Here is a 57,131-nt window from a genome sequence, read left to right on the forward strand (position 1 = left end):
CGCCATCAATGATTTCGCCTGCTGGCAGAAGGCCTGCGAAGTGACGCTGGGCCGCGTGCCTGACGGACTCTTTACATCCTGTCGAAGTGGCTGGGAAACAGGCACGCCCTGAAAAGGGAATGTGATAAGCTTTAGCGATTACCCATACGGAGGAACTATGGATCACCGTTTACTTGAAATTATTGCCTGCCCGGTGTGCAACGGCAAACTCTACTATAGCCAGGACAAACAAGAGCTGATTTGCAAACCGGACAGCCTGGCTTTCCCGCTGCGTGACGGTATTCCGGTACTGCTGGAAAACGAAGCCCGTTCCCTGGTGGCTGAAGAGAGCAAACCATGAGCTTTGTCGTCATTATTCCTGCCCGTTACGCCTCAACGCGTCTGCCGGGTAAGCCGCTGGTAGATATCAACGGCAAGCCAATGATTGTGCATGTCCTTGAACGCGCCCGTGAGTCCGGCGCTGACCGTATTATCGTGGCCACCGATCATCCTGATGTTGCGCGTGCGGTTGAAGCCGCAGGCGGGGAAGTGTGCATGACCCGCGCCGATCACCAGTCTGGTACTGAACGACTGGCTGAAGTGGTTGAGAAATGCGCATTCAGCGACGATACGGTAATCGTTAACGTGCAGGGCGACGAACCGATGATCCCGGCGGCGATTATTCGTCAGGTGGCGGAAAACCTGGCGCAGCGTCAGGTTGGCATGGCAACTCTCGCGGTACCTATCCACCACGCGGAAGAAGCGTTCAACCCGAACGCGGTGAAGGTTGTGACGGATGCGGAGGGCTATGCGCTTTATTTCTCCCGTGCCACCATCCCGTGGGATCGCGATCGCTTTGCGGTGTCCAAAGAGACCATTGGCGATACCTTCCTGCGCCATATTGGCATCTACGGCTATCGCGCGGGCTTTATTCGCCGCTATGTAACCTGGACACCGAGTCCGCTGGAGCATATTGAAATGCTGGAACAGCTTCGTGTGCTCTGGTATGGCGAAAAGATCCACGTTGCCGTCGCCGAAGAGGTGCCTGGTACAGGCGTAGACACCCCAGAAGATCTTGAGCGCGTTCGCGCTGAATTGCGTTAATCCTTGCGGCATCCCTCTTTTGGGAGGGATGCACTCCGCCGTTTATTTTCTCTTATCTTTTCCATAATTGATCTCCGCAGGGTGACATCTGCGTCCTGCGCGCTCATTATAAAAGCAGTAGTCTTAATGGGGGTAATCTCATATGGAACAGCTGCGTGCCGAACTGAGTCACCTGCTTGGCGAGAAGTTAAGCCGGGTGGAATGTGTAAGTGAAAAGGCAGATACCGCGCTCTGGTCGTTGTACGACAGTCAGGGAAACCCAATGCCGCTGATGGCCCGAAGCTTTACCTCGCCGGGTGTGGCCAGGCAGCTTGCCTGGAAAATTTCAATGCTCGCGCGGCAAGGAACCGTGCGTATGCCGACGGTTTACGGGGTGATGACGCATGAAGAGCACCCCGGTCCGGATGTTCTGCTGATTGAGCGTTTACGCGGAGTATCCGTTGAAGCCCCGGCGCGTACACCGGAGCGCTGGGAACAGCTGAAAGACCAGATTGTGGAGGCTCTGCTGGCCTGGCACCGGCAGGATAGCCGTGGCCTTGTGGGACCCGTCGACAGCACTCAGGAAAATCTCTGGCCGCTGTGGTATCGCCAGCGGGTGGAGGTGCTGTGGGGAACGCTTAATCAGTTCAACAACACCGGCTTGACCATGCAGGATAAACGTATCCTGTTCCGCACCCGGGAGTGTTTACCGGCGCTGTTTGAGGGCTTTAACGACAACTGCGTGTTGATACATGGTAATTTTACCCTGCGTAGCATGCTTAAAGATTCTCGTAGCGATCAGCTTCTGGCGATGCTGGGGCCAGGGGTCATGCTCTGGGCTCCGCGCGAGTATGACCTGTTCAGGCTCAGCGATAGCGCGGCCGCTGAAGGCTTGCTGTGGCACTATCTGCAGCGCGCGCCCGTTGCGGAGGCGTTTCTCTGGCGGCGCTGGCTTTATTTATTGTGGGATGAAGTGGCGCAGCTGGTGAATACCGGACGTTTCAACCGCGCCAACTTTGACCTTGCGACAAAATCACTCCTGCCCTGGCTCGCCTGAGGAGCCTTTCAGCCACTGCCAGATGCGTCCCAGCGTCTCATAGCCGACGCGATCGCTATGCATCAACCACATTGGGGACGGGATCACCCGTTCCCATGGGTTGAGCGGGGCGTTAATGGCCATCTGGTTCGCCGGCGCGGGAAGCGGGTGCAGACCTTGTTTTTCGAAGAAAATCATTGCCCTTGGCAGATGTGAAGCAGATGTCACCAGTAAGAACGGAACATCGCCAATAGCCTGTTTCACCGCGGCGGCTTCTTCTTCGGTATCTTTCGGACTGTCTAGCGTGATAATAGCGGAGCGCGGCACGCCGAGGGATTCCGCCACCCTGGCGCCGGCTTCAGCCGTGCTGACCGGGTTGGTTTTGGCTGGCGCGCCGGTGAAGATCATTTTTGATCCCGGATTAGCCAGCCACAGGCGAATACCTTCGTTCAGGCGCGGCAGGCTGTTATTGATCAGGTTGGAGCTGGGGGCCCAGTTTGGATCCCAGGTATACCCGCCGCCCAGCACCACGATGTACTCCACTTTCTGGTTTCCCTGCCAGGTTGGGTAGGTGTTTTCGATGGGACGTAACAGTTTGTCTGCGACGGGTTGCAGGCTCAGCAGCAGCAGTACCAGCCAGCCGAAGGTGATCAGCGTTTTGCCACTTTTCTGAAAGCGACTAAACCACACCAGCCCCAGCCCCAGCGCGATGATGAGCAGCAGTAGCGGAAGGGGAAGCATCATGCCTCCAATGTATTTCTTCAGGGTAAAAAGCATCCTTTTTGGTTCCTTTTTTAACCATATAGCAGGCGAATACCCGTGATATTACACCAGAGAGGTTCATTCTCCGCGCGGGTGTGACAAAATAGCGGTTTTGCAGTTAGCGAGTGGAACTCTCCCAATGCGGGATCGCAATTTTGATGACATCGCGGAAAAGTTTTCGCGCAACATATACGGCACCACAAAAGGGCAGTTACGTCAGACGATCCTCTGGCAGGATCTGGACACCATTCTGGCCACGTATGGCGGTCAAACGTTGCGCGTGCTTGACGCCGGAGGCGGTGAAGGGCAGACGGCCATAAAAATGGCTGAGCGCGGTCATCACGTCACACTTTGCGATCTTTCTGCTGAGATGGTTGCGCGTGCCACGCGTGCAGCAGAGGAGAAAGGTGTGAGCGACAACATGCATTTTGTACAATGCGCCGCTCAGGACATCGCACAGCATTTGGAAACACAGGTTGATCTGATATTGTTTCATGCGGTGCTGGAATGGGTAGCCGATCCCTTAAGCGTGTTACAAACCCTGTGGTCGATGCTACGCCCGGGCGGTACGCTGTCGCTGATGTTCTACAATGCTAACGGCTTCCTGATGCACAACATGGTTGCGGGCAACTTCGACTATGTTCAGGTCGGAATGCCGAAAAAGAAAAAGCGCACGCTTTCCCCGGACTATCCGCGCGATCCCCAGCAGGTTTACGGCTGGCTGGAAGAGATTGGCTGGCAGATAACCGGGAAGACGGGCGTCAGGGTGTTTCATGATTATCTGCGTGAAAAACACAAACAGCGTGACTGTTTTGACACCTTAACAGAATTAGAAACGCGGTATTGCCGTCAGGAACCGTTTATCAGTCTTGGCCGCTATATTCACGTCACCGCGCACAAGCCGCAGATGCAAGGATAACCTATGAGTGAATTTTCCCAGACAGTCCCCGAACTGGTTGCCTGGGCCAGGAAAAATGATTTCTCCATCTCGCTGCCGGTAGACAGACTCTCTTTCCTGCTGGCGGTTGCCACGCTGAACGGCGAACGGCTCGATGGCGAAATGAGCGAGGGTGAACTGGTGGATGCGTTCCGCCATGTGAGTGATGCGTTTGAGCAAACCAGCGAAACCATTAGCGTGCGTGCCAACAACGCAATCAACGATATGGTGCGTCAACGTCTGCTGAACCGCTTTACCAGCGAGCAGGCGGAAGGTAACGCCATTTATCGACTGACGCCACTGGGCATCGGCATTACCGATTACTACATCCGCCAGCGTGAGTTTTCCACGCTGCGTCTTTCCATGCAGCTCTCCATTGTGGCGGGTGAACTCAAGCGTGCAGCCGATGCTGCGGATGAAAACGGTGATGAATTCCACTGGCACCGTAACGTCTACGCGCCGCTGAAATATTCGGTAGCGGAGATTTTTGACAGTATCGATCTGACCCAGCGTCTGATGGACGAACAGCAGCAGCAGGTGAAAGATGATATCGCGCAATTGCTGAATAAAGACTGGCGTGCGGCCATCTCCAGCTGTGAGTTGCTGCTGTCGGAAACCTCCGGCACGCTGCGTGAACTGCAGGATACGCTGGAGGCTGCAGGCGATAAACTCCAGGCCAACCTGCTGCGCATTCAGGATGCGACCATGGCACATGACGATCTGCATTTTATCGACCGTCTGGTCTTTGATTTGCAGAGCAAGCTCGATCGCATCATTAGCTGGGGCCAGCAATCGATTGACCTGTGGATCGGTTACGATCGTCATGTACATAAATTTATCCGTACCGCCATCGATATGGATAAAAACCGCGTCTTTGCTCAGCGTCTGCGTCAGTCTGTTCAAACCTACTTCGATGCGCCGTGGGCGCTAACCTACGCCAATGCCGATCGTCTGCTCGATATGCGTGACGAAGAGATGGCGTTGCGTGATGAAGAGGTAACCGGTGAGCTGCCACCGGATCTGGAGTACGAAGAATTCAACGAAATTCGTGAGCAACTTGCGGCCATGATCGAAGAACAGCTCGCTGTCTACAAAACCAGACAGGTACCGCTGGATCTTGGTCTCGTGGTGCGCGACTATCTGGCGCAATATCCTCGCGCGCGCCACTTCGACGTTGCCCGCATTGTGGTAGACCAGGCGGTTCGCCTGGGTATCGCGCAAGCAGATTTCACCGGACTGCCGCCGAAGTGGCAGCCGATTAACGATTACGGAGCCAAGGTACAGGCGCATGTCATTGACAAATATTGAACAAGTGATGCCATTAAAGCTGGCACAGGCGCTGGCGAATCCGTTATTTCCGGCGCTGGACAGCCAGCTGCGTGCCGGTCGTCATATTGGCCTCGACGAGCTGGATAATCACGCCTTTTTGATGGACTTCCAGGAGTATCTGGAAGAGTTTTACGCACGCTATAACGTTGAGCTTATCCGCGCGCCGGAAGGTTTCTTCTACCTGCGTCCGCGTTCCACCACGCTTATTCCGCGCTCCGTGCTCTCCGAGCTGGATATGATGGTCGGCAAAATTCTGTGCTACCTCTACCTCAGCCCGGAACGTCTGGCAAATGAAGGGATCTTCACCCAGCAGGAGCTTTACGATGAGCTGTTGACGCTGGCAGACGAAAACAAGCTGCTGAAGCTTGTGAACAACCGTTCAACGGGGTCGGATCTCGATCGTCAGAAATTGCAGGAAAAAGTTCGCTCTTCTCTGAACCGTCTGCGTCGTCTGGGGATGGTCTGGTTTATGGGCCACGACAGCAGCAAATTCCGCATTACGGAATCTGTTTTCCGCTTCGGTGCCGACGTGCGTGCGGGCGACGACGCGCGTGAAGCGCAGCTTCGCATGATCCGCGACGGTGAGGCGATGCCGGTGGAAAACCATTTGCAGCTCAATGACGAGCCTGAAGACAATCAGCCGGATAGCGGGGAGGAAGAGTAATGATTGAACGCGGTAAATTTCGCTCACTAACGCTGATTAACTGGAACGGCTTTTTTGCCCGAACCTTTGATCTCGATGAGCTGGTGACAACGCTCTCCGGCGGTAACGGTGCGGGTAAATCCACCACCATGGCGGCCTTTGTGACGGCGCTGATCCCTGATTTGACGCTGCTGCACTTCCGTAATACCACCGAAGCGGGGGCGACAAGCGGCTCCCGCGATAAAGGCCTGCACGGTAAGCTCAAAGCTGGCGTCTGTTATTCGGTGCTGGATGTGATTAACTCCCGTCACCAGCGTGTGGTGGTGGGCGTGCGTCTGCAGCAGGTCGCCGGTCGCGATCGAAAAGTGGATATCAAACCGTTCGCGATTCAGGGGCTGCCAACCTCAATGCAGCCAACGGCGCTGCTGACGGAAACGCTCAATGAGCGCCAGGCGCGCGTACTGACGCTGCAGGAGCTGAAAGACAAGCTCGAAGCTATCGAAGGCGTGCAGTTCAAGCAGTTCAACTCAATTACCGATTACCACTCCCTGATGTTCGATCTGGGCGTGGTGGCGCGTCGTCTGCGTACCGCATCCGACCGCAGCAAATATTACCGTCTGATTGAAGCCTCCCTGTACGGCGGGATCTCCAGCGCCATTACCCGCTCCCTGCGCGACTACCTGTTGCCGGAAAACAGCGGCGTGCGTAAGGCCTTCCAGGACATGGAAGCCGCGCTGCGTGAAAACCGCATGACGCTGGAAGCGATTCGCGTTACCCAGTCTGACCGCGATCTGTTTAAACACCTGATCAGTGAAGCCACCAACTATGTGGCGGCGGATTATATGCGTCACGCCAACGAGCGCCGCGTGCATCTCGATCAGGCATTAGAGTACCGCCGCGAGCTGTTCACCTCCCGTAAACAGCTGGTGGCCGAGCAGTATAAGCACGTTGAAATGGCCCGTGAACTGGGCGAACACAACGGGGCTGAAGGCGATCTGGAAGCCGATTATCAGGCCGCCAGCGATCACCTGAACCTGGTTCAGACCGCGCTGCGCCAGCAGGAAAAAATCGAGCGCTACGAAGCCGATCTCGATGAACTGCAAATTCGTCTCGAAGAGCAAAACGAAGTGGTGGCCGAAGCCGCCGACATGCAGGAAGAGAACGAAGCGCGTGCCGAAGCCGCCGAACTGGAAGTGGATGAGCTGAAAAGCCAGCTCGCCGATTACCAGCAGGCGCTAGACGTACAGCAGACGCGTGCAATTCAGTACAACCAGGCCCTGCAGGCATTGCAGCGTGCGAAAGAGCTATGCCATCTGCCTGACCTGACGCCGGACAGCGCCGATGAATGGCTGGACACCTTCCAGGCGAAAGAGCAGGAAGCCACGGAAAAACTGCTCTCCCTGGAACAGAAAATGAGCGTCGCGCAGACCGCGCACAGCCAGTTTGAACAAGCTTATCAGCTGGTGGTGGCGATTAACGGCCCGCTGGCGCGAAACGAAGCGTGGGACGTAGCCCGCGAGTTGCTGCGCGACGGCGTCAACCAGCGTCATCTGGCCGAACAGGTGCAACCGCTGCGTATGCGTCTGAACGAGCTGGAACAGCGTCTGCGCGAGCAGCAGGAGGCCGAGCGTCTGCTGGTCGAGTTCTGTAAGCGTCAGGGTAAACATTACGATATTGACGATCTCGAGGCTCTGCACCAGGAGCTTGAAGCCCGTATCGCCGCCCTTTCCGATACAGTATCCAGCGCCAGCGAACAGCGGATGACGCTGCGTCAGGAGCTGGAGCAGCTTCAGTCCCGCTCGCAGACGCTGTTGCAACGCGCACCCGTCTGGCTGGCGGCGCAAAGCAGCCTGAACCAGCTCAGCGAACAGTGCGGTGAAACGTTCGAATCCAGCCAGGAAGTGACCGAATATCTGCAACAGCTGCTTGAGCGCGAGCGCGAGGCGATTGTTGAGCGTGATGAAGTTGGCGCGCGCAAGCGCGAGGTTGACGAAGAGATTGAACGCTTAAGCCAGCCGGGCGGTGCGGAAGATGCACGCCTGAATACGCTGGCGGAGCGTTTCGGTGGCGTACTGCTGTCAGAAATTTATGATGACGTGGGTCTGGACGATGCGCCGTACTTCTCCGCGCTGTATGGCCCGTCGCGTAACGCGATTGTGGTGCCGGATCTGTCTCTGATTGCCGAACAGCTCGAAGGGCTGGAAGATTGCCCGGAAGATCTCTATCTGATCGAAGGGGATCCGCAGTCGTTCGATGACAGCGTGTTCAGCGTTGACGAGCTGGAAAAAGCGGTAGTGGTGAAAATCGCTGATCGTCAGTGGCGTTACTCGCGCTTCCCGGAACTTCCTCTGTTCGGCCGCGCCGCGCGTGAAAGTCGTATTGAGAGCCTGCACGCTGAGCGTGAAACACTGTCTGAACGTTTTGCGACGTTGTCGTTTGACGTGCAGAAAACCCAGCGCCTGCATCAGGCATTTAGCCGCTTTATCGGTAGCCATCTGGGAGTGGCCTTTGAGGCTGAGCCGGAAGCGGAAATTCGCAAGCTCAACACCCGCCGTGGCGAGCTTGAGCGCGCAATTGCCAGCCATGAAAATGACAACCAGCAGAGCCGCGTTCAGTTTGAACAGGCGAAAGAGGGCGTTGCTGCCCTTAACCGCATTCTGCCGCGTCTGAATCTGCTGGCGGACGATACGCTGGCTGACCGTGTGGATGAAATCCAGGAACGTCTGGATGAAGCGCAGGAGGCTGCGCGCTTCGTGCAGCAACACGGTAATCAGCTGGCGAAGCTGGAGCCGGTCGTTTCGGTGCTTCAGAGCGATCCAGAGCAGTTTGAGCAGCTAAAAGAAGATTATGCCTGGTCCCAGCAGGTGCAGCGTGAAGCACGCCAGCAGGCGTTTGCCCTGACGGAAGTGGTGCAGCGTCGCGCTCACTTCGGCTACTCTGACTCGGCGGAAATGCTGAGCGGTAACAGCGATCTGAACGAGAAATTACGCCAGCGCCTTGAGCAGGCTGAAGCAGAACGTACGCGTGCCCGTGAAGCGATGCGTAGCCACGCGGCCCAGTTGAACCAGTACAACCAGGTTCTGGCCTCGCTAAAAAGCTCCTTTGATACCAAGAAAGAGCTGTTAAACGATCTGCAAAAAGAGCTGCAGGATATCGGCGTCCGTGCCGACAGCGGGGCAGAAGAGCGGGCGCGTGTTCGTCGTGATGAGCTGCATGCCCAGCTGAGCAATAACCGTGCGCGTCGTAATCAGCTGGAAAAAGCGCTGACCTTCTGTGAAGCGGAGATGGATAACCTGACCCGCCGCCTGCGCAAGCTGGAGCGCGACTATCACGAAATGCGTGAGCAGGTGGTATCTGCGAAGGCTGGCTGGTGCGCGGTGATGCGCATGGTGAAAGACAATAATGTTGAACGCCGTCTGCATCGTCGTGAACTGGCGTACCTCTCTGCTGATGAACTGCGATCCATGTCGGATAAGGCGTTGGGTGCGCTGCGTCTGGCGGTGGCCGATAACGAACATCTGCGCGATGTGCTGCGTATGTCTGAAGATCCGAAGCGTCCTGAGCGTAAAATTCAGTTCTTCGTGGCGGTATACCAGCATCTGCGTGAGCGTATTCGTCAGGACATCATCCGTACCGACGATCCGGTCGAAGCCATTGAACAGATGGAAATTGAACTGGGGCGCCTGACGGAAGAGCTGACCTCCCGTGAGCAGAAGCTGGCTATCAGCTCCCGTAGCGTGGCGAACATCATCCGCAAGACCATTCAGCGCGAGCAGAACCGTATTCGCCAGCTGAACCAGGGGTTGCAGAGCGTATCGTTTGGTCAGGTGAACAGCGTACGTCTGAATGTAAACGTCCGTGAAGCGCACTCTACGCTGCTGGATGTGCTCTCTGAGCAGCATGAACAGCATCAGGATCTGTTTAACAGCAACCGTCTGACTTTCTCCGAAGCGCTGGCGAAGCTGTATCAGCGTCTGAATCCGCAGATTGATATGGGGCAACGTACGCCGCAAACCATCGGTGAAGAGCTGCTGGATTACCGTAACTACCTGGAGATGGAAGTTGAGGTTAACCGTGGTTCAGACGGCTGGCTGCGTGCGGAATCCGGCGCACTGTCGACCGGTGAAGCTATCGGTACCGGGATGTCGATTCTGGTGATGGTGGTGCAGAGCTGGGAAGATGAAGCGCGTCGTCTGCGCGGCAAAGATATTTCCCCATGCCGTCTGCTGTTCCTTGATGAGGCAGCGCGTCTGGATGCCCGCTCCATCGCCACGCTGTTTGAGCTCTGCGAACGTCTGGATATGCAGCTCATTATTGCGGCACCGGAAAATATTAGTCCGGAAAAAGGCACAACCTATAAACTGGTGCGTAAAGTGTTCCAGAACAGCGAGCACGTTCACGTGGTAGGCCTGCGTGGCTTCGCTCCGCAGCCGCCGGAGTCCTTACCGGGCACAGCAGACGCCTCCTGAGGCGTGTTGTTACAAAGCGCGGCGCATTAGCGCCGCTTTTTTTTACGCTTAACTTATGCTTACGGCTGCGTTATCTTTAAACTTCTTTACATAAGGTAAGGCAACTGCGTTTGTGCCTTCCTATAATGAATAAAAGCCCCAGTGTGATGGGCATGTCGTGAGAAAACAGGGGGCAAGGGATGTTGCTAAAGAAAAATCGTGGTCATCAGCTGTCAGCGTTGAGTTTGTGTCTGGCGGTGATGTTTGCTCCACTGTTAAGCGCTCAGGCCGATGAGCCTGAAGTTGTACCGTCAGACAGTTCCGCGACGATGGGTGCGCAGCCGACGTCGCTGTCACAACCGCTGGATCAATCTCCGGCGACGGCCATTTTAGCGGGTATCAGACCGCTACCCGAAGGTATCGACACCGGCGCGCTCCGCCAGCAGCTTCTTACCGGGCTTCCTGCAGGATACACGCCTGCTTACATTAACCAGCTTACGCTGCTTTATGCCGCGCGTGATATGAAGCCGATGTGGGAAAACCGGGACGCCGTGCGCGCTTTTCAGCAGCAGCTGGCGGAAGTCGCCATTGCAGGTTTTCAGCCGCAATTCACCACCTGGGTTGAACTCTTGACCGATCCAGGCGTTACCGGTCAGGCGCGTGATGTGGTGCTGTCTGATGCCATGATGGGCTACCTCCAGTTCGTGGCGGGCATCCCGGTCAATGGCAATCGCTGGTTATACAGTCAAAAACCGTACAAGCTGGCGACGCCTGCGCTGTCGGTCATTAACCAGTGGCAACTGGCGCTGGACAACGGTGACCTGCCGCGCTTTATCGCAAGCCTGGCACCGGCCCATCCGCAGTATGCCACCATGCATCAGTCGCTGCTTGAGCTGGTTGCGGATTCCCGCCCGTGGCCTCAGGTGCGTGGCACAACCACGCTTCGTCCGGGACAGTGGAGCAGCGATGTCCCGGCGATCCGCGAAATTATGAAACGCTCCGGCATTCTCGAAAGCGGTCCTAAGATTGCGCTGCCCGGCGACGATACGCAAAGCGCGGTCGTCAGCCCGTCGGCCCCGGTAAAAGAGAAAAAGGCCGTTGCACAGAGCAACAAACCTGCCGCCTACGATCGCGAACTGGTCGCGGCGGTTAAGCAGTTCCAGGCCGCGCAGGGGCTGGGCGCAGACGGGGTGATCGGTCCATCCACCCGCGACTGGCTGAACGTCTCGCCTGCCCAGCGTGCTGGGGTGCTGGCGCTGAATATCCAGCGTTTACGTCTGCTGCCGGGAACACTGTCGACCGGGATTATGGTGAATATTCCAGCGTATTCGCTGGTTTATTATCAGAACGGTAGCGAGGTGCTGGCGTCGCGCGTGATTGTCGGACGTCCTGACCGTAAAACGCCGATGATGAGCAGTGCCCTGAATAACGTGGTGGTAAACCCGCCGTGGAACGTGCCACCGACGCTGGCGCGCAAGGATATTCTGCCTAAGGTCTGGAACGATCCTGGCTATCTGGAGCGTCATAACTATACGGTGATCCGTGGCTGGAACAGCAAAGAGACGATCGATCCGTGGATGGTTGACTGGTCAACAATTACGCCGTCGAACCTGCCATTCCGTTTCCAGCAGGCACCGGGTGCGCATAACTCGCTGGGGCGCTATAAATTCAACATGCCAAGTTCGGACGCTATCTATCTGCATGATACGCCGAACCATAACCTGTTCCAGAAAGATGCCCGCGCGCTCAGCTCAGGCTGCGTTCGTGTGAATAAGGCATCGGAACTGGCGAATATGCTGTTGCAGGATGCGGGCTGGAACGACACGCGGATTTCCGATGCCCTCAAGCAGGGGGACACCCGTTACGTTAACATTCGACACAATATACCGGTCAATCTTTACTATCTGACGGCGTTTGTTGGTGAAGATGGACGTACCCAGTATCGTACAGATATTTACAATTATGATCTCACGGCGCGATCCGGCGCACAAATTTTGCCAAAAGCTGAACAATTAATCAGGTAAATGAAGCAGTTCGGGAAAATAGGTTGTCGTAAGTTAGGGCAAATACGTGGCGATATGGCTGGAAGCCGCGTGTTTGCTGGGGTTGGGTGCCTTGACGTCGTCGGCTTTGCCAGTTAAGGTGCCCTTCGTGCGCTAAGCATATTACGATTTCTTTGACCTGTAGACCTGATTATCATGGACAAATTTGACGCTAATCGCCGCAAACTGCTGGCGTTAGGTGGCGTTGCGCTCGGCGCAGCGGCCATCCTGCCGACGCCAGCATTTGCCACCCTCTCGACACCTCGTCCGCGTATTTTAACGCTCAACAATCTGCATACTGGTGAGTCGCTAAAAGCGGAATTCTTCGATGGCAGAGGCTATATTCAGGATGAATTAGCAAGACTTAACCATTTTTTCCGTGATTTCCGCGCGAATAAAGTAAAAGCCATCGACCCAGGATTATTTGACCAGTTGTTCCGCCTTCAGGGCCTGCTGGGTACCAGCAAGCCGGTGCAACTCATTTCGGGTTATCGTTCCATTGATACCAATAATGAATTGCGCGCCCGCAGCCGTGGGGTAGCGAAAAAAAGCTATCACACCAGGGGACAGGCAATGGATTTCCATATTGAAGGCGTTTCGTTAGCCAATATTCGCAAAGCTGCGTTATCTATGCGCGCAGGTGGTGTAGGATATTACCCAAGTAGTAACTTTGTGCATATTGATACCGGTCCAGTTCGGCACTGGTAATAACGAAACACAGGAGCAGTATGAACTATCGTATTATTCCGGTTACGGCGTTCTCCCAGAATTGTTCATTGATCTGGTGTGAGCAAACCAAACTGGCCGCGCTTGTCGATCCCGGTGGTGACGCTGAGAAGATCAAACAGGAAGTTGCAGAAAGCGGTGTGACGCTGATGCAGATTTTACTGACGCATGGTCACCTTGACCATGTCGGCGCAGCGGCGGAGCTGGCACAGCACTATGGAGTGCCGGTGATCGGTCCGGAAAAAGAAGATGAGTTCTGGCTGCAGGGTTTGCCAGCCCAAAGCCGCATGTTTGGCCTCGATGAGTGTCAGCCATTGACGCCCGATCGCTGGTTAAACGAAGGAGAGCGTGTGAACGTAGGGAATGTGACTTTACAGGTGTTGCATTGTCCTGGGCATACGCCAGGCCATATTGTCTTCTTTGATGACCAGTCCCGTCTGCTGATTTCCGGCGATGTGATCTTCAAAGGTGGCGTAGGACGCAGCGATTTCCCGCGTGGCGACCACGGACAGCTGATCCAGTCGATTAAACAGAAGTTATTGCCACTGGGTGATGACGTGACGTTTATCCCTGGACACGGCCCGATGTCGACGCTGGGCTACGAGCGGGTGCATAACCCCTTCCTTCAGGATGAAATGCCTGTCTGGTAAATCCGGATAATAAAAAAGCCTGCATCGTGCAGGCTTTTTTGTGGGCGCTAATTACATTACAGTACGGCGACAATCGCTTCGCACAGTGGCGCCATGTTGTCAGGGGTCATACCTGCAACGTTCACGCGGCCAGAGGCCACGGCGTACACGCCAAACTCTTCACGCAGACGCAGAACCTGTTCTTTGGTCAGGCCACTGAAAGAGAACATACCGTTCTGCTTAGTAATAAAGCTGAAATCACGGTCTGCACCTTTCTCTGCCAGGGTGTTCACAAACAGCAGGCGCATGCGCTGAATACGCTGACGCATATCGTTGAGCTCTTGCTCCCAAATCGCGCGGAGCGCATCGTTGCTCAGGATGGTGGCAACGACAGAGGCACCGTGTGCTGGTGGGTTAGAGTAGTTAGCGCGGATAACTGATTTCATCTGGCTGAACGCACGATCGGCAGTTTCTTCGTTTGCTGCGACCAGCGTGCAGGCACCAACACGCTCATTGTACAGGCCAAAGTTCTTAGAGTAGGAGCTAGCAACGATCAGCTCCTGATGGACGGCTGCGAAAGCGCGCAGACCTTCAGCGTCTTCTTCCAGACCACGGGCGAAGCCCTGGTAAGCGAAGTCAAACAGCGGCAGCCAGCCTTTTTCGACAGACAGTTTCGCCAGTTGTTCCCACTGTTCAAGCGTCGGATCAATGCCGGTTGGGTTGTGGCAGCAGCCGTGGAACAGGACCACGTCGCCCGCCTGGGCTTCACTCAGGCTCGCCAGCAGACCGTCGAAGTCCAGAGCGTGGTTTGCGGCGTCGTAGTAGGCATATTCGCGCACTTCCAGACCCGCAGAGTTAAAGACGCTCTTATGGTTCGGCCAACTTGGGTTGCTTACCCATACGCGCTTAACAGCGGTATTTTTTGCAAGGAAATCCGCCGCCACGCGCAGTGCGCCGGTACCGCCAGGCGTTTGTGCTGTGCGCGCGCGTTTGTCGCTCACAATTGTACTACCTTTACCGAACAGCAGCTCCTGCGTGCAACGACCAAACTCAGGGATACCATCAATACCGAGGTAGTTCTTGGTGGTTTCATTTTCCAGCAGATACTGCTCAGCTTTTTTTACGCTGGTCAGTACCGGGGTTTTGCCGGTTTCATCTTTATATACACCAATACCCAGGTTGATTTTGCCAGGGCGGTCGTCGGCACGAAACAGATCGGCCAGGCCCAGAATAGGGTCGGCAGGAGCGGCGGTAATGTTCTCAAACATGACGAAGTTCCATTGTGATTACAGAAGTGAAATCCGCTATCAGGTTAACGGTAGATTTACAAAATGCCAACCGTTTGCGACGAAAAGCGTGCGGCTTTTCAAAAGTCGCCATTATTTTCTGTCAGGCATAAAAAAACAGGGCCGAAGCCCTGTTCATTAAGCATATAACAAAGTGGTGTACTGATTAGAACTGGTAAACGAGACCCAGTGCTACGATGTCATCATTGCTGATGCCCAGTTTGTTGTCATCTTTCAGCTGGTTGATCTGGTAGTCAACATAGGTGGACATGTTTTTGTTGAAGTAGTAAGTCGCGCCGATGTCGATGTAGTTGATGAAATCTTCATCACCAATGCCTTCTACGTCTTTCGCTTTAGATTTGTAGTAAGCGATGGATGGACGCAGACCGAAGTCGAACTGATACTGAGCGACAACAGAGAAGTCCTGAGATTTGTTAGCGAAACCTTTGCTGCTCAAACGCGCGGCGTTGTGCATTTCGCCGTACAACGCTGCCAGGTAAATATTGTTTGCGTCATACTTCAGGCCAGTTGCCCACTGCTCAGCCTTATCGCCTTTACCCCAGGCCAGAGTCTGCTGGTTGTTGGTACGGTCAGCTGCGCCGTAAGCACCGACGATGCCGAAGCCATCGAAATCATAGCTCAGAGAGGTTGCCCAGCCATCGCCGTTAGAACGTACTGCTTCAGTACGCTCATTTTTGCCCAGGTACTGAACGCCAAAGTTCAGACCGTCAACCAGGCCGAAGAAGCCGCTGTTACGGTAAGTCGCCAGACCACCATTACGGCTGGAGAAGAAGTTATCGCTTTTGCCAGTGTCGCCACCGAACTCTGGCAGCATATCGGTGATGCCGATTGCATCATAAACCAGGCCATAGTTACGGCCGTAGTCGAAGGAACCTGCATCACCGAATTTCAGACCTGCGAACGCCAGACGGGTTTTGTTACCTGTCTGAGCATCGGCGCCTTCAGAGTTGTTACCCTGGAAGTTGTATTCCCACTGACCATAGCCGGTCAGCTGGTCGTTGATTTTGGTTTCGCCTTTGAAGCCCAGACGAGCATAGGTCTGGTCGCCATCGTTGCTGTCATCATCAGAGAAGTAATGCAGACCAACTGCTTTCCCGTACAGATCCAGTTTATTAGAGTCTTTGTTATAGATTTCTGCAGCGTTAGCTGCACCGGCTACCAGCAGGGCAGGGACTACCACTGCCAGAATATTGCGCTTCATCATTATTTATTACCCTCATTGGTTTTTTTATGACACTCGCCACTGCCGCCAATAAATTCCGTCAATAAATATTTCCGGAACTATTGATGAGAGTTTGGTGTCTTTATGTATCTGTCAGGCATCTTTCCATTCATAGAAGCGTTTCGCTAGCCTGAAAGTGCTACAGTTTTCAAGATTGAGTAACAAAAAGAAATTATATGTAACTGAATGTGTATTTTTCGGAACTTTGTGAACCACCTCAAATTTCAGAAAGGCCTGGCGAATTAAACGGCAAGAAGATTCCTATATATATGAATTCCTTATAATTAATTTAGATAAAGGCAATTCGTATACGCGCACCTTCAACGACTCATTTTTTCTTATGACCCAAAAAGGACTTCTGGATGGCTGTGATTTTGGTTGAAATTTGTGCTATCGCTTGAGGATTAAATAATCGCAATAAGAATAGGGTTTATTTTTTGTTCGTAGATATTTCGTGGAAACAATACGTAACAAGTAGTGGTTGTGACGGGGTCAAAGTTGAAAGGTGCTTACTTTTCGCTGACGAAAATTGACAGAGCAGAATAAAATAATGGCCAGCAAATGCTGGCCATTATGATTTTGGTTACTTAGAAGCTGGCATTACGCGGCGTACGTGGGAACGGAATAACGTCACGTACGTTCTGAACACCTGTGACGTAGGCGATCAGACGTTCGAAGCCCAGACCAAAGCCTGAGTGTGGCACAGTACCGTAACGGCGCAGATCGCGATACCAGCTGTAATCCGCCGGATTGAGCCCCATCTCTTGCATGCGCGCATCTAGCACATCCAGACGCTCTTCACGCTGGGAACCACCGATAATTTCACCAATGCCCGGCGCCAGTACGTCCATTGCGGCAACGGTTTTACCGTCTTCGTTAAGGCGCATATAGAACGCCTTAATGTCTTTCGGGTAGTTTTTCACAACAACCGGTGCTTTGAAGTGCTTCTCAGCCAGGTAACGCTCATGCTCGGAAGAGAGATCCACGCCCCAGTAAACCGGGTTCTCAAACTTCTCACCACATTTCTCGAGAATAGCGACCGCATCAGTGTAATCCACCTGGGCAAAGTCGGAGGAAACAAAGCGCTCCAGACGTGCAATCGCTTCGTTATCGACACGCTCAGCGAAGAATTTCATATCATCAGCACGTTCTTCCAGTACCGCTTTGAAGACGTACTTGAGCATGGCTTCCGCCAGGCTAGCGACATCGTTCAGATCTGCGAAAGCCACTTCAGGCTCCAGCATCCAGAATTCTGCCAGGTGACGGCTGGTGTTGGAGTTTTCCGCGCGGAAGGTTGGGCCGAAGGTATAGATTTTAGACAGCGCACAGGCGTAGGTTTCGCCGTTGAGCTGGCCGGATACCGTCAGGAAGGCTTCTTTACCAAAGAAGTCTTTGTCAAAGTCCACTTTACCTTCTGGCGTGCGCGGCAGGTTTTCCAGATCCAGCGTAGAAACGCGGAACATCTCGCCAGCGCCTTCGGTATCAGAGGCGGTGATCAGCGGGGTAGATACCCAGAAATAACCCTGCTCATCGAAGAAGCGATGCAGTGCCTGCGCCAGCGTGTGGCGGACACGGGCCACCGCACCAATCAGGTTGGTGCGTGGACGCAGGTGAGCCACTTCACGCAGATATTCGATGCTGTGACGTTTTGCGGCCATCGGGTAGGTATCAGGATCTTCAACCCAGCCAGTTACTTCAACGGCAGTGGCCTGAATTTCGAAACTCTGACCCTGACCCGGTGATGCGACAACCACGCCGGTAACAATTACGGAACAACCGGTTGTCAGGTGCAGAACGTCATCATTGTAATTGGGCAGAGAATTATTAATGACGGCCTGTACAGGATCAAAGCAGGAACCGTCATAGACGGCAAGGAAGGAGATGCCAGCTTTAGAATCTCGGCGGGTACGCACCCATCCGCGCACGGTGACTTCTAGGTCTTCGGCGACACGGCCCTGGAGTACGTCGGCTACAGGCACAACGCTCATAATATTCTCTCTGTTAATAGTCGGAAAAAATAAACACTTGTCCACCCAAATGGGGGGATATCTATGTTACCTGCCATCCGCTATCAGACAAGTAAATTTCGCAGTCAAAAGAGAAGAATTAAGAAATAAATAAGAAGTAGGGAGCCATTTGGCTCCCTTAAGCGCTTAACTGGCTTTTTTGACCTGAGGGAGATCGAAAGCTTTGCGTAACGCGCGGACAAACGCTTTATCATGACAGATGGTTTTACCCGGGCTATCGGAGAGCTTGGCTACCGGCTTGCCGTTACATTCCACCAGTTTTATCACGATATTCAGCGGTTTTACCTGAGGGATGTCGCAGGTTAAACGGGTGCCAATCCCGAAGCTCAGGTTCACTCGGGTACTGAAATGGCGATAGAGTTCAACCGCTTTCGCGAGATCGAGGTTGTCGGAGAAGACCAGCACCTTGCTCATCGGGTCGATGCCGAGTTTTTCGTAATGCGCTATCGCCTTCTCACCCCATTCAACCGGATCCCCGGAGTCATGACGTAACCCCTGGTAACGCTCAGCGAACTCAGGGCCGAAATCACGCAGGAACGCATCCATCGTGATACAGTCGGTCAGGGCGATGCCGAGTTGATTCGGATACTCGTCAAGCCACGCGGCCAGTGCGGCGCGTTGGCTGTTGGCCAGATCTGGACTGATCTGCTGATGCGCCTGGAACCATTCATGCGCCTGGGTACCCATGGGTGTCAGGTTCAGACGACGTGCCAGATCGTAATTACTGGTGCCCACGAACCACGACTCTTGCTGCAGACGCTGAACAATGGCCTGCTGAACGTCGCGGGAGAAACGGCGACGCGTGCCAAAGTCCATAAGACGGAAGCGGGACATATCCAACCCATCCGTCAGGGTGGCAAACCCTGCGAGTTTGTTTTCCAGCGCGGCCAGTGCCTGAGTCACCCCGGTTTCCGGCGAACGGTAGCGGTGAGCCAGCTCGCTGATCACAGCCAGCAGCGGAACTTCCCACATGATCACTTCACGCCATGGGCCTTCAAGGCGAATATCCAGCTTGCCGTTATCATTCGTGACGGTGACCTGCTCTGGCTTATAACGGAAGTCGCGCAGCCAGTTCAGATAGTCCGCTTTAAAGAAAGGCAGGCCGGAAAGCCACTGGTATTCGTCGTCCTGCAACGTCAGATGCTGCATAGCATCGACCTGTTCACGAATGGAATCTGCGTAGATACCGAGCAAGTCGTCGCCACGGCAGCGGAATTCCGCCGCAACATCAACATCATAGTAATGGTGGAAAACGGCTTGCTGCATGTGCAGTTTATACGCGTCGGTATCCAGCAACGTATGCAGAACAGGAGAAGCGAATCGAGTCATAGGTGCGCAGTAGCATCCTCTCACAGGAGCGTTTAGTACAATAAACAACTCCGGAGTATACCTTGTTTAGTGATTTATTGAACCCCGATCACAACATAAGCGCTCTTTATGGTCGAGGGCATTTTGTGCCCCGTGTTATACAAATGTAGCAAAAAGGGTGTTTGTACCTGAAAAGATGAACATTCTGCATAGCGCGATCTACACAACAGGAATAGACTGGAATCGTTATTCGACAAACGATGCATAAGGTTTTCTATGACACAACAGCCACAAGCCAAATACCGCCACGACTATCGTGCGCCGGATTACCTGATTAGCGATATCGATCTGACTTTTGACCTGGATGCCACTAAAACCGTTGTGACGGCGGTAAGCCAGGTGACGCGCCAGAGCGCGACGGCAGTGCCGCTGCGTCTGGATGGTGAAGACCTGACGCTGGTCTCCCTGCATATTAATGATGCAGCCTGGACTGACTATAAAGAAGAAGACAACCAGCTGGTGATCGATAACCTGCCGGAACGCTTTACGCTGCGCATCGTGAATGAAATCAGCCCTGCCGCCAATACGGCGCTGGAAGGGCTCTACCAGTCTGGCGTGGCGCTGTGCACCCAGTGTGAAGCGGAAGGTTTCCGCCACATCACCTGGTATCTTGACCGTCCGGACGTGCTGGCGCGCTTTACCACCAAAATCATCGCGGATAAAACGCTTTATCCTTTCCTGCTCTCTAACGGTAACCGCGTGGGTGAGGGTGAGCTGGAAAACGGCCGTCACTGGGTACAGTGGCAGGATCCGTTCCCAAAACCATGCTACCTGTTTGCGCTGGTGGCGGGTGATTTCGACGTCTTACGTGACACCTTCAAAACCCGTTCTGGCCGCGAAGTGGCGCTGGAACTGTTCGTTGACCGTGGTAACCTCGATCGCGCGCCATGGGCGATGACCTCGCTCATCAACTCCATGAAATGGGACGAAGAGCGTTTTGGTCTGGAATACGATCTCGACATCTATATGATTGTCGCCGTCGACTTCTTCAACATGGGCGCGATGGAGAACAAAGGTCTCAACATCTTTAACTCCAAATACGTGCTGGCCCGTACCGATACCGCCACCGATAAAGACTACCTCGATATCGAGCGGGTTATTGGCCACGAATATTTCCATAACTGGACCGGTAACCGCGTCACCTGCCGCGACTGGTTCCAGCTGAGCCTTAAAGAAGGCCTGACCGTATTCCGTGACCAGGAGTTCAGCTCCGATCTGGGCTCGCGGGCGGTTAACCGCATCAACAACGTGCGCACCATGCGTGGGTTGCAGTTCGCGGAAGATGCCAGTCCGATGGCGCACCCAATTCGTCCGGACAAAGTCATCGAGATGAATAACTTCTACACCCTGACGGTGTATGAAAAAGGGGCGGAAATTATCCGTATGATCCATACCCTGCTGGGCGAGGAGAACTTCCAGAAAGGGATGCAGCTCTATTTCGAGCGTCACGACGGCAGCGCCGCCACCTGCGATGATTTTGTGCAGGCAATGGAAGATGCGTCGAATGTGGATCTCTCTCACTTCCGCCGCTGGTACAGCCAGGCCGGTACGCCGATTGTCACCGTTAAAGACGATTACAATCCGGAGACCGAGCAGTACACCCTGACCATCAGCCAACGCACGCCGCCAACGGCTGAGCAGGAAGAAAAATATCCGCTGCACATCCCGTTCAGCATTGAACTGTATGATAACGAAGGCAAAGTGATCTCGCTGCAGAAGGGTGGCCACCCGGTACACCACGTGCTGAACGTGACCCAGGCAGAGCAGACCTTTATCTTCGATAACGTCTATTTCCAGCCGGTGCCTGCGCTGCTGTGTGAATTCTCTGCACCAGTGAAGCTGGAGTACAAGTGGAGCGATCAGCAGTTGACGTTCCTGATGCGTCACGCGCGCAACGATTTCTCCCGCTGGGATGCCGCTCAAAGCCTGCTCGCGACATACATCAAGCTGAACGTTAATCGTCATCAGCAGGGCCAGCCGCTGTCGCTGCCGGTTCACGTGGCTGACGCGTTCCGTGCGGTTCTGCTGGATGAACAGATTGATCCGGCCCTCGCGGCTGAAATCCTGACGTTGCCGTCCGCGACCGAAATCGCCGAGCTGTTCGAGACCATCGATCCTATTGCCATCGTGGCTGTGCGTGAAGCGCTGACCCGCACGCTGGCGGCCGAACTGGCGGATGAGTTCCTGGCGATCTACAACGCCAACAAGCTGGATGCGTACCGCGTGGAACATGGCGACATTGGTAAACGTTCCCTGCGCAATACCTGTCTGCGCTACCTGGCCTTTGGTGAAACAGACCTGGCGAACACGCTGGTGAGCAAGCAGTATCACGAAGCGGATAATATGACCGACGCGCTCGCAGCCCTGGCGGCAAGCGTGGCAGCCGAGTTACCGTGCCGTGATGCGCTGATGCAAGAGTATGACGACAAGTGGCACCAGGATGGCCTGGTTATGGACAAGTGGTTCATTCTGCAGGCGACCAGTCCGGCAGCCGATGCGCTCAGCAACGTGCGCAGCCTGCTGAAGCATCGCTCCTTTACCATGAGCAACCCGAACCGCGTCCGCTCCCTGATTGGCGCGTTTGCCAGCAGCAACCCGGCTGCGTTCCACGCGGAAGACGGCAGCGGTTATCAGTTCATGGTAGAAATGCTGACCGAGTTGAACAGCCGTAACCCGCAGGTGGCATCACGTCTGATTGAGCCGCTGATCCGCCTGAAACGCTACGATGCGCAGCGCCAGGCGAAGATGCGTGCCGCGCTTGAGCAGCTTAAAGGGCTGGAAAATCTCTCTGGCGATCTGTACGAGAAGATTTCGAAGGCGCTGGCGTAATATAAACGTTAATCCCACCCTCTCCCTGTGGGAGAGGGCCGGGTGAAGGCATCAGGCATTAGCCGTAATCAACGCGCGCTCATTCACACCGCGCCTCATCACCCGCTCCAGCACCTCCGCTTCCAGCTCTGCCAGTCTGGCCGATCCCACACGGCGAGGGCGTGGAATATCCACCGTCAGATCCAGACCAATTTTTCCCTCTTCTATTAACAGCACCCGGTCGGCCATGGCGACGGCTTCGCTCACGTCGTGCGTCACCAGCAGGACCGTAAAACCGTGCTCCTGCCAGAGCGAGGCAATTAAATCCTGCATTTCAATCCGCGTCAGGGCATCAAGTGCCCCGAGCGGCTCATCGAGCAGCAGCAGGCCTGGACGATGTATCAACGCCCGCGCCAGCGCTACGCGCTGTTTTTGCCCGCCTGAGAGGGCCGCAGGCCAGTCACCGGCGCGATCCTCCAGCCCGACGGCGGCCAGCGCCTGACGCGCCTCCTCCCGCCAGTGACCTTTCAGGCCCAGCCCGACGTTATCGATCACCGTTTTCCAGGGCAGCAGGCGCGCATCCTGAAACATCATGCGGGTATCATCCTGAATATTGGCCAGCGGCGTTGTCCCTGCCAGAATCTCCCCTCCATTCGGCGCTTCCAGTCCGGCTAACAGGCGCAGCAGCGTACTCTTGCCGCCGCCGCTGCGGCCGACAACGGCCACAAATTGTCCGGCGGGGATATGCAGATCCAGGGCGTTAAGAATGGTTTTGTCGCCGTAGCGTTTCGTGACGCCGTTAAGTAACAGCGGTGTCCCCTGAGTGAGTCGGGCGGTATTCATGCTTTCGCCTCCTGAGAGAAATAGGCCGGGTTCCAGCGCAGCCAGCTGCGTTCCAGCCACTGGGCGCTGACGTCAGCAAGTTTGCCCAGCAGGGCATAAAGGATAATGGCGACTACCACCACGTCCGTTTGCAGGAATTCGCGGGCGTTCATTGCCAGATAGCCAATGCCGGAGTTGGCTGAAATGGTCTCCGCGACGATCAGCGTCAGCCACATCAGGCCGAGCGCAAAGCGAACGCCAACCATAATGGAGGGCAGGGCGCCCGGCAGCAGCACGTTGATAAACAGGGCAAATCCTGATAATCCGTAGCTGCGTGCCATCTCAACCAGCCCGCGATCGATATTGCGGATCCCATGCCAGGTATTGATATAAATCGGGAACAGCGTGCCCAGCGCCACGAGGAAAATTTTGGCGCTCTCATCAATACCAAACCACAGAATGACCAGGGGGATCAGCGCCAGATGCGGTACGTTGCGCAGCATCTGAATGGAGGTATCCAGCAACCGTTCCCCCCAGCGGGACAGGCCGCTGATCAACCCCAGCGTCAGGCCGATGCTCCCGCCGATGGCAAACCCAATCACCGCGCGCCAGGAGCTAATGGCCAGGTGCTGCCACAGCTCGCCGCTGGCACTCAGCGACCAGAAGGCTTCGATTACGCCCTCCGGAGAGGGCAGGATGCGGCTCGACAGCCAGCCGGTAGAGGAGGCCAGTTGCCAGATAAGGACAATGCCGACAGGTAAAAACCACGGGGCGGCGCGCAACAACCATTTTTGTGAGGTGAGAGACATAGCCACTCCTTAGCTTTGCGCGACTTTACGCGGAATAAACTCGTTGGCCACGGCTTCGCCCTGAAGCTGCAGCTGGCGGGGCTGCGGAATGTCCGGGATAGCGACATCCAGATGCGGGAACAGCAGTTCACCCACTTTGTATGCCTCCTCAAGATGCGGATAGCCCGAGAGGATAAAGCTGTCGATACCCAGCTCAGCATATTCATTGATACGCGCCGCCACGGTCGGGCCGTCACCCACCAGCGCAGTACCTGCGCCACCACGAACCAGGCCGACACCCGCCCAGAGATTGGGGCTGATCTCCAGATTCTCGCGTTTGCCGTTATGTAACGAAGCCATCCGGTGCTGTCCTACGGAGTCGGTTTTCGCAAATGCCGCCTGCGCTTTGGCGATGGTCTCATCGTCCAGATGCGAGATCAGCCGGTTAGCGGCCTGCCAGGCCTCTTCGTTGGTTTCACGCACAATCACGTGCAGGCGAATGCCAAAGCGCACCTTTCGGCCGTGGGCGGCGGCTTTGGCCCGCACCTGGGCAATTTTCTCTTTCACCAGTTCAGGTGGCTCCCCCCAGGTCAGATAGAGATCGACCTGTTCTGCCGCCAGATCCTGTGCCACATCCGACGATCCGCCGAAGTAGAGCGGTGGACGCGGCTGCTGTACCGAAGGAAAGTAGAGTTTCGCGTCGCGAACATGAATATGCTTGCCATCAAAGGTGACCGTTTCCCCCTCAAGCAGACGTCGCCAGACGCGGGTAAACTCGGCGGAGGCCTCATAGCGTTCCGTATGATCGAGGAACACGCCGTCACCGGCCAGTTCCTGCGGATCGCTGCCGGTGACCAGGTTAAACAGCGCGCGTCCGTTGGAGAGCCTGTCGAGCGTTGCCGCCTGACGTGCGGCAACGGTCGGGGAAACCACGCTCGGACGCAATGCCACCAGGAATTTCAGGCGCTGGGTGACCGGAATCATCGACGCGGCGACCAGCCAGGCGTCTTCGCACGAGCGTCCGGTGGGGATCAGCACGCCGGTGAAACCGATTCGGTCTGCCGCCTGCGCAATCTGCTGCAGATAGCCGTGGTCAACCGGGCGCGACCCCTCTTCGGTACCAAGATAGTGTCCATCACCGTGGGTGGGTAAAAACCAGAAAAGATTCAGACTCATGATTTGGCTCCTTCTTTGGCTGCGGGTTGCCAGATGCGTTCGCGAATGTTCACCTGTTTTGGTACTAAGCGGTTTTGATAAAAGAGGTCGGCAGTCTGTTGTTGCAGGGCTGCAACATGCGCGTCCACCGGGATAATGGTGGTGGGTGGACGGTGGTTGAGGTAGCTCGCGATCACCGCCTCCGGTAAGCCCATGGTTTTCGCCAGCAGGGTGATGCTCTCGGGGCGCTGGCTTTGCGTCAGGGTATCGGCTTCGGTAAAGGTATTCAGGACCTCCTGAACAAAGGCACCGTTTTTCTCTGCATACGGACGGGCTGCCAGGTAGAACGAACCGGTCTGTTTCAGGGTAGTGCCATCTTTCAATACCCGTACGCCGCCCTGAAGTAATGCCGCGGAGTAGTAAGGATCCCAGATAGCCCACGCGTCGACATTGCCTTGCTGGAAGGCGGCGCGGGCATCAGCAGGGGTGAGATAGACGGGCTGAATATCGGTGAACTTTAGCCCGGCCTCCTGCAGGGCGCGGAGTAGCAGGTTGTGCGAGCTGGAACCTTTCTGGAATGCGACTTTGTGACCTTTAAGTTCGGCGACATTTTTAATGGCGCTATTTTCCGGCACCAGAATCACCTCGGCTTTGGGTTTCGGTGGCTCAACGCCAACGTAGACCAGATCGGCCCCGGCCGCCTGCGCAAAGATCGGTGGAATATCGCCAGTACTGCCTAAATCGATGCTTCCAACGTTCAGCGCCTCCAGCATTTGTGGCCCGGCAGGAAACTCCACCCAGGAGAATTTGGTCTGTGGGAAGCGTTTTTCCAGAAGCTGGTGGCTTTTTGCCAGCACCATACTGACGCTGCCTTTCTGGTAACCAATGCGCAAACTGTCAGGTGCCGTCTCTGCTGCATGGGTCAGGGACGAGAGTGTGAGCAGACCAGCCAGGCTGATACGGGTAAGTGTTTTAAACATGTGCGACTCCTTGTGGCTGTCCAAACGCAGGTGCCTGAATATCGCGACGGTGCAGGGCATGCCAGAATGTCTCCAGCGCAGTGTCGAGCCGGGTTTGCAGATTCGGTGTGAAATGCGGTTTGTGCTGGTAATCGATAACCTGCGAGTCATCGGCAAAAACGCCGTGCAGGATCTCCTGCGCCTTCAACGCGTTCAGTACCGGCTTCAGGGCGTAATCCACGGCCAGTAAATGCGCAACCGTACCGCCCGTAGCCAGCGGCAACACCACTTTTCCATCAAGTGCACGTTCAGGCAGCAGATCGAGCAAGGTTTTCAGTGCGCCGGAAAATGAGGCTTTATAAATCGGGGTCGCGACGATAAGCCCGTCAGCACTTTTTAGCTGTTCAATCAGGGTTTTCAATGCCGGACTGTCAAAGCGCGCGTAGAGCAGATCCTCAGGTTCAAAGTTGTGCAGATTCCAGTGGCACACTTCCACATCCAGAGCATTAAGCCTTTCGCGGGCATATTCCAGCAGGGCGCTGGAACGAGAAGGGAAACGTGGACTTCCGGCCAGGGTGATGACGCGCATGTGTGCTCCTTATAACTAATTGTTTGCTTTTATCTAACATTCATAACAATTTTCAGGAGTGTGACACTGCGTGGTTATTCCACTAAATGATTTATCCGCAATTAAAATGCGAAAAAGCGCATAAGAAGTGTACGGGGAAGTAAACGTTTGCGTTTTACGCTGATTTTTTTGCCGCAGGTCAATTCCCTTTCCGGGCAGGATCGCACATAATCCCCTCCCGGTTTGCACACCGGGAATCCAGGAGAGTTCATGTACTACCCCTTCGTTCGTAAAGCCCTTTTCCAGCTCGACCCTGAGCGCGCTCATGAATTTACATTCCAGCAATTACGCCGTATTACGGGAACGCCGCTGGCCGCGCTGGTGCGTCAGAACGTGCCGGAAAAACCTGTGCAGTGCATGGGTCTGACCTTTAAAAACCCGCTGGGTCTGGCGGCAGGTCTGGATAAAAATGGCGAGTGCATTGATGCCCTGGGCGCGATGGGCTTTGGTTCCATCGAAATCGGTACCGTCACACCGCGTCCACAGCCGGGTAATGATAAGCCGCGTTTGTTCCGCCTGGTCGAAGCCGAGGGGCTGATCAACCGCATGGGCTTTAATAACCTCGGCGTGGATCATCTCGTAGAAAACGTTAAAAAAGCCCATTTTGATGGTGTATTAGGCATCAATATTGGCAAAAATAAAGACACGCCGGTTGAGCAGGGTAAAGATGACTACCTGATTTGTATGGAAAAAGTCTACGCCTATGCCGGTTATATCGCCGTGAATATTTCATCGCCGAATACCCCGGGGCTACGTTCTCTGCAATATGGTGAAGCGCTGGACGATCTTCTCAGCGCCATTAAAAATAAACAAAATGAGCTGCAGGCGATCCATCATAAATATGTTCCGGTGGCGGTTAAGATCGCACCGGATCTTTCTGCTGAAGAATTGATCCAGGTTGCCGACAGCTTAGTTCGCCATAATATTGATGGTGTGATTGCGACCAACACGACGCTCGATCGATCCCTCGTCCAGGGAATGAAAAACTGTGACGAAGCGGGTGGGTTAAGTGGACGTCCGGTACAATTAAAAAGTACGGAAATTATTCGGGCGCTCTCCGCCGAATTAAAAGGCAGTCTGCCAATAATCGGTGTCGGTGGTATCGATTCGGTGATTGCTGCGCGCGAGAAGATGGCTGCGGGCGCCTCACTGGTGCAAATCTATTCCGGCTTTATTTTTAAAGGCCCGCCGCTCATAAAAGAAATCGTTACTCATATCTAATCTTTTCTCTTAATCAGACAACCAGGGCTTTATTTCCAGCCCTGGTTGTTTTATATTCCGTCACTGTTGCTTATTTAGACATTATAGTCTTTTATTAATGGTGTTATAAACGAAGCGGCGAATGGGACATTTTTAGTACAGGACGTTTGGGTACGGGAGAGACGCATGCGAATTAAACCTGACGATAACTGGCGCTGGTATTTTTGTGAAGAGCATGATCGAATGATGCTCGATTTAGCCAATGGCATGTTGTTCCGTTCTCGTTTTGCGCGTCGAATGTTAACCCCGGACGCTTTCTCCCCGTCTGGCTTTTGTGTAGACGATGCTGCGCTTTATTTCTCCTTTGAAGAGAAATGCCGTGACCTGCTGCTCTCAAAAGAACAGCGTGCCGAACTGATATTAAACGCGCTGGTGGCGATTCGTTTTCTGAAACCGCAAATGCCGAAAAGCTGGCACTTTCTGCCGCATGATATGAACTGGACGCCGTCCACGGGCGATGCGGCCAGCGTCAATCTGAGCGATACCGCAGAAGAGGTGAGTTTACTGGTGGTGGAACCTGGCGAAAATGCCGCGCTTTGTCTGCTGGCCCAGCCCGGCGTGACCATTGCCGGGCGGACGATGCAGCTCGGGGATGCCATTAAGGTCATGAATGACAGGCTGAAACCGCAGCTGCGCGTGGATTCATTCAGCCTGGAACAGGCGGTTTAAGCTTCCAGCTGTATCGACGTTTTTGGAATACAGCTGCAGCACAGGATCGTCCCGTCATCACCGATTGCGGATTTCTTCAGCGCACTGACATCGCCCCCGACCAGCTTGATTCGACAGCAACCACAGATACCCGCCCGACAGGAATACGGGATACGGATCCCGGCTTGCTCCAGCTGCTCAAGTATCACCTGCTGATTGTTACCCCGTATAACGCGGCCCTGCCAGTGAATATCCACTGCCGAACTGGCTTGCGTCTCAACCTCTACCGTTTCTTCTTCCTGACCCGCACCGTACACGCGCGCAGGCCCACGGGTGAGAATTTCCACCTCGTCACCCACGCGGATCACTCCGCTTGAGCGCGGAATAAGATTCTGGCCGAAATCCACGTCGCCATTATCCTGCGCGGTACGGAATGATTGCAGGGTTTTCAGCGGCTCGCCGGAAGGATGCTTCAGGCCTTTCTCCGGACTTACGGTGGTGAAAATGCAGCGGCTGCACGGCTTCACGACATCAAAAATGACGCTGCCGATGCGGATCACTTTCCAGGTATCTTCCTCCCAGGCTTCCGTACCGGTCACCACCAGATTCGGGCGAAATTGCTCCATCTGCACGCTGGCCTTACAGCGACGCTGCAGGTCACGCAGCGAGGCTTCGCTGGTTAACAGGAACGGGAAACCATCGGCAAACGAGAGGGGAACCGCGTCGTGGCGCTTGACGCGTCGTGTCAGCGCCGGACCCACCCAGCGCAGCTGTACCTCACGGGAGAAGAAGCCGCTCAGCCAGCGGTTAATCTCGTCCGGAGCGATGCGAGCGGTAAAATGATTGCCCCATACTTCCGTTGGCGCATCGACAGGCGCAAAATCAGCAAAGCGAATCAATACGCTTGAGCCATCCGGGGCGGTGAGGTGCAGGCCGTCATGCAGCGGTGAAGGCGTAAAGCGCACCATCTGCGGGAACTGGCGTGCGGTAATGAACGTACCGTCAGGCTCGGTGACCATAAAAATACGATCGAAGGCAAATCCACTGATGTCAGCCAGGGCGTGAGAAACGCCGATACCGCGCATGGATTTCACCGGATGAATAAAAAGCCTGGATAACGTCGCCACTGTGCACAGTCCCTCGAATGAAAATAAGCCTTCAACTTTATGACATACACGTCATATTAGCTATAATGCGCGACAATTTTCTTAGAGTAAAAGTGACGATATGAATTCTCTGTTTGCCAGTACGGCCCGTGGGCTGGAAGAGCTGTTAAAAACTGAACTGGAAGCCCTGGGCGCGCAAGAGTGCCAGGTGGTTCAGGGTGGTGTCCATTTTGAGGGCGACACACGGCTTATTTACCAGAGCCTGATGTGGAGCCGCCTGGCGTCGCGCATCATGCTGCCGATGAAAGAGTGCAAGGTCTACAGCGATCTTGATCTCTATACCGGCGTACAGATGATCGACTGGACAGAGATCTTCACGCCAGACGCGACCTTCGCGGTGCATTTTAACGGTGTAAACGATGAGATCCGCAACAGCCAGTACGGCGCGCTGCGCGTGAAAGATGCCATCGTGGACTGCTTTACCCGTAAAAACAAAGAACGACCAAACGTCGATCGTGAAAACCCGGATCTGCGCATTAACGTCTGGCTCAATGGCGATACCGCCAGCATCTCTCTGGATCTGAGCGGGGCAGGTCTGCATCTGCGTGGCTACCGCGATCGCACCGGTATGGCGCCCATCAAAGAAACGCTGGCTGCCGCCATCGTGATGCGCTCCGGCTGGCTGCCGGGCACGCCGCTGCTCGACCCAATGTGTGGTTCCGGTACGCTGCTGATTGAAGCTGCGATGCTGGCCACCGACCGCGCTCCCGGCCTGCATCGTGGCCACTGGGGCTTTAGCGGCTGGGCGCAGCACGATGAAGCGCTCTGGAAAGAGGTCAAAGCCGAAGCGCAGGCCCGTGCGCGTAAAGGCCTGGCGGAGTATACCTCGCATTTCTATGGCTCTGACAGCGACCCGCGCGTCATTGAACGCGCGCGCAGCAATGCCCGTCGCGCAGGTATCGGTGAGCTGGTGACCTTTGACGTGAAAGATGTCGCGAACCTGACCAACCCGCTGCCGAAAGGCCCCTACGGTACCGTTATCAGCAACCCGCCATACGGCGAGCGTCTGGATAGCGAACCGGCGTTGATTGCCCTGCACAGCCTGCTGGGCCGCAATATGAAAGACTACTTTGGCGGCTGGAATCTCTCCCTGTTTAGCGCTTCACCAGAACTGCTGAGCTGTCTGCAGCTGCGTGCCGATCGCCAGTTTAAGGCGAAGAACGGCCCGCTGGACTGTGTGCAGAAAAACTACCATCTGGCGGAGAAAGCGGCGGACAGCAAACCGTCGGGCGTGGCGGAAGATTACGCTAACCGTCTGCGCAAGAACCTGAAGAAATTTGAAAAATGGGCCAAACAGGAAGGCATTGAATGCTATCGCCTGTATGACGCCGATCTGCCGGAGTACAACGTGGCGGTTGACCGCTATGCAGACTGGGTGGTGATTCAGGAATATGCTCCACCAAAAACCATTGATGCGCAAAAAGCGCGCCAGCGCATGCTGGACGTGATCGCAGCGACGATTGCCGTGCTTGGCATCGCGCCAAACAAACTGGTGCTGAAAACCCGCGAGCGTCAGAAAGGGAAAAACCAGTATCAGAAGATGGGTGAGAAGGGCGACTTTATTGAAGTGGGCGAATACAACGCTCGCCTGTGGGTTAACCTGACGGATTACCTCGATACCGGGCTGTTCCTCGACCACCGCATTGCCCGTCGTATGCTGGGCCAGATGAGCAAAGGTAAGGATTTCCTTAACCTCTTTTCCTACACCGGTAGCGCCAGCGTGCACGCGGGCCTGGGCGGCGCGCGCAGCACCACTACGGTGGATATGTCGCGCACCTATCTGGAGTGGGCGGAGCGCAACCTGCGTCTCAATGGCCTGACCGGACGCCAGCATCGTCTGATGCAGGCCGATGTCCTGGGCTGGCTGCGTGACACCGATGAACAGTTCGATCTGATCTTCATCGATCCGCCAACGTTCTCCAACTCCAAGCGTATGGAGGATAGCTTTGATGTACAACGCGATCACCTGCGCCTGATGACCGACCTGAAGCGCCTTCTGCGTAAAGGCGGCACGATTATGTTCTCGAATAACAAACGCGGTTTCCGCATGGATCACGACGGCCTGGCCGCTCTGGGACTGAAAGCACAAGAAATTAGCCAAAAAACGCTGTCTCAGGACTTTGCCCGTAATCGTCAGATCCATAACTGCTGGCTTATCACCGCGGCCTGAAAGGAAAAATAAATGTCTTTAATTAGTATGCACGGTGCGTGGCTCTCCTTCAGCGACTCACCGCTTCTCGATAATGCTGAACTGCACATCGAAGACAACGAACGCGTCTGTCTGGTGGGCCGTAACGGCGCGGGTAAATCCACGCTGATGAAAATCCTCAACCGCGAGCAGGGTCTGGATGACGGGCGTATTGTTTACGAGCAGGATCTGATTGTCTCCCGTCTGCAGCAGGATCCGCCGCGTCATGTCACCGGCAGCGTGTACGATTTCGTGGCGGAAGGGATTTCGGAGCAGGCTGAATACCTGAAGCGCTATCACGAGATTTCTCATCTGGTGATGACCGACCCGAGCGACAAAAATCTTAACGAACTGGCGAAAGTCCAGGAGATGCTCGATCATCACGGCCTGTGGCAGCTGGAGAACCGTATTAACGAGGTGCTGGCTCAGCTGGGCCTGGAGCCGGATATGCAGCTGTCTGCGCTATCTGGCGGCTGGTTGCGTAAGGCGGCACTGGGCCGCGCGCTGGTCAGCGGGCCGAAGGTGCTGCTGCTGGATGAACCAACCAACCACCTGGACATTGAAGCGATCGACTGGCTTGAAGGGTTCCTGAAAACTTTCAGCGGTACCATTATCTTCATCTCCCACGACCGTTCCTTCATTCGCAATATGGCGACGCGCATTGTCGATCTCGATCGTGGCAAGCTGGTCACCTATCCCGGCGATTACGATACTTATCTGCTGGAAAAAGAAGAAAACCTGCGCGTAGAAGAGCTGCAAAACGCCGAATTCGACCGCAAACTGGCGCAGGAAGAGGTGTGGATCCGTCAGGGGATCAAAGCCCGCCGTACCCGCAACGAAGGTCGTGTTCGCGCCCTGAAAGCGATGCGTCGTGAACGCAGCGAACGTCGCGAAGTGATGGGCAGCGCCAAAATGCAGGTAGAAGAGGCCTCCCGTTCCGGCAAGATCGTCTTCGAGATGGAAAATGTTAACTACCAGGTTGACGGGAAAGTGCTGGTGAAAGACTTCTCCGCCCAGGTTCAGCGCGGGGATAAAATCGCCCTGATTGGCCCCAATGGCTGCGGTAAAACCACGCTGCTGAAGCTGATGCTGGGCCAGTTGCAGGCGGATAGCGGCCGAATTCACTGCGGTACCAAACTGGAAGTGGCCTATTTTGACCAGCACCGCGCGGAGCTGGATCCGGACAGAACGGTGATGGATAACCTTGCCGAAGGTAAGCAAGAGGTCATGGTAAACGGTAAGCCGCGCCATGTGCTGGGCTATCTCCAGGACTTCCTGTTCCATCCTAAACGGGCGATGACCCCGGTGCGTGCGCTGTCTGGCGGTGAGCGAAACCGTCTTCTGCTGGCGCGGTTATTCCTGAAACCAAGCAACCTGTTGATTCTCGATGAACCAACCAACGACCTGGATGTCGAAACGCTCGAACTGCTGGAAGAGCTGATCGATGGTTATCAGGGCACCGTGATGCTGGTGAGCCACGACCGTCAGTTCGTTGACAACACCGTGACCGAATGCTGGATCTTCGAAGGCGAAGGGCGGATTGGTCAATATGTGGGTGGCTACCACGACGCGAAAGGGCAGCAGGCACAGTCGCTGGCGCAAAAACAGGCGAAGTCTAAAACAACGACTGAACCTGTTGTAACAAAAGCAGAAACTGTCAAGAAAACCTCGGCTAAACTAAGCTATAACCTGCAGCGCGAACTGGAGGGTTTGCCTCAGCGTCTTGAGGAGCTGGAGGCCGCGCTGGAGGCGCTGCAAGCGCAGGTTGCCGATGCATCCTTCTTCACCCAATCGCACGACTATACTCAAAAAGTCCTGGCCGAATTGTCCGCAGCTGAAAAAGCTCTGGAAGAAGCATTTGAGCGCTGGGAGTACCTTGAGTCTCTGAAAAACGGCGCATAAACAGGGATAACATATGTGTGACCAGCACCATGCCGACAGGCATATACTATGCTCGCAATGCGATATGCTCGTGGCGTTGCCAGAGCTTGGTCACGGACATAAGGCCCTGTGCCCGCGTTGCGGCACAACGTTGACAACCGAATGGGACGCGCCAAGACAGCGTCCCACGGCGTATGCGCTGGCCGCGTTGTTCATGTTGCTGCTCTCTAATCTCTTCCCCTTCATCTATATGAAGGTGGGAGGGATGACAAGCCAGGTTGATCTGCTTGAAATTCCGGGGGTGATGTTCTCGGAAGATTACGCCAGCCTCGGCACCTTCTTCCTTCTGTTTGTGCAGATCGTTCCGGCTTTTTGTCTGGTTGTCATCCTTTTGCTGGTCAACCGCGTAAAAATGCCCGCAGCCCTGAAAATCAAACTGGCGCGAGTCCTGTTTCAGCTTAAAAGCTGGGGGATGGCCGAGATTTTTCTGGCGGGTATTCTGGTCAGCTTCGTAAAGCTGATGGCCTACGGTGACGTGGGGATTGGCAGCAGCTTTATCCCGTGGTGTCTCTATTGTGTGCTGCAGCTGCGCGCATTCCAGTGCGTTGACCGACGTTGGGCATGGGATGATATCGCTCCGGCTCCCACGCTTGCCCAGACGGTGAAGGTTGGCGTGCCGGGGATCCGCCAGGGGCTGCGCTCTTGCTCCTGCTGTACTGCCGTGCTGCCCGCGGATCTGGACGTCTGCCCACGCTGTGAAACCAAAGGCCATGTGCGACGCAAAAATAGCCTGCAGTGGACCATGGCGCTGCTGGTGACCTCTGTCATGCTGTATCTTCCCGCGAATATTCTGCCGATTATGATCACCGATTTGCTCGGTGACAAAATGCCCTCGACGATCCTCGCCGGGGTGATATTGCTGTGGGGCGAGGGATCTTATCCGGTGGCTGGGGTGATTTTTATCGCCAGTATTATGGTGCCTACCTTAAAAATGATCGCGATTGCCTGGCTCTGCTGGGATGCGAAAGGGCACGGCAAACGCGACAGCGAACGCATGCACCTCATTTATGAAGTTGTCGAGTTTGTTGGACGCTGGTCAATGATTGACGTGTTTGTCATTGCCGTTCTCTCTGCACTGGTGCGGATGGGCGGTTTGATGAGTATTTATCCTGCGATGGGGGCTTTAATGTTTGCGCTGGTCGTAATTATGACCATGTTTGCGGCCATGACCTTCGACCCTCGTTTATCGTGGGATCGTGAGCCTGAATCAAGCCATGAGGAAGAGTAAGAGCATGGAAAATAAGAGTGGAGAGGCGAAAGTGCAGAAGGTCAAAAACTGGTCACCGGTGTGGATTTTTCCCATCGTGACGGCGCTGATCGGTGCATGGATCCTGTTTTATCATTACAGCCATCAGGGACCGGAAGTGACGCTCATCACCACCAATGCCGAGGGGATTGAGGGCGGTAAAACGACCATCAAAAGCCGCAGCGTGGATGTAGGGGTGGTTGAAAGCGCCACCCTGACGGATGATTTAACGCACGTAGAAATTAAAGCGCGGTTAAATGCCGGGATGGAAAAGCTGCTTCACGGTGATTCCGTTTTTTGGGTGGTTAAACCGCAGGTCGGACGGGAAGGGATCAGTGGTTTAGGCACGCTGCTCTCGGGCGCGTATATTGAGCTACAGCCGGGGGCAAAAGGGGCGCAGCCAGCCCAGTATCAGCTTTTAGACTCTCCACCGCTAGCGCCGCCTGATGCAAAAGGGATCCGCGTGATTCTCGACAGTAAAAAAGCGGGCCAGCTCTCACCTGGCGATCCGGTGTTGTTCCGCGGCTATCGTGTTGGCTCGGTCGAGACCAGCACCTTTGATCCGCAAAAAAGGACCATCAGCTATCAGCTGTTCATCAATGCGCCAAACGATCGTCTGGTGACCAGCAACGTACGCTTCTGGAAAGACAGCGGGATCGCGGTCGATCTCACCTCAGCAGGTATGCGCGTTGAAATGGGGTCGCTGACCACCCTGTTTGGCGGCGGCGTCAGCTTTGACGTGCCGGAAGGGCTGGATCTGGGGCAGCCGGTGGCCGAGAAAACGGCCTTCAGGCTCTTTGACGATCAAAGAAGCATTCAGGACGCGCTCTATACCGATCACATTGATTACCTGATGTTCTTTAAAGATTCCGTCCGCGGCCTGCAGCCAGGGGCGCCCGTTGAGTTCCGCGGTATTCGTCTGGGTACGGTCGGACAGGTGCCGTTCTTTGTGCCGGGACTTCAGCAAGTACTTGATGATGACTATCGTATTCCGGTGCTGATCCGCATTGAGCCAGAGCGTCTGGTTAACCAGATTGGCGAGAATCAGGATATCGGCGCGCATATTACCGATTTAATGAACCGTGGCCTGCGCGGCTCGCTGAAGACTGGCAACCTGGTGACTGGTGCGCTGTATGTGGATATGGATTTCTATCCAAAAGCTCCGCCGATTACTGGTATCCGTGAATTTGGCGGCTACAAGATCATTCCAACGGTGAGCAGCGGTCTGGCTCAAATCCAGCAGCGTCTGATGGAAACACTGGATAAGATCAACAATCTGCCACTGAATCCGATGATTGAAGCGGCGACAGGCTCGTTGCATCAGAGCCAGGAGACGATGCAGCGTCTGCAAACCACGCTGGATAACATCAATAAGCTCACGGCAAGCCAGAGCATGCAGCAGTTGCCGCAGGATATGCAGAAAACGCTGCGTGAACTGAACCGTAGCATGCAGGGCTTCCAGCCTGGTTCGGCGGCCTACAACAAGATGGTGGCAGATATGCAGCGTCTTGATCAGGTCTTGCGTGAACTGCAGCCCGTACTGAAAACGCTCAATGAGAAGAGCAACGCGCTGGTGTTTGAAGCAAAAGATAAAAAGGATCCTGAGCCGAAGAGGGCGAAACAATGAAAAAATGGCTAGCGATTGTAGGTGCGATGGTGCTCACGGCCTGTAGCTCAGGGAGTGAAACGAAAAGCTACTATCAGCTGCCGCTGATGGCGCAGGTGGGTACGCAGAGCACCGCCTCACAGGGCAACCGTCTGCTGTGGGTTGAGCAAGTGGCTGTGCCAGATTATCTGGCCGGCAACGGGGTGGTTTACCAGACCAGCGATGTGCAGTATGTGATTGCGAATAATAACCTGTGGGCCAGCCCGCTGGATCAACAGTTGCGCAATACGCTGGTGGCGAATCTCAGCAGCCAGCTTCCGGGCTGGGTTGTCGCCTCCCAGCCTCTTGGAAGCGACCAGGACACGCTGAACGTGACGGTAACGGGCTTCCATGGTCGTTATGACGGTGCCGTTGTCATCAGCGGAGAATGGCTGCTTAACCATCAGGGACAGCTGATTAAGCGTCCGTTCCATCTGGAGCTCAAGCAGCAAAAAGATGGCTATGATGAAATGGTGAAAGTGCTTGCCCAGGGGTGGGCACAGGAATCGGCCAACATCGCGAGAGAAATCTCCCGGCTGCCATAAGTAAAATTCAACATCAAAAACCGCAATCGGTCTGCCACTGATTGCGGTTTTTTTTCGGTTTTACGTCAGACCGTTACTTGTCCCGGGTCACAATTTTTGTACAAATGATCTTCTGGCTAGCTCACAAATATGACATCCGTATGAATTTTGAACGTTGACGCTACGACTAATTCGGGGTATTCGTTATCTGTGCCTGCACGCATTGTGCAGTCACTGTTTTCTTTCCACCAGACAAAAGAATGAGGGAAACGAGGCATGAAGAGACAGAAACGAGATCGCCTGGAACGGGCTCATCAACGTGGTTATCAGGCCGGCATCGCTGGACGATCTAAAGAAATGTGTCCTTATCAGACGATTAATCAAAGGTCACAATGGCTGGGAGGCTGGCGAGAAGCCATCGGCGACAGGGCACTCATAGCCTGATAACGTCTCTTTAAAAACAGAAACCTCCGCAATGCGGAGGTTTCGCCTTTCTGAAGCTGCGTAAAGCAGCGTTTAGAAAGCAGATGTATCCTGGAACAGGCCCACTTTCAGGTCGTTCGCGGTATAGATCAGACGGCCATCTACCAGCACTTCGCCATCCGCCAGGCCCATAATCAGGCGGCGGTTAACAATGCGTTTGAAGTGAATACGATAGGTCACTTTCTTCGCAGATGGCAGAACCTGACCCGTGAATTTCACTTCACCCACGCCCAGCGCACGGCCTTTACCTTCGCCGCCCAGCCAGCCCAGGTAGAAGCCAACCAGCTGCCACATCGCATCCAGGCCCAGGCAGCCAGGCATTACCGGATCGCCAATAAAGTGGCAACCGAAGAACCACAGGTCCGGATTGATATCGAGTTCTGCTTCTACGTAACCCTTATCGAAGTTGCCGCCGGTTTCGGTCATTTTCACGACACGGTCCATCATCAGCATGTTCGGGGCCGGTAACTGTGGGCCTTTCGCGCCAAACAGTTCACCGCGACCAGAGGCAAGAAGATCTTCTTTTGTATAGGATTCGCGTTTATCTACCATGTTCTCAGTAAGCCTTATTTTAGTGAAGGACGCAGGATAGCTAACACGTGTACGCTGAACAAGTCCGATCAGTTTGAACTAAACCAACCTAACCAGCGTAACGGCCACGGATAACGATGACGAGCATCTTGCTGGGTCGCCTGAGCAATGCGCTCCTGGATGGTCTGCATCAGGGTCGTTTGTCCCTCACCGTCCCATACCAGGTTTGTCAGTAAGGGTAGTGCATCCTCGACGCCTTCGATGGCCCAGAGGGAGAATTGTCCCTGCTCTACCGCATCCAGCAGTGCCTGGCTGAGGCTTAAATGGCGTGCGTTGGGGGCTGGAATAATCACACCCTGTTTGCCGTTTAACCCGCGTTGCTGACAAATAGAGAAGAAGCCCTCAATCTTTTCATTCAGGCCCCCCACAGGCTGGGCACGACCAAATTGATCGACCGAACCGGTAATGGCGATGTTCTGATTGATCGGGACTTCCGCCAGGGCGCTGATTAAGGCACACAGCTCGGCCATAGAGGCGCTATCCCCATCCACTTCGCTGTAGGATTGCTCAAACGTCAGCGAGGCAGAGAAGGGGATTTGTTGCTCAAGCTGCAGCTCTGACATCAGGAACGCCTGCATGATCATCATGCCTTTGGCGTGGATGTTTCCACCCAGCTCGGCTTTCCGTTCGATGTCGGTAAACTCGCCATCGCCAATATGGACGACGCAACTGATGCGTGAAGGCTCGCCAAACGCACGCGGATGCCCGGGAAATTCAATCACCGACAGGGCATTGATCTGTCCGATGCGCTCGCCTTCGGTCTCGACCAGAATTTGCTCCAGCAGAATTTCATCCTGCATACGATCGGCCAGATAGCCTTCCCGCCACTCTCTTTGGGCCAGCATCTGGGAAAGTTGCTCACCGGTAAATGCGCCATTCCCGCTGATTGCACCCACTTCACGCAACTGTTTGCTGATCCAGAGCGGACACAGCGGCAGCGTCTCCTGGTCACCGGTATAGCGAACCGCTTCGCGGATAAGTCCCGGCCAGGCGTCAGCCGCAGGCGTCGGCAGGGCAAAGCGGGCAGCAACGGCCATCACCCACTGACACCACTGCGCCATGTCATCGGCATCAGCAATCTGAATATTGTCTTCGTACTCGCTGTACACCGCCTGTGCAGCCAGCTCCGGCTCCATTTCCTGGAAATCAGCCAGCGATTCACGGTCACCCGTCAGCACCACGGTCAACGACAGCGGCATGGAAGGGACAGAGACCGGCAGAGGACGAGACTCGTCATAGCCCACCCAGTCAAATCGTTGCTGGCTCACAATCGTTTTCAGGCGCATCCATAGCAGCGGCTGGGAGAGCAGGGTACGCAGGGAAATGATCAGTACGCCGCCATTGGCGCGATGCACCAGGCCCGGTTGCAGCGATAACTCACCGTTGAACTGGCGAAGGCAACCAAAGAGTTGTTCGGCCTCGGCCCAGTTAGCGGATACCACTTCGCCCTTTACCGCAAAACGGCCATCAGCCTGTTCTGCGGGTTCGAAAGAGACATCATGTCCTGAAATACGATACTGGCCGCCGTAAATAGCATTGGCTTCCGGCTGCAACTGGCGCATGGCATCACCCAGAAGCGTTAAATACTCGGCTTCTTCCGGGGCTTTGAGCAGCATGAAGGGAGATGTCGCCCACGGGCTTAACACCTGCTCCAGTGCGTAATGCAAACGCGGTTGTGTATCGCTAAGTATGAATTCGTGTTCTTGTGCGAGGTCTGGCTGTGCAAACAATTCCTGATAGCTTTCGGTATCCGGAACAAGGTCACGCCATGCAAGTTTCGTAATGGTCAAAGTTGATGTTTTTTAGTCAGATGTAAAACCGTGGAGTATACCGTAAGCGGGGGGCTCTTCCCAAGCAGGATTGGGGTTTTCGGGAAGCGAATCGCCTGCAATGCTTCACAGGATATGATTTCTTTTCAGCAGATTGCTAAAAAACTGATATTCTGAACAGAGTTACGTGGTAACACTGAGATCGCAATGAAATATCAACAACTGGAAAATCTCGAAAGCGGCTGGAAATGGAAGTACCTGGTCAAGAAGCACCGAGAAGGGGAGCTGATTACCTGCTACATCGAAGCCAGCGCCGCACAAGAGGCCGTGGATATTTTGCTGACCCTCGAAAATGAACCGGTACAGGTGAATGGCTGGATTGAGAAACATATCAATCCGGCACTGTTGAACCGGATGAAGCAAACTATCCGCGCACGACGCAAACGGCATTTTAATGCTGAGCATCAGCACACCCGTAAAAAATCCATCGACCTCGAATTCATGGTCTGGCAGCGTCTTGCAGGGCTTGCGCAACGGCGGGGAAAAACGTTGTCAGAAACGGTGGTGCAGTTGATTGAAGATGCCGAGCATAAAGAGAAATACGCCAACCAGATGTCTACGCTGAAGAACGATCTTCAGGCGCTGCTGGGTAAAAAATAACTTTTGAGTTTCTTCAGATAATAAAAAACCCCGCATCGCGGGGTTTTTTTATAAGACGATAACTTAAGCCGCTGGCTGAGTTACAACGTCTTTAACGCCTTTAACTTCGATCTCTACGCGACGATCTGGTGCCAGGCAGTCGATCAGAGCAGCGCGAGCTTTAACGTTGTCACAGGTGTTGCCAGTAACTGGGTTAGATTCGCCCATACCACGTGGGGAGATCTTGTTAGCTGGGATACCTTTAGAGATCAGGTAATCAACAACAGACTGAGCACGTTTCTCAGACAGTTTCTGGTTGTAAGCGTCAGAACCGATGCGGTCGGTGAAGCCCAGAACCACTACAGAACCGTCTTTAGGATCCAGGTTGCTCAGCTGGGTGTACAGCTGATCCAGTGCCTGCTGACCTTCTGGTTTCAGGGTCGCTTTGTTGAAGTTGAACAGAACGTCAGACTTCAGAGTGAAGTGCTTGGTCTGTACTTCTGGAGCTGGAGCCGGCGCTGGAGCAACAACTGGTGCTGCATCTTCCTGCTGGCCGAAGCGGTAGGAAACACCTACGCTCAGCATGCCGTTGTCTGGACGAACACCAACGGTAGCACCGTCACCGATGTTGTTAACCCACTGGTATTCCAGACGGGTAGCGATGTCACGGGTCATAGCCCACTCAACGCCACCAGCGAATACTGGGGAAACACCAGTGTCGTGGTCGTCGCCAGCGTTGCTGTTGCTGGAGTCAGCGCGCCAAACCATGCCGCCCAGACGGGTGTACACGTCCAGATCGTCAGTTACTGGGTAACCCAGTTTAGCAGTCAACTGAACGCCCTGAGCTTTGAAAGCGCCATTGGTTTCGTTGCCTTTGTAAGGCATACGACCTAACCAGTCGTAACCCATTTCAAAGCCAACATACGGGTTAACCTGATAGCCACCGAACGCACCTGCACCAAGCTGGCTCTCGTGAGTCGGGCCATCATTGTTGTTTGCGCTGTTGTACCAGCCGGTGTCATGGAACTGAGACCAGCCCAGTTTACCACCTGCATACCAGGTATTATCTTTCGGAGCGGCCTGCGCTACGGTAGCGAAGCCAGCCAGTGCCACTGCAATCGCGATAGCTGTCTTTTTCATTTTTTGCGCCTCGTTATCATCCAAAATTCGCCATGAAAATCTCAATCGAGAATCACGGTTAAATCCTTCACCGGGGGGCGTGGTCAAATATAAATCTACCGATATCTTCGGCTTAGGCCGAGCACCCCTGGCGATGTAAAGTCTACAACGTAGCTGAAAACTTACAAGTGTGAAGTCCGTCAGGCATATGAAAAAAAAAGTTCCGTATACCGATTATTTAACAATTTCTGAACGAAATTTGTGCAATAAAATTAAGAAGAACCGCACCAGACAAGCCTTGCCGCCGTTTTGGACGATGGAACTAAAAGCGCATCTTAAGGTCGAAAAAAATTCCAGGAAAACTCTTAAATTTGCTCAGTGATACAAATTTGAGTGAATTTTTAGCCCAGAAAGTTGTCCTCTGCGGTAAGAATCCTGGCGAACCGGGCGCATGATAAAGCCGATCGCATTGCCTTCTTCTGCCGCTTCGGTGAGGCGAAAATGTTCCTGCTCCGTCAATTCGTCTGATAACCATCCAATCACCACACTGTAATTCCCTGTACGTAATGCCCGGATCATCGACTCAACCGTATCGCAAGGAGAGAGTTGGTTAATTTGCATGACCTTCGTCAGCGGCAGGCCTGCAGACTGAACCCATTCCCGGCTCAGTTTCTGCTGCGGCGTCAGCCAGAGCTGCCAGCGCGATTGCTGACCAAGCTGCTGCAAGAGCGGCAGTAACAGAAGTTGGGTCAACAGGGGCTGGTCTTCACGATAAACCACTTCACTGATAAGCCCTGTCGAAACACGCCCGATGGCGTTCTGTGCGACATCGCCAGCGGTAGAAGAGAAAGATGTTGAGCGATTTGCATAGCCTGAAGTGTACATAATCATTCCAGCCCTGTAGTTACTGTATGAATATACAGTAACCCCTGTATGCATAAAGATCAACCTCAATTTCGGAAAGCGACTCGCAAAATTCATTCATTCCTGGCGAACCTGAAAAAATCATCTTGCTCATCGGCAATAAGTTGCCTATTTTCCTGTTAACGGATCCGTTAGTAAGAAATGTCGTCGTTAATATCTGATTTTTAATGGAAATATCATGAAAAAGATATCTTATGAACGGATTTATAAATCCCAGGAATACCTCTCTCCATTAGGAGAAATTCATCATCGTGCGCTTTTTGGTGGCTATACCCTGGCCGTCGATGAGGCGGTGTTTGCCATGGTGTCAGACGGTGAGCTTTACCTTCGCGCCTGTGAGGAAAGTGCGAAGTACTGTGTAAAAAACGGATCCTCCTTTTTGACCTTAATGAAACGCGGCCGGCCGATCCTTCTCAACTATTATCGTGTGGATGACGGTCTCTGGCAGGACAGGGAGCGGCTGCTTCAGCTTTCCTCTTACGCGCTTAATGCCGCGCGTAAAGAGCGCATCCAGCGCTACCAGCGAAACCGGCTTAAGGATCTGCCCAACCTGACTTTTCAGCTGGAAGTCCTGCTCTGTGAAGCCGGGATTACCAACGAAGATACCCTCCGGTCGCTGGGAGCCAGAACGAGCTGGCTAAAGCTGCGGGCAAAAAATAAAGCGCTCAGTATCAAAGTACTGTTTGCCCTGGAAGGGGCGATTGAGGGCCTGCATGAAGCGGCACTCCCGGCGGAAATTCGCCGGGAGCTGACGGAGTGGTTTAATGCGCTGCCTGAGCCACAGGAGAATCGCTCCTCCAGGTAGCGATTTGCTGTTGCAGTCGGCAAATTTCTGGCAGCAGAGCGATAAGCAGACCAATCTGCTGGAGAACCAGCGGCGCTTTGCTGTCGTTTCCTGGGTCAAGATGCGCAATCCGTTGAGCCAGTTCATCCAGCGCCTGCTGGACACGCGGTTGATCGGCTGGGCGGTGATGTAGCGCATCATCGACATAGCAGACAGCATCATCCAGCAAGGCAAGGATGCCCGGGTTTGTCAGTTTTTCGCGGTGGGCACCGAGCGTTGAGATATAGCTGGTGAAGGTATGGTTCAGGCACAGCAGGCGGAAAGCCGTTTCACGAATTTCTGCCGTGGCGCGCGGCTCCGTTGACATATTCGAGACTACGGAAGCCAGTTCAGCATCGCTGTTATGCGCATCACGTCGGGCAATGCGGTAAGCCAGACGGTTATCGCGTCCCTGGTGGTACTGTTCAAGAATGGCATCCAGATAGCGGCAGTTGGCATTCATCGCCCTGTCCAGGACGCGCGGCAAATTACGAAAACGCCAGTCGGGCCAGATAAAACTCACTGCCGCCCAGGCGATAGCACAGCCGAGCAGCGTATCGATCACGCGGGGCAGGGCAACTTCAAACCCTTCGCCCAGCAGATTAAAGCAGAGTAGCACCAGCAGAGTGATGAACATCGTCGCGTGGGCGTACTGCACATTACGAAAGGCGAAGAACAGCACCCCGGTGATCACGATCAGGATCAGCTGGCCTTCCACCGAGGGCACAAAATAGAGCACCGGTAGCCCGATTGCGACCCCCACCAGCGTGCCGATAATACGCAGCGCCAGGCGGTGTCGGGTAGCGTTATAGTTCGGCTGGCAGACGAACAGGCTGGTCAGCAGGATCCAGTACCCGTGATGTAAACCGGTTATCTGAATAAAGGCGTAACCCACGCACAGCACCAGCGACATGCGTACCGCATGGCGAAACAGGGCAGATTCCGGCGTAAAGTTTCGGCTTAACCGGAGCCACATATCGCTAAAACTGTGCACGCTGTCATCCGCGAGCTGACTGTCCGCCTCATTGCCCGGTAGCGCCATGGCCTGTTCAGACTCAATCGTTGCCAGCTGAGCATCAATCGCCCGCAGGTTATTGAGCAAAAATCCCAACGCTTTGATGTGCTCCGGCGACGTTCCGCTGGCTCGCACGCGGTCAATTGCCGCATCAAGATGGCTGAACACGCGTTCAAAGCGTGGATCGTGTTGATAAGGCGTGCGCAGCAGAATGGAGCGCGCCAGCTGCTGGCACGCTTGGGACTGCATGGAAAGCAGACGCTGGAAGCGGAACATAACGTCGCTGTAGCGAAACTTCTCGCGCAGGGCCGCATACTGAACATGAGACGAGCTGGCGCGTTCATGAATATCCTGAGCGGCAAAGTAATAGTGCAGCGTTCTGCGCGTCCCTCGCTGGCCACGGTCGCCGCGAAGCCGGGTAAGCAACGACGCTTTTGTCTGGTTAAGCGTGGCGACAAGCTGGCCGTTCGCCAGAGCCAGATCGTAGAGCGGAGCCTGGCTCTCCTCTTCAATATCCGGGTCAAACAGCCGGGATTTGAGCTCAAGATAGTGGGCCAACTGCTCGTAACTGCGGGCAAGGTTATCCTGCAGAGGGCGAACCGGGAAGATCAGATGGCCGGTTAACGTCAGCAGGTTATACCAGATGGCCCCCAGCAACAGCAGTACAGGCTGCTGATACCATTGGTCGTAAAGCGACACCCCCAGCATGGTGTAGATGGCAATCAGCAGGGCGCCAAACGCGATGGTGGCATAGCGCTGCCCCAGCCCACCCAGCAAAATAAACCCGCTGGTGGAAAGCGTAAGGCCTAATGCAAACAGCCATGGCCACGGGAACAGCAACTCCACGGACGCGGAGGCAATAAAAAAACAGATAAGGGTGATGACCAGGTTGCGCAGACGCCCGGCAAGGCGATCGTCGAGATCCGCCAGCGCTCCCGCAACCACCCCCAGCGTGAGCGGAATGGTGAGCTTGACATCGTTCAGCCACCACGGCAGCGCAACCGTGCCGCAAAGTGCGATAAAAATCCTGACGTTATAGAGCCAGGAGCTGTTCCAGGTGTAACGGCGAAGCAGTGGGCTTAGCATAGACGCGGCCAGTCCTTAATCACTGAAAACGACGACGTGCATTCGCTTCACGCGCCGCCTGGGCCACTTCGACCGGAACTACCCTGCGCCCGACAGGCCACAGAGCGATGGCGGCGATCTTAAAGTTCGCGATCCCCACCGGAATACCAATGATTGTGATGCACTGCGCAATACCGGCAAAAATATGCATTACGCACAGCCACCAGCCGAAGAAAATCAGCCACAGAATGTTCAGCACGGTTCCGCCCGTGTTCATCAGCGCGCTTTTATTCTCCGGGTTCAGTTCGTCAACGTGAACCGCTTCATTCCCGTAAGGGATAAAGGAGAGTTTGGTGATTTCCCAGCAGGAGCGGGTCAGGGGAAGCGTAAAAATCAGGACGATGCTCACCAGGGTGGCAAAAAGCCAGGAAAGGGTGGTGGCAAAACCGCCCAGCACAAAATTCAACACATTCAGAACGGTACGCATAAACCCTCACTTCCTTTCGATAAAATTAACGCCCAATGATTGTAACGTTTTTTTAGGCTGGAGCACCTTAAAACTGGCAGTTAAACTATCAGGCAATTATCTCTTCGTGGATCCGGCTGGATATGGAACTGAAAGCAACTTCAATGGGCAAACGCCTGGCGCAACACCCTTACGACAAGGTTGTCCTCCTCAACGCGGGAGTGAAGGTCTCCGGTGAACGTCACGAATACCTCATTCCGTTCAATCAACTCCTGGCCATCCACTGCAAACGCGGGCTGGTATGGGGCGAACTGGAGTTTGTGCTCCCTGCAGATAAAGTCGTACGTCTTCACGGTACGGAGTGGGGCGAAACCCAGCGTTTTCATCATCAGCTGAACCAGCTCTGGCAGCAGTGGAGTCACGATATGAGCGTGATAGCCGCACAGGTCCTGCAGCAGGTGCTGAGTGATATCGCGCAGAGTAATGCCCAACAAACATGGCTGACCCGTCAGCAGACCGCCGGTCTGCAGCAAAAAATCAGGCAGGCGCTGACGGCGCTGCCGTTACCGGTGACGCGTCTCAATGAGTTTGATAATTGCCGTGACGCCTGGCGACAGTGTCAGGCCTGGCTGAGCGACGCAGACAAGAGCCGGCTGGCGCATAACCAGGCGTGGACTGACGAAATGCTCACCCGCTATGCCGATTTCTTCAGTACGGTGGAGTCGTCGCCGCTGAATCCTGCCCAGGCTCGCGCCGTGGTTAACGGCGAACAATCGCTGCTGGTGCTCGCGGGGGCCGGGAGCGGCAAAACGTCCGTACTGGTCGCGCGGGCGGGGTGGTTGCTGACAACGGGCGAGGCCGTCGCCGATCAGATCCTGCTGCTGGCGTTTGGTCGCAAGGCGGCGCAGGAGATGGACGAACGCATTCAGGAGCGTTTGCACACCCGGGATATTACCGCCCGAACCTTCCATGCCCTTGCCCTGCACATCATTCAGCAGGGCAGCAAAAAAGTCCCTTCCATCAGTAAACTGGAAAACGACACCCAGGCGCGTCAGGCCCTGTTTATTAAGGCGTGGCGGCAGCAGTGCAGCGAGAAAAAAGCGCAGGCGAAAGGGTGGCGACAGTGGCTGGAAGACGAGCTCAACTGGGACGTGCCGGAAGGCAGTTTCTGGCAGGATGAAAAGCTGGCGCGTCGGCTTGGCTCGCGTCTCGACCGCTGGGTGAGCCTGATGCGCATGCACGGCGGAACCCAAGCCGAGATGATTGAGAGTGCGCCGGAGGACATCCGCGCGCTTTTTTCAAAGCGGGTCAAACTGATGGCACCGCTGCTGAAAGCCTGGAAAACGGCGCTGAAGGAGGAAAACGCCGTCGACTTCTCAGGCCTGATCCATCAGGCCATCATCATTCTGGAGAAGGGGCGCTTTGTCAGCCCGTGGAAACATATTCTGGTTGATGAGTTCCAGGATATCTCTCCGCAGCGTGCCGCGCTGCTTTCGGCGTTACGGGCGCAAAATAAACATACCTCTCTGTTTGCCGTCGGGGATGACTGGCAGGCCATCTACCGCTTTAGCGGCGCGCAGCTTTCACTGACCACCGCGTTCCATCACTATTTTGGCGAAGGCGATCGCAGCGATCTGGATACTACCTACCGCTTTAACTCCCGAATTGGCGAAATTGCGAACCGCTTTATTCAGCAGAACCCCCATCAGCTGGCCAAGCCGCTTAATAGTCTGAGGGCGGGAGATAAAAAAGCCGTAACCCTGCTGGCGGAAGACCAGCTTGAGCCGCTGCTGGACAAACTCAGCGGCTACGCAAAGCCAGATGAACGTATTCTGGTGCTGGCCCGTTATCACCATCTAAAACCTGCGGTGCTGGAAAAGGCGGCGACTCGCTGGCCGAAGCTGCAGCTTGATTTTATGACCATCCACGCAAGCAAAGGCCAGCAGGCCGATTACGTCATTGTGGTCGGGCTGAAAGAGGGGAGCGATGGGTTCCCGGCCCCTGCCCGTGAGTCGGTGATGGAAGAAGCATTACTGCCGGTACCGGAGGATTTCCCGGATGCCGAAGAGCGGCGTTTGCTGTACGTGGCGATCACCCGCGCGCGTCATCGCGTGTGGCTGCTGTTTAATAAAGAGGAGCCGTCAGTGTTTGTCGATATTCTGAAGAATATTGATGTGCCGGTGGCGCGCAAGCCGTAGCGGGATTGCCGGGTGGTGGCTTCGCCTGACCCGGCCGACAAAACTCGTTGGCCCGTGCAAGCGTAGCGCCGCCGGGCATAACGCTACTTCAGTCTCTCGGAAAGATAACGCTGATAATCCGGGATGAGAATTTCAACCGGCGAGTTGAACTGCGGTGATTCAATGATGAAATCCGCCGTCGACAGGTTTGTCGCCACCGGAATATTCCAGACGGTGGCAAGACGCAGCAGCGCTTTCACGTCCGGGTCATGCGGAACCGCATTCAGCGGATCCCAGAAGAAGATCAGAACATCAATTTTCCCCTCAGAAATCTGTGCGCCCACCTGCTGATCGCCACCCATCGGGCCGCTCAGCATGGCGTTCACCTCCAGACCCGTTTCGCGGTGGATAAGGTTACCGGTGGTGCCCGTCGCCGAGAGGGCGTGCTTTTCCAGCAAGGACTGATGGCGGCGAACCCAGTTAAGCAGCATTTGTTTACAGTGATCGTGCGCAACCAGCGCAATGTGCTTGCGTGCCGGTAATGTGCGTGTTGTCAGTTCCATAATCATATCCATCAGGTTAACTGGCTACACGATGACGGGAACCGCCTGATGCTGCAAGAGAAAGGCGAAAAAAATGTGGCTTACGACGAAGGTTGTTGCTTCACCCACTGTAAAAAACGGGCTCGCGTGTCGGGATCGGCCTGCTGGAACCAAAATTTCAGGCGTTGTTCTGTCAGCGTCTGGGATTGAGGGGGGATCACATCCAGCTCTGAGACGCCGGACAGCAGTGTACTGTCGTCAGCCATCATGGTGGCAAACCGGGGCAGCGAGGCGCGCTTACCCGCTTTGTTATAGGCTTGCGTTGCGGCCTCATAATCTGTGCCCTTCGGTGACGACGTCAGCGCCAGAATATCCAGCTTCACCGGGATCGGGGTGGCATCGCCATCCACCAGTTCCACACGCGGCGAGGCGTCAAACGTCGCCGACTCTTTTTCCGTTTCCAGACGCGGCAACGTAAAGTTCACCTGGCTTACCTGCTGGGTGTTAAAGCTCATAATCAGCGGGGGGGAGAGATACGTTCGTTGTTCATGATTAGCAAGGCGGATGGTTTTTTCCACCCGGAACACCACCTGATGAGGGCCGTTATCCAGTTCGATGCTGTCGGCACCGCGTAATAACGAACTGGAGACTTTTTTCCCGTCCAGCACCAGCAGGTCAATGTCGGAAGAAAGCCGAAGCGTGGTTGCAAAAACGCAAACCGGCATCACTAACGCAATCACAGCAGTGGCAAGGCCGGCTTTCATAGGGGCTCCTGTTTAACGTACGCTTACCGCGATAATGTATCTAAATTTGTCGATAATCATGTTTACTAACATATAGACATATTCTGGCCTTTTGCTCTCATACATCTGTATGGGATGGATGGTTGAGATGTGCGCTTTGACATACACTTGTTAAAAAGCCAGGAGGAAAAGCATGAAAGAGAATGATATTGCCGAGATTTTGACGTCCACACGCACCATTGCGCTGGTGGGGGCGAGCGATAAACCAGATCGTCCAAGCTATCGGGTAATGAAATACCTTCTCGATCAGGGCTACCACGTCATCCCTGTGTCACCAAAAGTGGCCGGTAAGACCTTGCTGGGCCAGCAAGGATACGCCACGCTAAACGACGTACCGGAAAAGGTGGATATGGTGGATGTGTTCCGTAATTCCGAGGCTGCATGGGGCGTGGCGCAGGAGGCCATTGCCATCGGTGCGAAAACGCTGTGGATGCAGTTAGGCGTTATTAACGAACAGGCTGCGGTGCTGGCGCGCGAGGCGGGGCTGAAGGTAGTGATGGACCGCTGTCCGGCGATTGAAATCCCCCGGCTGGGGCTGACAAAGTCATAAAAAAAAAGCCCGTTATCGGGCTTTTTTTACACGCTTAGTTCCGCAGGCGCGGAGCCTGTAACTGTTTGCGGATAGTCTGAGCCAGTTCATCCATCGTGGGTTGCTCCGGATGCTCATCCTGCAATTCACTGCTTAGCTGCGCCTCAGCAAGATAGGTATGGACGGGTTGTCCATCATCACCTTCCATCACCACATGGTACCAGGGTGCGGCGCGAAGCTCTGCGTTCACCGCCAGCTCATCCGCCGACGGTTCATCAAGGGAATACTCCGGGTCGATATCCACGACCACACCCAAATACCCGAGCAAAGTGTGGCGGACCTGCTGGCCGATACCGAATTTGCTGGCAATCATAGTCACCTCCCGGGAAACACTACTTACACTCTATGTGCGGGCAATATTTCTCTTTTCAAGTTACATGACGCGACAGGCAAACCCTTTCAGATACAGCCCTTCCGGGTAGGTAGCGATCACCGGGTGATCGGCTGCCTGACGGAACTGCTCTATAAATTGTACATCACGACCAGCATCTATTGCGGCATCGGCGATGATTTTCTGAAATAAATCTGTGGTCATCAGTCCAGAGCAGGAGAAGGTGAGCAGCACGCCGCCTGGGTTCAACAGCTGAATGGCCAGCATGTTGATATCTTTATAGCCGCGGCAGGCACCCATCAGCTGGCTTTTGTTCTCCACAAACTTAGGCGGATCCATCACGATAACGTCAAACTTCTCCCCCTGATCGCGATATTTACGCAGCAGTTTGAAGACGTCGTCGCGAATGAATTCGGCTTTGCTCAGATCCAGCTTGTTCAGCTCGACGTTCTGTTTTGCCACATCCAGCGCTTCCTGAGACGTATCCACGCTCACCACCTGCGCGCAGCCGCCCATTAAAGCCGATACCGCAAAGCCGCCGGTGTAAGAGAAGCAGTTGAGCACGCGTTTGTCGGCAACGTACTGACGCGTGGCCAGACGGCTGTCACGCTGGTCGAGGTAATAGCCCGTTTTATGACCACCCTGAATATCCACCAGCAGCTTCATGCCGTGTTCTTCGATAGGCAGCAGGGCAGGCGGCAGTTCGCCGGTCACCGGACCCTGGGTCAGTTCCATTCCCTCTTTTTTACGCACAGCCACATCGCTGCGGTCATAGATGGCGCACTCCGGGAACAGAGACTGCAGGGCGCTTATCAGCGCGGCGCGCTGGTATTCCGCCCCAGCGCTCAGTAACTGCAGGACCAGGAAGTTACCGAAGCGGTCAATGGTCACGCCCGGCAGACCGTCGGACTCTCCGGCAATCAGGCGATAGCTGTCCAGACCATCGCGTTTGGCCAGCCAGTCGCGCCACTGCTGCGCCTGCTGCAAACGACGCACAAAGAAGTCGATATCGATGGTTTCATCTTTGTCGAAGGTCCAGACGCGCGCGCGGATCTGGGAGGCTGGCGAGTAGGCGCCTCGTGCTAACCATTTCCCCTGATGGTCAACAATATCAATGGTTTCACCGAGGCTGGCTTTACCTTCCATACGGGCAACCGCGCCGGAAAAGACCCAGGGATGACGGCGCAGTAATGACTTCTCGCGCCCTTTGGCTAACACTAAACGTACACTCATAATTTGCTATTCTGTCGATTCAAGAAAATGGCCGCCATTTTCCCGAGTTCGCCGGGGAAATGCAACGCGCCAGACGGATAAGGAGAAGGAAGATGTCAAAAGTCTGCACTATCGCCTGGGTTCACGGCGTCGTTCAGGGCGTGGGCTTCCGCTACAGCACGCAGCGCGAGGCCGTTCAGCTTGGGCTAACGGGATATGCGCGAAACATGGATGATGGCAGCGTTGAGGTGGTCGCCTGTGGCGAGGCAGAGCAGGTTGAAAAACTGCTGGCGTGGCTGAAAGCGGGTGGGCCGCGCAGTGCCCGGGTTGATAAGGTCTTAACCGAACCGCATCAACCCGGCCGGGAATACATGAACTTCGGTATTCGCTACTAAATGCATTTCACCGGTTTAGGCAGGCCGGCAATTTTGGTGGCCTGTTTGGCCGGGCCTTTCGGGAACAGACGATACAGATAGCGGCTGTTGCCTTTCTCTTCACCGAATTTATTGGCCATGGCTTTAACCAGCATCCGGATAGCCGGAGAGGTATTGAATTCGAGATAGAACTCGCGCACAAAGCGCACCACTTCCCAGTGCTCAGGGGAGAGCGCGATCGCCTCTTTTTCTGCAATCACTTCCGCCAGCGCCTCGCTCCACTGGTGGCTGTCTTTCAGATAACCGTCGTTATCGGTTTCGATCTCTTTACCTTCAAAGCTCAACATAGTTATTCACGCATCAGTCAAAAACCGCCGCAGTGTACCAAAAAACAAAGCCCCGCATAAGCGGGGCTCGGTACACAACACTCTGGCTTAATCCCGGCTGGCGAAGCCCAGGATGCTCAGCAGGCTGACGAAGATGTTGTACAGCGACACATACAGGCTCACGGTGGCGCGGATGTAGTTGGTCTCACCGCCGTGAATGATGTTGCTGGTTTCATACAGGATCGCGCCGGATGACAGCAGGATAAACACCGCGCTAATCGCCAGGTGCAGGGCTGGGAGCTGCAGGAAGATGTTAGCCACCATACCAATCAGCACCACCACGATACCTGCCATCAGCATACCGCCGAGGAAAGACATGTCCTTGCGGGTGGTCAGCACGTAGGCGGAGCAGCAGAAGAACACCAGCGCGGTGCCGCCCAGCGCCATACCGATCACATCACCCATGCCGGCAGACAGGTATGCGTTCAGGATTGGCCCCAGGATATAACCCAGGAAGCCGGTAAAGGCGAACGCGGAGAGAATACCGACCGGTTTGTCAGCGGTTTTGTAGGTCAGGAACATCAGACCGTACATCCCCACCAGCGTCAGGATCAGCCCCGGAGACGGCAGCATCAGCACGGTGCTGGCGGTGGCGGTGATCGCCGAAAACGCCAGCGTCAGGCTGAGCATAAAGTACGTATTGCGCAGCACCTTGTGGGTGCTGAGTAGCGATGTGCGGTCGCGTGAGGAAGTAATTATACGATCCATGAGTCACTCTCTTATGACAGATGTAATTAACGGAAAGAATAGGAAACGGCGCGCCAGTCTCAAAGTGGTTTTACCCATCTTTACTCAGCAGGTTAGCGCCGGAGCTGGTTATTTATTCTGCAGAAAGACGTTTCATTAGTATGAACAGCGGTTTGGCTCAATTAATCAGATCAAGCTCTTATAGGTTACTGAAAAATATTGCCTTATTACCATAAGGCCGCTAAGAGTTATTTCCGGATCGTCACAAAACAGACAATAAGGCGAAGGAAATGAAACCACAAACACGCACTCACTTTACACTCTCTTTACTGGCGGCCGGGATCCTGTGTGCCAGCACGGGATCCTTGGCGGCTAACGTGCCGGCAGGAACGCAGCTGGCCGATAAGCAGGAACTGGTCAGGAATAACGGAAGTGAACCCGCTTCGCTCGACCCGCATAAAGTCGAAAGCGATGTCGAATTCAATATTATCAGCGATTTATTCGACGGGCTGGTCAGTGTCTCCCCGGCGGGTGAAATCCAGCCACGGCTGGCGGAAAAATGGGAGAACAAGGACAACACCGTCTGGACGTTCCATCTGCGTCCGGGCATCACCTGGAGCGACGGTACCGCCATCACCGCGGAAGATATCGTCTGGAGCTGGCAGCGACTGGTTGACCCAAAAACCGCCTCACCGTATGCCAGCTATCCCGGTAGCATGCTTATCGTCAACGGCACTGAAATTGCCGAAGGTAAAAAAGCGCCCGATACGCTGGGCGTGAAAGCCATCAATGACACCACGCTGGAAGTCACGCTTTCGCAGCCGAATGCTGCTTTCCTGGCGATGCTGGCACACCCGTCTCTGGTGCCAATAGATAAAGTCCTGGTGGGGCGTTTCGGCGATAAGTGGACCAAGCCCGAGCACATCGTCAGCAGCGGTGCCTATAAGCTGTCCTCATGGGTGGTTAACGAACGTATTGTGGCGGAGCGTAACCCGCGCTACTGGGATAATGCCCATACCGTGATCAACAAGGTGACATATCTGCCTATCACCTCCGAGGCGGCTGATGTGAACCGCTATAAAGCGGGAGAAATCGATATTGTCTACACGGTGCCAGTCAACCAGTTCGCCCAGCTTAAGAAAACGCTGGGCAGCCAGCTGGATGTCTCTCCGCAGCTTGCCACCTACTATTACGAATTCAACACCGCCCGTCCGCCGTTCAACGATGCGCGCGTGCGTAAGGCGCTCAATATGGCGCTCGATAAAGACATCATCGCAGATAAAGTGATGGGGCAGGGACAGCGTCCGGCGTGGCTTATCAGCCAGCCGGACATTGGTGGCGTTAAGTTACAGAACCCGGATTACGCCAGCTGGCCGCGGGACAAGCGTATTGCCGAGGCGAAAAAACTGCTCGAAGAGGCCGGGTATAACGCCAGCCATCCACTGAGTTTTAATCTGCTGTATAACACCTCTGAAACGCACCAGCGTATCGCGATTGCTGCCAGCTCAATGTGGAAGAAAAATCTCGGCGTCGAGGCGAAGCTGCAGAACCAGGAGTGGAAAACCATGCTCGATACCATGCACACCCATAACTTTGACGCGGTGCGCTACGCCTGGATTGCCGATTACGATGACGCCTCCACATTCCTGAATAACTTCCGTACCGGGGATAGCCAAAACACCACGCAGTACAGCAATCCTGAGTACGATCAAGCGCTGGTGAATGCGGCGAAGTCGAAAACGGCACAAGAGCGCGGTAAGTTTTATCAACAGGCAGAGGATTTGCTGGGGCGTGATGTGCCGGCGATCCCTGTCTATCACTACGTTCGTACGCACCTGGTGAAGCCGTGGGTGGGGGGATTCACGCCGGATAAGCTCGGGTACTACTATACGAAAGATATGTACATCAAAAAACACTAAGACAATCGCTGGATATTATGCTGGCAAAATGGCCAATATGTTGTCTATTCAACCGATTAAACGTAATTTGGCTATTTTTAAAGCGAACGAATGCGCGTGCTCTTTACAGCCTGCGGTGAGGTGTTTATAGTTCGCCTCACTTAGGAAGCGTGGCCGAGCGGTTGAAGGCACCGGTCTTGAAAACCGGCGACCCGAAAGGGTTCTAGAGTTCGAATCTCTACGCTTCCGCCAAATTCGAAAACCCTGCGATAGCAATATCGCAGGGTTTTTTGCTTTGGCTCTACACCTCCGCCATGCCACCCATGTTGTAGCCGATCGTCATCCCGGCGTCTGCCCTGTAGACGCTCGCTTTGACACACCAGGTTTGCTCGATATTTTCAGGGGTGAGCACTTCCGCAGGCGCGCCCGTGGCCGCGATACGCCCTGCCTTCAGCAGGATCAGCCGCTGGCAGTAGTTGGCCGCCAGATTGAGATCGTGCAGCGCCACCACCACCGTAAGAGGCAGTTGCGATATAAGTCGCATCAGCTCCAGCTGGTGCTGAATGTCCAGGTGGTTTGTCGGCTCATCAAGCAGCAACACCCGGGGCTGCTGTGCCAGCGCTCGCGCTATCTGGGTTCGCTGACGCTCCCCACCAGACAGTTGCTGCCACCGCCGCTGGCGTAATCCGCATAGCCGCATGAGGCTAATCGCCTCTTCCACCGCCATATCATCATCGCGAGAGCTTCTCTGAAACGCCTTCCGGTAAGGCGTACGTCCCAGCCGCACGATTTCCTCGACGGTCAGTTCTCCCTCAACGTCGGCATGTTGCGGGACGAAGGCTAACTGCCGCGCACGCGTTTTTAACGGCATCACGCTAAGCGACGTGCCATTAAGCGCGACGCGTTCACTGTGGTGTGGAAACAGCCCGGCAAGACAGCGTAACAGCGTTGATTTGCCCGAGCCGTTTGGCCCTAACAGGCCGACAATCTGCCCGGATGACAGGTCGAGATCGATATCCTCAAGCACCGTCTGTGCTTGTCGGGTCACACTTAACCCCGAGACGGAAATATTCATGGATGCTCCTTCCGGTTTTGATAAAGCAGCGCCACAAAGACAGGTGCGCCCACCAGTGCCGTCACCACGCCGATGGGAAGCACCTGGTGCACAATCAGCGTGCGTGACACGACATCGGCCAGGATCATAAAGTGCGCGCCGATAAGAAACGTCAGCGGGATCGTGCGGCGATGGCCCGGACCGCTGAGCATGCGCGTCACATGGGGAATGACCAGCCCCACAAATCCCACTGCGCCTATGGCACTGACCAGGGTTGCGGTGACGAACGCGCAGGTCAGCAACAGGATAATTCGTACAGCGGTCACCGGAATCCCGAGGGTGGTAGAGACCTCGTCTCCAAAGGTAAAGGTGTCCAGCGCCCGCGCAAAGAGGCATACCATCAGCAGGCCCGTTAACGTAACGGCCAGCGCCAGCAGCGCGTCCGGCCAGCGCACACCGCTCAGGCTGCCCATTAACCAGAACATAACGCTACGCGACTGCTCGGCATTGGCGGAGGTGCTGACGATATACGCGGTCATGGCGTTGAAGAGCTGTGTGCCCGCAATGCCTGCCAGCAAAATGCGCGACGGGCTTGCGCTCATGCCGTTTGTAATCAACATGATGAGCGCAAAAGCGGCGCAGGCGCCAACAAACGCACCGCTGCTCACGCCAATCACGCTCCCCCCGATACCGAGCAGCATCACGCAGACGGCCCCCAGCGAAGCGCCTGCGGAGATGCCCAGCAGATAGGGCTCCGCCAGGGGGTTGCGCAGTATTGACTGGAGCACCAGCCCGCACAGCGCCAGGCCGCCGCCGCTGCAAGCAGCCATTAATGCGCGGCTCATGCGGTACTGCCAGACGATGCCTT

General features: G+C 54.8%; 51 protein-coding genes and 1 tRNA gene (2 of these 52 running past the window's edge). 27 read left to right on the forward strand and 25 right to left on the reverse strand.

Annotated features, from left to right (window positions below; translation table 11 throughout):
• The 4 genes from ACMWKA_RS01890 to ACMWKA_RS01905 all read left to right on the forward strand — a co-directional run.
• A protein-coding gene (locus ACMWKA_RS01890; protein ID WP_058651193.1) for a winged helix-turn-helix domain-containing protein crosses the window boundary here: on the forward strand, positions 1–112 show its 3' end. 1,118 nt of this gene lie to the left of the window's left edge; only the last 112 of its 1,230 coding nucleotides appear in the window; its start codon lies off the left edge, out of view; it ends in the stop codon at positions 110–112.
• Between the two features lie 45 nt (positions 113–157).
• Positions 158–340, forward strand: coding sequence for a protein YcaR (ycaR, locus tag ACMWKA_RS01895; RefSeq protein WP_013097300.1), 183 nt, complete (start codon positions 158–160; stop codon positions 338–340).
• Positions 337–1,083 carry a 3-deoxy-manno-octulosonate cytidylyltransferase gene (gene kdsB / locus ACMWKA_RS01900; RefSeq protein WP_013097299.1) on the forward strand — a complete coding sequence of 249 codons (747 nt, stop codon included), beginning with the start codon at positions 337–339 and terminating at the stop codon, positions 1,081–1,083. Before ycaR ends, kdsB begins: the two co-directional genes overlap by 4 nt.
• 142 nt (positions 1,084–1,225) lie before the next feature.
• Positions 1,226–2,119: a YcbJ family phosphotransferase gene (locus ACMWKA_RS01905; protein WP_013097298.1), complete on the forward strand. Its 894-nt coding sequence runs from the start codon at positions 1,226–1,228 to the stop codon at positions 2,117–2,119.
• Here the strand turns inward: ACMWKA_RS01905 and elyC are convergent.
• The gene (gene elyC / locus ACMWKA_RS01910; RefSeq protein WP_013097297.1) at positions 2,096–2,875 is read right to left on the reverse strand and encodes an envelope biogenesis factor ElyC; all 780 of its coding nucleotides are present in this window, start codon (positions 2,873–2,875) and stop codon (positions 2,096–2,098) included. The genes ACMWKA_RS01905 and elyC overlap by 24 nt on opposite strands.
• A 124-nt stretch (positions 2,876–2,999) precedes the next feature.
• On the opposite strand from elyC, the gene cmoM reads away from it, so the two are divergent.
• The 7 genes from cmoM to ACMWKA_RS01945 all read left to right on the forward strand — a co-directional run bounded on the left by cmoM (position 3,000) and on the right by ACMWKA_RS01945 (position 13,635).
• Positions 3,000–3,779, forward strand: coding sequence for a tRNA uridine 5-oxyacetic acid(34) methyltransferase CmoM (cmoM, locus tag ACMWKA_RS01915; RefSeq protein ID WP_013097296.1), 780 nt, complete (start codon positions 3,000–3,002; stop codon positions 3,777–3,779).
• A 3-nt stretch (positions 3,780–3,782) separates the two neighbouring features.
• The gene (mukF, locus tag ACMWKA_RS01920) at positions 3,783–5,105 is read left to right on the forward strand and encodes a chromosome partition protein MukF (RefSeq protein ID WP_013097295.1); all 1,323 of its coding nucleotides are present in this window, start codon (positions 3,783–3,785) and stop codon (positions 5,103–5,105) included.
• Entirely contained in the window at positions 5,086–5,790 is a 705-nt protein-coding gene (mukE, locus tag ACMWKA_RS01925; protein ID WP_414759947.1) for a chromosome partition protein MukE, read from the forward strand. The genes mukF and mukE overlap by 20 nt, the downstream gene beginning before the upstream one ends.
• The gene (mukB, locus tag ACMWKA_RS01930; protein WP_414759948.1) at positions 5,790–10,238 is read left to right on the forward strand and encodes a chromosome partition protein MukB; all 4,449 of its coding nucleotides are present in this window, start codon (positions 5,790–5,792) and stop codon (positions 10,236–10,238) included. The genes mukE and mukB overlap by 1 nt, the downstream gene beginning before the upstream one ends.
• Before the next feature lie 179 nt (positions 10,239–10,417).
• Positions 10,418–12,241 (forward strand): L,D-transpeptidase, encoded by a 1,824-nt coding sequence (ldtD, locus tag ACMWKA_RS01935; protein ID WP_045902760.1) that lies wholly within the window; start codon positions 10,418–10,420, stop codon positions 12,239–12,241.
• Positions 12,242–12,415: 174 nt separating this feature from the next.
• Positions 12,416–12,967 (forward strand): YcbK family protein, encoded by a 552-nt coding sequence (locus ACMWKA_RS01940; RefSeq protein WP_013097290.1) that lies wholly within the window; start codon positions 12,416–12,418, stop codon positions 12,965–12,967.
• 20 nt (positions 12,968–12,987) lie between these two features.
• On the forward strand, positions 12,988–13,635 hold the full coding sequence (locus tag ACMWKA_RS01945; protein ID WP_013097289.1) for an MBL fold metallo-hydrolase: 648 nt from the start codon (positions 12,988–12,990) through the stop codon (positions 13,633–13,635).
• A gap of 56 nt (positions 13,636–13,691) precedes the next feature.
• On the opposite strand, the gene ACMWKA_RS01950 is transcribed toward ACMWKA_RS01945, so the two are convergent.
• From ACMWKA_RS01950 to pncB, 4 genes are all read right to left on the reverse strand, one after another.
• Entirely contained in the window at positions 13,692–14,882 is a 1,191-nt protein-coding gene (locus tag ACMWKA_RS01950; RefSeq protein WP_029882979.1) for an amino acid aminotransferase, read from the reverse strand.
• Positions 14,883–15,066: 184 nt separating this feature from the next.
• The gene (gene ompF, locus ACMWKA_RS01955) at positions 15,067–16,125 is read right to left on the reverse strand and encodes a porin OmpF (RefSeq protein WP_045295736.1); all 1,059 of its coding nucleotides are present in this window, start codon (positions 16,123–16,125) and stop codon (positions 15,067–15,069) included.
• Between the two features lie 605 nt (positions 16,126–16,730).
• A complete protein-coding gene (asnS, locus tag ACMWKA_RS01960; RefSeq protein WP_368770144.1) occupies positions 16,731–18,131 on the reverse strand; it encodes an asparagine--tRNA ligase in 1,401 nt (466 codons plus the stop codon).
• Between the two features lie 165 nt (positions 18,132–18,296).
• Positions 18,297–19,499 (reverse strand): nicotinate phosphoribosyltransferase, encoded by a 1,203-nt coding sequence (gene pncB / locus ACMWKA_RS01965; protein WP_029882976.1) that lies wholly within the window; start codon positions 19,497–19,499, stop codon positions 18,297–18,299.
• 255 nt (positions 19,500–19,754) lie between these two features.
• On the opposite strand from pncB, the gene pepN reads away from it, so the two are divergent.
• Entirely contained in the window at positions 19,755–22,367 is a 2,613-nt protein-coding gene (pepN, locus tag ACMWKA_RS01970; protein WP_058651223.1) for an aminopeptidase N, read from the forward strand.
• Positions 22,368–22,418: 51 nt separating this feature from the next.
• Here pepN and ssuB read toward each other — a convergent pair whose 3' ends face one another.
• From ssuB to ssuE, 5 genes are read right to left on the reverse strand one after another with little or no spacing between them, the layout of a single operon-like run.
• Positions 22,419–23,189 (reverse strand): aliphatic sulfonates ABC transporter ATP-binding protein, encoded by a 771-nt coding sequence (gene ssuB, locus ACMWKA_RS01975; protein WP_038985600.1) that lies wholly within the window; start codon positions 23,187–23,189, stop codon positions 22,419–22,421.
• On the reverse strand, positions 23,186–23,977 hold the full coding sequence (gene ssuC, locus ACMWKA_RS01980) for an aliphatic sulfonate ABC transporter permease SsuC (protein ID WP_029883221.1): 792 nt from the start codon (positions 23,975–23,977) through the stop codon (positions 23,186–23,188). The genes ssuB and ssuC overlap by 4 nt, the downstream gene beginning before the upstream one ends.
• A gap of 9 nt (positions 23,978–23,986) precedes the next feature.
• Positions 23,987–25,132 carry an FMNH2-dependent alkanesulfonate monooxygenase gene (gene ssuD, locus ACMWKA_RS01985; RefSeq protein WP_058651224.1) on the reverse strand — a complete coding sequence of 382 codons (1,146 nt, stop codon included), beginning with the start codon at positions 25,130–25,132 and terminating at the stop codon, positions 23,987–23,989.
• On the reverse strand, positions 25,129–26,091 hold the full coding sequence (locus ACMWKA_RS01990; protein ID WP_023619891.1) for a sulfonate ABC transporter substrate-binding protein: 963 nt from the start codon (positions 26,089–26,091) through the stop codon (positions 25,129–25,131). Before ACMWKA_RS01990 ends, ssuD begins: the two co-directional genes overlap by 4 nt.
• Positions 26,084–26,659 (reverse strand): NADPH-dependent FMN reductase, encoded by a 576-nt coding sequence (gene ssuE / locus ACMWKA_RS01995; protein WP_023619892.1) that lies wholly within the window; start codon positions 26,657–26,659, stop codon positions 26,084–26,086. The genes ACMWKA_RS01990 and ssuE overlap by 8 nt, the downstream gene beginning before the upstream one ends.
• 249 nt (positions 26,660–26,908) lie before the next feature.
• Here ssuE and pyrD point away from each other — a divergent pair, with 249 nt between their 5' ends.
• Both pyrD and zapC read left to right on the forward strand, forming a co-directional pair.
• Entirely contained in the window at positions 26,909–27,919 is a 1,011-nt protein-coding gene (gene pyrD / locus ACMWKA_RS02000) for a quinone-dependent dihydroorotate dehydrogenase (protein ID WP_058651226.1), read from the forward strand.
• Between the two features lie 165 nt (positions 27,920–28,084).
• Positions 28,085–28,627: a cell division protein ZapC gene (gene zapC, locus ACMWKA_RS02005; RefSeq protein WP_020689696.1), complete on the forward strand. Its 543-nt coding sequence runs from the start codon at positions 28,085–28,087 to the stop codon at positions 28,625–28,627.
• Here zapC and ACMWKA_RS02010 read toward each other — a convergent pair.
• Complete coding sequence (locus ACMWKA_RS02010) at positions 28,624–29,733, reverse strand: YcbX family protein (protein WP_058651227.1); 1,110 nt, start codon at positions 29,731–29,733, stop codon at positions 28,624–28,626. The two genes, zapC and ACMWKA_RS02010, sit on opposite strands and share 4 nt — an antisense overlap.
• Before the next feature lie 100 nt (positions 29,734–29,833).
• Between ACMWKA_RS02010 and rlmKL the strand changes: the two genes are divergently transcribed.
• From rlmKL to rmf, 6 genes are all read left to right on the forward strand, one after another.
• A complete protein-coding gene (gene rlmKL, locus ACMWKA_RS02015) occupies positions 29,834–31,942 on the forward strand; it encodes a bifunctional 23S rRNA (guanine(2069)-N(7))-methyltransferase RlmK/23S rRNA (guanine(2445)-N(2))-methyltransferase RlmL (RefSeq protein WP_048972447.1) in 2,109 nt (702 codons plus the stop codon).
• Between the two features lie 12 nt (positions 31,943–31,954).
• The gene (locus ACMWKA_RS02020; RefSeq protein ID WP_029883226.1) at positions 31,955–33,862 is read left to right on the forward strand and encodes an ABC transporter ATP-binding protein; all 1,908 of its coding nucleotides are present in this window, start codon (positions 31,955–31,957) and stop codon (positions 33,860–33,862) included.
• A 13-nt stretch (positions 33,863–33,875) separates the two neighbouring features.
• Positions 33,876–35,129 carry a membrane integrity-associated transporter subunit PqiA gene (pqiA, locus tag ACMWKA_RS02025; RefSeq protein ID WP_028027912.1) on the forward strand — a complete coding sequence of 418 codons (1,254 nt, stop codon included), beginning with the start codon at positions 33,876–33,878 and terminating at the stop codon, positions 35,127–35,129.
• Between the two features lie 4 nt (positions 35,130–35,133).
• A complete protein-coding gene (gene pqiB, locus ACMWKA_RS02030) occupies positions 35,134–36,774 on the forward strand; it encodes an intermembrane transport protein PqiB (RefSeq protein WP_013097263.1) in 1,641 nt (546 codons plus the stop codon).
• A complete protein-coding gene (pqiC, locus tag ACMWKA_RS02035) occupies positions 36,771–37,337 on the forward strand; it encodes a membrane integrity-associated transporter subunit PqiC (protein ID WP_013097262.1) in 567 nt (188 codons plus the stop codon). The genes pqiB and pqiC overlap by 4 nt, the downstream gene beginning before the upstream one ends.
• 255 nt (positions 37,338–37,592) lie before the next feature.
• Positions 37,593–37,760, forward strand: coding sequence for a ribosome modulation factor (gene rmf / locus ACMWKA_RS02040; RefSeq protein WP_013097261.1), 168 nt, complete (start codon positions 37,593–37,595; stop codon positions 37,758–37,760).
• Between the two features lie 72 nt (positions 37,761–37,832).
• On the opposite strand, the gene fabA is transcribed toward rmf, so the two are convergent.
• Both fabA and ACMWKA_RS02050 read right to left on the reverse strand, forming a co-directional pair.
• Complete coding sequence (fabA, locus tag ACMWKA_RS02045; RefSeq protein WP_013097260.1) at positions 37,833–38,351, reverse strand: bifunctional 3-hydroxydecanoyl-ACP dehydratase/trans-2-decenoyl-ACP isomerase; 519 nt, start codon at positions 38,349–38,351, stop codon at positions 37,833–37,835.
• Positions 38,352–38,419: 68 nt separating this feature from the next.
• Positions 38,420–40,180 (reverse strand): AAA family ATPase, encoded by a 1,761-nt coding sequence (locus ACMWKA_RS02050; RefSeq protein WP_038985584.1) that lies wholly within the window; start codon positions 40,178–40,180, stop codon positions 38,420–38,422.
• 186 nt (positions 40,181–40,366) lie between these two features.
• Here ACMWKA_RS02050 and matP point away from each other — a divergent pair, with 186 nt between their 5' ends.
• Positions 40,367–40,819, forward strand: coding sequence for a macrodomain Ter protein MatP (gene matP, locus ACMWKA_RS02055; RefSeq protein WP_013097258.1), 453 nt, complete (start codon positions 40,367–40,369; stop codon positions 40,817–40,819).
• Between the two features lie 63 nt (positions 40,820–40,882).
• Here the strand turns inward: matP and ompA are convergent, their stop codons facing one another.
• Together ompA and sulA are read right to left on the reverse strand one after the other, a co-directional pair.
• Positions 40,883–41,938: a porin OmpA gene (gene ompA, locus ACMWKA_RS02060; RefSeq protein WP_044158562.1), complete on the reverse strand. Its 1,056-nt coding sequence runs from the start codon at positions 41,936–41,938 to the stop codon at positions 40,883–40,885.
• 354 nt (positions 41,939–42,292) lie between these two features.
• Positions 42,293–42,802, reverse strand: coding sequence for an SOS-induced cell division inhibitor SulA (gene sulA, locus ACMWKA_RS02065; protein WP_414759949.1), 510 nt, complete (start codon positions 42,800–42,802; stop codon positions 42,293–42,295).
• 217 nt (positions 42,803–43,019) lie between these two features.
• Here sulA and ACMWKA_RS02070 point away from each other — a divergent pair, with 217 nt between their 5' ends.
• Positions 43,020–43,646, forward strand: a complete 627-nt coding sequence (locus ACMWKA_RS02070) for a TfoX/Sxy family DNA transformation protein (RefSeq protein WP_013097255.1) — start codon at positions 43,020–43,022, stop codon at positions 43,644–43,646.
• Here ACMWKA_RS02070 and yccS read toward each other — a convergent pair.
• Complete coding sequence (gene yccS, locus ACMWKA_RS02075; RefSeq protein WP_013097254.1) at positions 43,603–45,765, reverse strand: YccS family putative transporter; 2,163 nt, start codon at positions 45,763–45,765, stop codon at positions 43,603–43,605. The two genes, ACMWKA_RS02070 and yccS, sit on opposite strands and share 44 nt — an antisense overlap.
• Before the next feature lie 19 nt (positions 45,766–45,784).
• Entirely contained in the window at positions 45,785–46,231 is a 447-nt protein-coding gene (locus ACMWKA_RS02080) for a YccF domain-containing protein (protein ID WP_013097253.1), read from the reverse strand.
• 122 nt (positions 46,232–46,353) lie between these two features.
• Between ACMWKA_RS02080 and helD the strand changes: the two genes are divergently transcribed.
• A complete protein-coding gene (gene helD, locus ACMWKA_RS02085) occupies positions 46,354–48,408 on the forward strand; it encodes a DNA helicase IV (protein ID WP_248068424.1) in 2,055 nt (684 codons plus the stop codon).
• A gap of 83 nt (positions 48,409–48,491) precedes the next feature.
• Here the strand turns inward: helD and mgsA are convergent, their stop codons facing one another.
• Together mgsA and csgI are read right to left on the reverse strand one after the other, a co-directional pair.
• Positions 48,492–48,950 carry a methylglyoxal synthase gene (gene mgsA / locus ACMWKA_RS02090; protein WP_013097251.1) on the reverse strand — a complete coding sequence of 153 codons (459 nt, stop codon included), beginning with the start codon at positions 48,948–48,950 and terminating at the stop codon, positions 48,492–48,494.
• Between the two features lie 80 nt (positions 48,951–49,030).
• The gene (csgI, locus tag ACMWKA_RS02095) at positions 49,031–49,693 is read right to left on the reverse strand and encodes a curli synthesis inhibitor (RefSeq protein ID WP_020689685.1); all 663 of its coding nucleotides are present in this window, start codon (positions 49,691–49,693) and stop codon (positions 49,031–49,033) included.
• Between the two features lie 172 nt (positions 49,694–49,865).
• Between csgI and ACMWKA_RS02100 the strand changes: the two genes are divergently transcribed.
• On the forward strand, positions 49,866–50,282 hold the full coding sequence (locus ACMWKA_RS02100) for a CoA-binding protein (RefSeq protein WP_013097249.1): 417 nt from the start codon (positions 49,866–49,868) through the stop codon (positions 50,280–50,282).
• A gap of 34 nt (positions 50,283–50,316) precedes the next feature.
• Here ACMWKA_RS02100 and hspQ read toward each other — a convergent pair whose 3' ends face one another.
• A complete protein-coding gene (gene hspQ, locus ACMWKA_RS02105) occupies positions 50,317–50,634 on the reverse strand; it encodes a heat shock protein HspQ (protein ID WP_013097248.1) in 318 nt (105 codons plus the stop codon).
• A gap of 60 nt (positions 50,635–50,694) precedes the next feature.
• Complete coding sequence (gene rlmI, locus ACMWKA_RS02110) at positions 50,695–51,885, reverse strand: 23S rRNA (cytosine(1962)-C(5))-methyltransferase RlmI (protein WP_013097247.1); 1,191 nt, start codon at positions 51,883–51,885, stop codon at positions 50,695–50,697.
• A 92-nt stretch (positions 51,886–51,977) separates the two neighbouring features.
• Between rlmI and yccX the strand changes: the two genes are divergently transcribed.
• Entirely contained in the window at positions 51,978–52,259 is a 282-nt protein-coding gene (yccX, locus tag ACMWKA_RS02115; protein ID WP_013097246.1) for an acylphosphatase, read from the forward strand.
• On the opposite strand, the gene tusE is transcribed toward yccX, so the two are convergent.
• Positions 52,256–52,585: a sulfurtransferase TusE gene (gene tusE / locus ACMWKA_RS02120; protein ID WP_013097245.1), complete on the reverse strand. Its 330-nt coding sequence runs from the start codon at positions 52,583–52,585 to the stop codon at positions 52,256–52,258. The two genes, yccX and tusE, sit on opposite strands and share 4 nt — an antisense overlap.
• A gap of 87 nt (positions 52,586–52,672) precedes the next feature.
• A complete protein-coding gene (gene yccA / locus ACMWKA_RS02125) occupies positions 52,673–53,332 on the reverse strand; it encodes an FtsH protease modulator YccA (protein WP_013097244.1) in 660 nt (219 codons plus the stop codon).
• Between the two features lie 269 nt (positions 53,333–53,601).
• On the opposite strand from yccA, the gene ACMWKA_RS02130 reads away from it, so the two are divergent.
• Positions 53,602–55,230, forward strand: a complete 1,629-nt coding sequence (locus tag ACMWKA_RS02130; RefSeq protein ID WP_414759950.1) for an ABC transporter substrate-binding protein — start codon at positions 53,602–53,604, stop codon at positions 55,228–55,230.
• 143 nt (positions 55,231–55,373) lie between these two features.
• Positions 55,374–55,461: transfer RNA gene (locus tag ACMWKA_RS02135), tRNA-Ser, on the forward strand.
• A 49-nt stretch (positions 55,462–55,510) separates the two neighbouring features.
• On the opposite strand, the gene ACMWKA_RS02140 is transcribed toward ACMWKA_RS02135, so the two are convergent.
• Both ACMWKA_RS02140 and ACMWKA_RS02145 read right to left on the reverse strand, forming a co-directional pair.
• Positions 55,511–56,284, reverse strand: coding sequence for an ABC transporter ATP-binding protein (locus ACMWKA_RS02140; RefSeq protein ID WP_414759951.1), 774 nt, complete (start codon positions 56,282–56,284; stop codon positions 55,511–55,513).
• Positions 56,281–57,131, reverse strand: the 3' portion of a protein-coding gene (locus ACMWKA_RS02145; protein WP_095427249.1) for a FecCD family ABC transporter permease. Its footprint extends 181 nt past the window's final position; only the last 851 of its 1,032 coding nucleotides appear in the window; the start codon falls outside the window, past its right edge — the gene reads right to left on this strand; the stop codon is at positions 56,281–56,283. Before ACMWKA_RS02145 ends, ACMWKA_RS02140 begins: the two co-directional genes overlap by 4 nt.

Source organism: Enterobacter sp. 03-F-07-AD-ECC, assembly GCF_047530935.1.
Classification (GTDB): Bacteria; Pseudomonadota; Gammaproteobacteria; order Enterobacterales; family Enterobacteriaceae; genus Enterobacter; species Enterobacter cloacae.

What these genes read in the sequence shown, in the direction of transcription:
- ssuC (WP_029883221.1), bottom strand. Translation starts at nt 23,977, where the DNA reads ATGTCTCTCACCTCACAAAAATGGTTGTTGCGCGCCGCCCCGTGGTTT.
- yccS (WP_013097254.1), bottom strand. Translation starts at nt 45,765, where the DNA reads ATGCTAAGCCCACTGCTTCGCCGTTACACCTGGAACAGCTCCTGGCTC.
- pqiB (WP_013097263.1), top strand. Translation starts at nt 35,134, where the DNA reads ATGGAAAATAAGAGTGGAGAGGCGAAAGTGCAGAAGGTCAAAAACTGG.
- pqiA (WP_028027912.1), top strand. Translation starts at nt 33,876, where the DNA reads ATGTGTGACCAGCACCATGCCGACAGGCATATACTATGCTCGCAATGC.
- mukF (WP_013097295.1), top strand. Translation starts at nt 3,783, where the DNA reads ATGAGTGAATTTTCCCAGACAGTCCCCGAACTGGTTGCCTGGGCCAGG.
- elyC (WP_013097297.1), bottom strand. Translation starts at nt 2,875, where the DNA reads ATGCTTTTTACCCTGAAGAAATACATTGGAGGCATGATGCTTCCCCTT.
- fabA (WP_013097260.1), bottom strand. Translation starts at nt 38,351, where the DNA reads ATGGTAGATAAACGCGAATCCTATACAAAAGAAGATCTTCTTGCCTCT.
- ssuB (WP_038985600.1), bottom strand. Translation starts at nt 23,189, where the DNA reads ATGAATACCGCCCGACTCACTCAGGGGACACCGCTGTTACTTAACGGC.
- mukB (WP_414759948.1), top strand. Translation starts at nt 5,790, where the DNA reads ATGATTGAACGCGGTAAATTTCGCTCACTAACGCTGATTAACTGGAAC.
- matP (WP_013097258.1), top strand. Translation starts at nt 40,367, where the DNA reads ATGAAATATCAACAACTGGAAAATCTCGAAAGCGGCTGGAAATGGAAG.
- ompA (WP_044158562.1), bottom strand. Translation starts at nt 41,938, where the DNA reads ATGAAAAAGACAGCTATCGCGATTGCAGTGGCACTGGCTGGCTTCGCT.
- zapC (WP_020689696.1), top strand. Translation starts at nt 28,085, where the DNA reads ATGCGAATTAAACCTGACGATAACTGGCGCTGGTATTTTTGTGAAGAG.
- ACMWKA_RS02020 (WP_029883226.1), top strand. Translation starts at nt 31,955, where the DNA reads ATGTCTTTAATTAGTATGCACGGTGCGTGGCTCTCCTTCAGCGACTCA.
- mukE (WP_414759947.1), top strand. Translation starts at nt 5,086, where the DNA reads ATGTCATTGACAAATATTGAACAAGTGATGCCATTAAAGCTGGCACAG.
- ACMWKA_RS01905 (WP_013097298.1), top strand. Translation starts at nt 1,226, where the DNA reads ATGGAACAGCTGCGTGCCGAACTGAGTCACCTGCTTGGCGAGAAGTTA.
- tusE (WP_013097245.1), bottom strand. Translation starts at nt 52,585, where the DNA reads ATGTTGAGCTTTGAAGGTAAAGAGATCGAAACCGATAACGACGGTTAT.
- csgI (WP_020689685.1), bottom strand. Translation starts at nt 49,693, where the DNA reads ATGAAAGCCGGCCTTGCCACTGCTGTGATTGCGTTAGTGATGCCGGTT.
- rlmI (WP_013097247.1), bottom strand. Translation starts at nt 51,885, where the DNA reads ATGAGTGTACGTTTAGTGTTAGCCAAAGGGCGCGAGAAGTCATTACTG.
- rmf (WP_013097261.1), top strand. Translation starts at nt 37,593, where the DNA reads ATGAAGAGACAGAAACGAGATCGCCTGGAACGGGCTCATCAACGTGGT.
- hspQ (WP_013097248.1), bottom strand. Translation starts at nt 50,634, where the DNA reads ATGATTGCCAGCAAATTCGGTATCGGCCAGCAGGTCCGCCACACTTTG.
- ycaR (WP_013097300.1), top strand. Translation starts at nt 158, where the DNA reads ATGGATCACCGTTTACTTGAAATTATTGCCTGCCCGGTGTGCAACGGC.
- ompF (WP_045295736.1), bottom strand. Translation starts at nt 16,125, where the DNA reads ATGATGAAGCGCAATATTCTGGCAGTGGTAGTCCCTGCCCTGCTGGTA.
- pyrD (WP_058651226.1), top strand. Translation starts at nt 26,909, where the DNA reads ATGTACTACCCCTTCGTTCGTAAAGCCCTTTTCCAGCTCGACCCTGAG.
- yccX (WP_013097246.1), top strand. Translation starts at nt 51,978, where the DNA reads ATGTCAAAAGTCTGCACTATCGCCTGGGTTCACGGCGTCGTTCAGGGC.
- ACMWKA_RS02080 (WP_013097253.1), bottom strand. Translation starts at nt 46,231, where the DNA reads ATGCGTACCGTTCTGAATGTGTTGAATTTTGTGCTGGGCGGTTTTGCC.
- ldtD (WP_045902760.1), top strand. Translation starts at nt 10,418, where the DNA reads ATGTTGCTAAAGAAAAATCGTGGTCATCAGCTGTCAGCGTTGAGTTTG.
- cmoM (WP_013097296.1), top strand. Translation starts at nt 3,000, where the DNA reads ATGCGGGATCGCAATTTTGATGACATCGCGGAAAAGTTTTCGCGCAAC.
- pepN (WP_058651223.1), top strand. Translation starts at nt 19,755, where the DNA reads ATGACACAACAGCCACAAGCCAAATACCGCCACGACTATCGTGCGCCG.
- yccA (WP_013097244.1), bottom strand. Translation starts at nt 53,332, where the DNA reads ATGGATCGTATAATTACTTCCTCACGCGACCGCACATCGCTACTCAGC.
- ACMWKA_RS02140 (WP_414759951.1), bottom strand. Translation starts at nt 56,284, where the DNA reads ATGAATATTTCCGTCTCGGGGTTAAGTGTGACCCGACAAGCACAGACG.
- rlmKL (WP_048972447.1), top strand. Translation starts at nt 29,834, where the DNA reads ATGAATTCTCTGTTTGCCAGTACGGCCCGTGGGCTGGAAGAGCTGTTA.
- ACMWKA_RS02070 (WP_013097255.1), top strand. Translation starts at nt 43,020, where the DNA reads ATGAAAAAGATATCTTATGAACGGATTTATAAATCCCAGGAATACCTC.
- kdsB (WP_013097299.1), top strand. Translation starts at nt 337, where the DNA reads ATGAGCTTTGTCGTCATTATTCCTGCCCGTTACGCCTCAACGCGTCTG.
- ACMWKA_RS02100 (WP_013097249.1), top strand. Translation starts at nt 49,866, where the DNA reads ATGAAAGAGAATGATATTGCCGAGATTTTGACGTCCACACGCACCATT.
- ssuD (WP_058651224.1), bottom strand. Translation starts at nt 25,132, where the DNA reads ATGAGTCTGAATCTTTTCTGGTTTTTACCCACCCACGGTGATGGACAC.
- ssuE (WP_023619892.1), bottom strand. Translation starts at nt 26,659, where the DNA reads ATGCGCGTCATCACCCTGGCCGGAAGTCCACGTTTCCCTTCTCGTTCC.
- asnS (WP_368770144.1), bottom strand. Translation starts at nt 18,131, where the DNA reads ATGAGCGTTGTGCCTGTAGCCGACGTACTCCAGGGCCGTGTCGCCGAA.
- pqiC (WP_013097262.1), top strand. Translation starts at nt 36,771, where the DNA reads ATGAAAAAATGGCTAGCGATTGTAGGTGCGATGGTGCTCACGGCCTGT.
- ACMWKA_RS01990 (WP_023619891.1), bottom strand. Translation starts at nt 26,091, where the DNA reads ATGTTTAAAACACTTACCCGTATCAGCCTGGCTGGTCTGCTCACACTC.
- sulA (WP_414759949.1), bottom strand. Translation starts at nt 42,802, where the DNA reads ATGTACACTTCAGGCTATGCAAATCGCTCAACATCTTTCTCTTCTACC.
- ACMWKA_RS01940 (WP_013097290.1), top strand. Translation starts at nt 12,416, where the DNA reads ATGGACAAATTTGACGCTAATCGCCGCAAACTGCTGGCGTTAGGTGGC.
- ACMWKA_RS01950 (WP_029882979.1), bottom strand. Translation starts at nt 14,882, where the DNA reads ATGTTTGAGAACATTACCGCCGCTCCTGCCGACCCTATTCTGGGCCTG.
- ACMWKA_RS01945 (WP_013097289.1), top strand. Translation starts at nt 12,988, where the DNA reads ATGAACTATCGTATTATTCCGGTTACGGCGTTCTCCCAGAATTGTTCA.
- pncB (WP_029882976.1), bottom strand. Translation starts at nt 19,499, where the DNA reads ATGACTCGATTCGCTTCTCCTGTTCTGCATACGTTGCTGGATACCGAC.
- helD (WP_248068424.1), top strand. Translation starts at nt 46,354, where the DNA reads ATGGAACTGAAAGCAACTTCAATGGGCAAACGCCTGGCGCAACACCCT.
- mgsA (WP_013097251.1), bottom strand. Translation starts at nt 48,950, where the DNA reads ATGGAACTGACAACACGCACATTACCGGCACGCAAGCACATTGCGCTG.
- ACMWKA_RS02130 (WP_414759950.1), top strand. Translation starts at nt 53,602, where the DNA reads ATGAAACCACAAACACGCACTCACTTTACACTCTCTTTACTGGCGGCC.